General features: G+C 49.8%; 49 protein-coding genes and 1 pseudogene (1 of these 50 running past the window's edge). 25 read left to right on the plus strand and 25 right to left on the minus strand.

The window, feature by feature from the left end; all coding sequences use genetic code 11:
• The 4 genes and pseudogenes from A8707_RS28145 to A8707_RS13535 all read right to left on the minus strand — a co-directional run.
• A pseudogene (locus A8707_RS28145) lies at positions 1-161 on the minus strand (ISKra4 family transposase); the annotation flags it as partial.
• Between the two features lie 150 nt (positions 162-311).
• Complete coding sequence (locus A8707_RS13525; RefSeq protein WP_156518565.1) at positions 312-1163, minus strand: hypothetical protein; 852 nt, start codon at positions 1161-1163, stop codon at positions 312-314.
• Positions 1164-1574: 411 nt separating this feature from the next.
• On the minus strand, positions 1575-2219 hold the full coding sequence (hisB, locus tag A8707_RS13530) for an imidazoleglycerol-phosphate dehydratase HisB (protein ID WP_331711717.1): 645 nt from the start codon (positions 2217-2219) through the stop codon (positions 1575-1577).
• A gap of 87 nt (positions 2220-2306) precedes the next feature.
• Positions 2307-3173: a lysophospholipid acyltransferase family protein gene (locus tag A8707_RS13535; protein WP_231948062.1), complete on the minus strand. Its 867-nt coding sequence runs from the start codon at positions 3171-3173 to the stop codon at positions 2307-2309.
• Between the two features lie 903 nt (positions 3174-4076).
• On the opposite strand from A8707_RS13535, the gene A8707_RS13540 reads away from it, so the two are divergent.
• Positions 4077-6971, plus strand: a complete 2895-nt coding sequence (locus A8707_RS13540; RefSeq protein WP_068817780.1) for a GAF domain-containing sensor histidine kinase — start codon at positions 4077-4079, stop codon at positions 6969-6971.
• A gap of 98 nt (positions 6972-7069) precedes the next feature.
• On the opposite strand, the gene A8707_RS13545 is transcribed toward A8707_RS13540, so the two are convergent.
• Positions 7070-7291: a DUF4327 family protein gene (locus A8707_RS13545; RefSeq protein ID WP_068817781.1), complete on the minus strand. Its 222-nt coding sequence runs from the start codon at positions 7289-7291 to the stop codon at positions 7070-7072.
• A gap of 201 nt (positions 7292-7492) precedes the next feature.
• Positions 7493-8530, minus strand: a complete 1038-nt coding sequence (pdxA, locus tag A8707_RS13550; RefSeq protein WP_068817782.1) for a 4-hydroxythreonine-4-phosphate dehydrogenase PdxA — start codon at positions 8528-8530, stop codon at positions 7493-7495.
• 275 nt (positions 8531-8805) lie between these two features.
• Between pdxA and petM the strand changes: the two genes are divergently transcribed.
• A complete protein-coding gene (petM, locus tag A8707_RS13555) occupies positions 8806-8910 on the plus strand; it encodes a cytochrome b6-f complex subunit PetM (RefSeq protein ID WP_068817783.1) in 105 nt (34 codons plus the stop codon).
• A 59-nt stretch (positions 8911-8969) separates the two neighbouring features.
• On the opposite strand, the gene A8707_RS13560 is transcribed toward petM, so the two are convergent.
• A complete protein-coding gene (locus tag A8707_RS13560; protein ID WP_068817784.1) occupies positions 8970-9389 on the minus strand; it encodes an ArsR/SmtB family transcription factor in 420 nt (139 codons plus the stop codon).
• A 262-nt stretch (positions 9390-9651) separates the two neighbouring features.
• On the opposite strand from A8707_RS13560, the gene A8707_RS13565 reads away from it, so the two are divergent.
• The 11 genes from A8707_RS13565 (at position 9652) to cpdA (ending at position 23422) form a co-directional block, all read left to right on the plus strand.
• Positions 9652-10644: an SDR family oxidoreductase gene (locus A8707_RS13565; protein ID WP_068817785.1), complete on the plus strand. Its 993-nt coding sequence runs from the start codon at positions 9652-9654 to the stop codon at positions 10642-10644.
• Positions 10645-10736: 92 nt separating this feature from the next.
• Positions 10737-11639 carry an NAD(+) kinase gene (locus A8707_RS13570; RefSeq protein WP_068817786.1) on the plus strand — a complete coding sequence of 301 codons (903 nt, stop codon included), beginning with the start codon at positions 10737-10739 and terminating at the stop codon, positions 11637-11639.
• A gap of 65 nt (positions 11640-11704) precedes the next feature.
• Positions 11705-12400 carry a response regulator transcription factor NblR gene (gene nblR, locus A8707_RS13575; RefSeq protein ID WP_068817787.1) on the plus strand — a complete coding sequence of 232 codons (696 nt, stop codon included), beginning with the start codon at positions 11705-11707 and terminating at the stop codon, positions 12398-12400.
• 13 nt (positions 12401-12413) lie between these two features.
• Positions 12414-12971, plus strand: a complete 558-nt coding sequence (locus A8707_RS13580; protein ID WP_231948063.1) for a DUF192 domain-containing protein — start codon at positions 12414-12416, stop codon at positions 12969-12971.
• A 226-nt stretch (positions 12972-13197) separates the two neighbouring features.
• The gene (locus A8707_RS13585) at positions 13198-14364 is read left to right on the plus strand and encodes a glycosyltransferase (protein WP_068817788.1); all 1167 of its coding nucleotides are present in this window, start codon (positions 13198-13200) and stop codon (positions 14362-14364) included.
• A 146-nt stretch (positions 14365-14510) separates the two neighbouring features.
• Complete coding sequence (locus tag A8707_RS13590; protein ID WP_068817789.1) at positions 14511-15638, plus strand: glycosyltransferase; 1128 nt, start codon at positions 14511-14513, stop codon at positions 15636-15638.
• Positions 15638-16738 (plus strand): glycosyltransferase family 4 protein, encoded by a 1101-nt coding sequence (locus A8707_RS13595; protein ID WP_068817790.1) that lies wholly within the window; start codon positions 15638-15640, stop codon positions 16736-16738. The genes A8707_RS13590 and A8707_RS13595 overlap by 1 nt, the downstream gene beginning before the upstream one ends.
• Before the next feature lie 13 nt (positions 16739-16751).
• The gene (locus A8707_RS13600; protein ID WP_068817791.1) at positions 16752-18191 is read left to right on the plus strand and encodes an SLBB domain-containing protein; all 1440 of its coding nucleotides are present in this window, start codon (positions 16752-16754) and stop codon (positions 18189-18191) included.
• A 327-nt stretch (positions 18192-18518) separates the two neighbouring features.
• On the plus strand, positions 18519-19475 hold the full coding sequence (locus A8707_RS13605; RefSeq protein WP_068817792.1) for a pentapeptide repeat-containing protein: 957 nt from the start codon (positions 18519-18521) through the stop codon (positions 19473-19475).
• A gap of 454 nt (positions 19476-19929) precedes the next feature.
• Positions 19930-22485 (plus strand): leucine--tRNA ligase, encoded by a 2556-nt coding sequence (gene leuS, locus A8707_RS13610; RefSeq protein ID WP_068817793.1) that lies wholly within the window; start codon positions 19930-19932, stop codon positions 22483-22485.
• Between the two features lie 136 nt (positions 22486-22621).
• Complete coding sequence (gene cpdA, locus A8707_RS13615) at positions 22622-23422, plus strand: 3',5'-cyclic-AMP phosphodiesterase (RefSeq protein WP_068817794.1); 801 nt, start codon at positions 22622-22624, stop codon at positions 23420-23422.
• On the opposite strand, the gene A8707_RS13620 is transcribed toward cpdA, so the two are convergent.
• Together A8707_RS13620 and A8707_RS13625 are read right to left on the minus strand one after the other, a co-directional pair.
• Positions 23419-23631, minus strand: coding sequence for a (2Fe-2S) ferredoxin domain-containing protein (locus A8707_RS13620; protein WP_269452726.1), 213 nt, complete (start codon positions 23629-23631; stop codon positions 23419-23421). The genes cpdA and A8707_RS13620 overlap by 4 nt on opposite strands.
• A gap of 58 nt (positions 23632-23689) precedes the next feature.
• Entirely contained in the window at positions 23690-24793 is a 1104-nt protein-coding gene (locus tag A8707_RS13625; RefSeq protein ID WP_068817796.1) for a CobW family GTP-binding protein, read from the minus strand.
• Between the two features lie 149 nt (positions 24794-24942).
• On the opposite strand from A8707_RS13625, the gene cysS reads away from it, so the two are divergent.
• The 3 genes from cysS (at position 24943) to A8707_RS13640 (ending at position 29257) form a co-directional block, all read left to right on the plus strand.
• Entirely contained in the window at positions 24943-26385 is a 1443-nt protein-coding gene (cysS, locus tag A8707_RS13630; RefSeq protein WP_068817797.1) for a cysteine--tRNA ligase, read from the plus strand.
• Between the two features lie 92 nt (positions 26386-26477).
• The gene (locus tag A8707_RS13635) at positions 26478-27917 is read left to right on the plus strand and encodes a TldD/PmbA family protein (protein WP_068817798.1); all 1440 of its coding nucleotides are present in this window, start codon (positions 26478-26480) and stop codon (positions 27915-27917) included.
• A complete protein-coding gene (locus tag A8707_RS13640) occupies positions 27914-29257 on the plus strand; it encodes a TldD/PmbA family protein (protein WP_068817799.1) in 1344 nt (447 codons plus the stop codon). Before A8707_RS13635 ends, A8707_RS13640 begins: the two co-directional genes overlap by 4 nt.
• A gap of 18 nt (positions 29258-29275) precedes the next feature.
• On the opposite strand, the gene dapF is transcribed toward A8707_RS13640, so the two are convergent.
• On the minus strand, positions 29276-30118 hold the full coding sequence (gene dapF / locus A8707_RS13645) for a diaminopimelate epimerase (protein ID WP_068817800.1): 843 nt from the start codon (positions 30116-30118) through the stop codon (positions 29276-29278).
• Between the two features lie 104 nt (positions 30119-30222).
• Here dapF and A8707_RS13650 point away from each other — a divergent pair, with 104 nt between their 5' ends.
• A complete protein-coding gene (locus A8707_RS13650) occupies positions 30223-30438 on the plus strand; it encodes an Hfq-related RNA-binding protein (protein WP_068817801.1) in 216 nt (71 codons plus the stop codon).
• Here A8707_RS13650 and A8707_RS13655 read toward each other — a convergent pair.
• Positions 30435-32756: a cation:proton antiporter gene (locus A8707_RS13655; protein ID WP_068817802.1), complete on the minus strand. Its 2322-nt coding sequence runs from the start codon at positions 32754-32756 to the stop codon at positions 30435-30437. The two genes, A8707_RS13650 and A8707_RS13655, sit on opposite strands and share 4 nt — an antisense overlap.
• 246 nt (positions 32757-33002) lie before the next feature.
• On the opposite strand from A8707_RS13655, the gene A8707_RS13660 reads away from it, so the two are divergent.
• Positions 33003-33554, plus strand: a complete 552-nt coding sequence (locus A8707_RS13660; RefSeq protein ID WP_331711718.1) for a late competence development ComFB family protein — start codon at positions 33003-33005, stop codon at positions 33552-33554.
• A 197-nt stretch (positions 33555-33751) separates the two neighbouring features.
• Here A8707_RS13660 and A8707_RS13665 read toward each other — a convergent pair whose 3' ends face one another.
• Positions 33752-34339, minus strand: a complete 588-nt coding sequence (locus tag A8707_RS13665) for a L,D-transpeptidase (protein WP_068817804.1) — start codon at positions 34337-34339, stop codon at positions 33752-33754.
• 97 nt (positions 34340-34436) lie between these two features.
• On the opposite strand from A8707_RS13665, the gene A8707_RS28150 reads away from it, so the two are divergent.
• The 4 genes from A8707_RS28150 (at position 34437) to A8707_RS13675 (ending at position 36458) form a co-directional block, all read left to right on the plus strand.
• Positions 34437-34574: a hypothetical protein gene (locus A8707_RS28150; RefSeq protein ID WP_156518568.1), complete on the plus strand. Its 138-nt coding sequence runs from the start codon at positions 34437-34439 to the stop codon at positions 34572-34574.
• Positions 34575-34729: 155 nt separating this feature from the next.
• Complete coding sequence (locus A8707_RS28155; RefSeq protein ID WP_156518569.1) at positions 34730-34891, plus strand: hypothetical protein; 162 nt, start codon at positions 34730-34732, stop codon at positions 34889-34891.
• Between the two features lie 177 nt (positions 34892-35068).
• Positions 35069-35728: a sigma-70 family RNA polymerase sigma factor gene (locus A8707_RS13670; protein WP_068817805.1), complete on the plus strand. Its 660-nt coding sequence runs from the start codon at positions 35069-35071 to the stop codon at positions 35726-35728.
• A 163-nt stretch (positions 35729-35891) separates the two neighbouring features.
• Entirely contained in the window at positions 35892-36458 is a 567-nt protein-coding gene (locus A8707_RS13675; protein WP_082906355.1) for an anti-sigma factor family protein, read from the plus strand.
• A gap of 24 nt (positions 36459-36482) precedes the next feature.
• On the opposite strand, the gene A8707_RS13680 is transcribed toward A8707_RS13675, so the two are convergent.
• From A8707_RS13680 to rpsT, 10 genes are all read right to left on the minus strand, one after another.
• Positions 36483-36977: a gamma-glutamylcyclotransferase family protein gene (locus A8707_RS13680; RefSeq protein WP_156518570.1), complete on the minus strand. Its 495-nt coding sequence runs from the start codon at positions 36975-36977 to the stop codon at positions 36483-36485.
• Positions 36978-37079: 102 nt separating this feature from the next.
• Positions 37080-37964, minus strand: a complete 885-nt coding sequence (locus tag A8707_RS13685; protein WP_082906356.1) for a glycine betaine ABC transporter substrate-binding protein — start codon at positions 37962-37964, stop codon at positions 37080-37082.
• Positions 37961-38587, minus strand: coding sequence for an ABC transporter permease (locus A8707_RS13690; RefSeq protein WP_068817807.1), 627 nt, complete (start codon positions 38585-38587; stop codon positions 37961-37963). The genes A8707_RS13685 and A8707_RS13690 overlap by 4 nt, the downstream gene beginning before the upstream one ends.
• Positions 38575-39330: an ABC transporter ATP-binding protein gene (locus A8707_RS13695; RefSeq protein WP_068817808.1), complete on the minus strand. Its 756-nt coding sequence runs from the start codon at positions 39328-39330 to the stop codon at positions 38575-38577. The genes A8707_RS13690 and A8707_RS13695 overlap by 13 nt, the downstream gene beginning before the upstream one ends.
• Positions 39331-39442: 112 nt before the next feature.
• On the minus strand, positions 39443-41179 hold the full coding sequence (locus A8707_RS13700) for an alpha/beta hydrolase (protein ID WP_068817809.1): 1737 nt from the start codon (positions 41177-41179) through the stop codon (positions 39443-39445).
• A 207-nt stretch (positions 41180-41386) separates the two neighbouring features.
• The gene (locus A8707_RS13705; RefSeq protein WP_068817836.1) at positions 41387-45436 is read right to left on the minus strand and encodes a DNA-directed RNA polymerase subunit beta'; all 4050 of its coding nucleotides are present in this window, start codon (positions 45434-45436) and stop codon (positions 41387-41389) included.
• Between the two features lie 119 nt (positions 45437-45555).
• Positions 45556-47430: a DNA-directed RNA polymerase subunit gamma gene (locus A8707_RS13710; protein WP_068817810.1), complete on the minus strand. Its 1875-nt coding sequence runs from the start codon at positions 47428-47430 to the stop codon at positions 45556-45558.
• A gap of 99 nt (positions 47431-47529) precedes the next feature.
• On the minus strand, positions 47530-50850 hold the full coding sequence (gene rpoB / locus A8707_RS13715; RefSeq protein WP_068817811.1) for a DNA-directed RNA polymerase subunit beta: 3321 nt from the start codon (positions 50848-50850) through the stop codon (positions 47530-47532).
• A gap of 312 nt (positions 50851-51162) precedes the next feature.
• Complete coding sequence (locus A8707_RS13720) at positions 51163-51996, minus strand: TatD family hydrolase (protein WP_068817812.1); 834 nt, start codon at positions 51994-51996, stop codon at positions 51163-51165.
• A gap of 2 nt (positions 51997-51998) precedes the next feature.
• Entirely contained in the window at positions 51999-52295 is a 297-nt protein-coding gene (gene rpsT, locus A8707_RS13725; protein ID WP_068817813.1) for a 30S ribosomal protein S20, read from the minus strand.
• 214 nt (positions 52296-52509) lie between these two features.
• On the opposite strand from rpsT, the gene hisD reads away from it, so the two are divergent.
• Positions 52510-53823 carry a histidinol dehydrogenase gene (hisD, locus tag A8707_RS13730; protein WP_068817814.1) on the plus strand — a complete coding sequence of 438 codons (1314 nt, stop codon included), beginning with the start codon at positions 52510-52512 and terminating at the stop codon, positions 53821-53823.
• A 26-nt stretch (positions 53824-53849) separates the two neighbouring features.
• The gene (locus A8707_RS13735; RefSeq protein WP_068817815.1) at positions 53850-54710 is read left to right on the plus strand and encodes a shikimate dehydrogenase; all 861 of its coding nucleotides are present in this window, start codon (positions 53850-53852) and stop codon (positions 54708-54710) included.
• Positions 54711-54788: 78 nt separating this feature from the next.
• Here A8707_RS13735 and hemB read toward each other — a convergent pair whose 3' ends face one another.
• The 3 genes from hemB to rplU all read right to left on the minus strand — a co-directional run bounded on the left by hemB (position 54789) and on the right by rplU (position 56644).
• Entirely contained in the window at positions 54789-55778 is a 990-nt protein-coding gene (hemB, locus tag A8707_RS13740) for a porphobilinogen synthase (RefSeq protein WP_068817816.1), read from the minus strand.
• A gap of 179 nt (positions 55779-55957) precedes the next feature.
• The gene (rpmA, locus tag A8707_RS13745; protein ID WP_068817817.1) at positions 55958-56245 is read right to left on the minus strand and encodes a 50S ribosomal protein L27; all 288 of its coding nucleotides are present in this window, start codon (positions 56243-56245) and stop codon (positions 55958-55960) included.
• 42 nt (positions 56246-56287) lie between these two features.
• Positions 56288-56644, minus strand: coding sequence for a 50S ribosomal protein L21 (rplU, locus tag A8707_RS13750; protein ID WP_068817818.1), 357 nt, complete (start codon positions 56642-56644; stop codon positions 56288-56290).
• A 202-nt stretch (positions 56645-56846) separates the two neighbouring features.
• On the opposite strand from rplU, the gene A8707_RS13755 reads away from it, so the two are divergent.
• A protein-coding gene (locus tag A8707_RS13755) for a PRC-barrel domain-containing protein (RefSeq protein ID WP_068817819.1) crosses the window boundary here: on the plus strand, positions 56847-57671 show its 5' portion. It continues 156 nt past the right edge of the window; 825 of the gene's 981 nt are visible here — the first part of the coding sequence; it begins with the start codon at positions 56847-56849; the stop codon falls past the right edge of the window.

The raw sequence follows: 57671 nt of genomic DNA on the forward strand, positions 1-57671 counted from the left end.
TCTAGCCGTTCCAGAAACGTCGCCTTGCCATATTCGGGGGTGGCTCCCATATAAATGGTGTGTTGTCGGTCTCCAAACGCGTCATACAGACTGATGGTGCCGACCATGGCTTCTCTCCATCCGGTGTCGCACAACAGCATACAGGTGCCTCCCTTCTTGACTCAGCAATTGAGCGCTCATACTCACCACCTCTTGGTTGCCTCACTCAGTGATATCATGCTTGACCTACTAAATCAAGTAGAGGTCGCACCCGTCAATGAACAGTAGGGGTAAGTGTCCCATAGCGTGGGAATCGATCACAGCCGATCGAGCTAACCCAGTTGGCGACAGGTGCCGCGTCCCCATTGACCATCGATGCTAAACGACATTTCACTAAAGGGTTTTTGGTAGCGAGGTGCAAACCCGACGACGACCACATCTGCGTCTTTTGCTGCCCCTCGATAAATCGTTTGCCCCTGCTCATTCTTGCCGCTAAACGCAACACTGCCTTTAGACATGAGACGATCGGTTCCATTCTGCCGCAGCTCAAAGGTGGTGAAGCCGCTCTCTTGGGTGTAGATAACGGTGAAATACATATTTCGGTTGTTGATGCCACCTGCGCAGGTCAGCCGAAAATCTGTACTCGAATCTCCTTTAGGTGGGCGAGGAGCGACTCCAGGATTGGCGGTAATGATCGTTCCGATCGCGGGTTCTTGAAAGACTGACTGTCCGTTTTGCAGCACGGTTAGCCTGCCGCCTGACTGCGTGTTAATCACATAAGTCGTGTTGCCATTGATAGCTCGATAGCCGCGCTTGGTTAGAGAAGCCGTCACCTGCACGTTGGTGTTGGGCTTGCCTTTTTCCTGCCCCGTATAGAAGATGCGTCCCTGAGCGCCTTTTTGACAGACATTCACGAAGTAGCTTGCCGTCTCAAATGCGACCAGGCGACGATTTTCTTGGCTGATCGTGGCACATGCGTCTAACCTCTCTCCGGTCGGGGTAGGCGAAATGGCAACCGTAGGTTGAATAGGCTTTTGGGAAGGGGTGACGATCGGAGACTTTTGCACCGTTGGCGAGGCAGAATTAAACGTGCCAGGAAACACGATAGGGGTTTGATAGCGTCCGCTACACGCTTGTAGAAGTAGGGTTATCGAGAGAATCGTCCTAGAGAGCAAGATACGCATAAGATTTCTTGGCAGATCAACCGTTCTGTATGCAAGAGCCTGAAGCCCTTTGTTAGACATCTTGTAGAAATGGTAACTCTGTTAAGCAGTCGTACAGAAATAAGCGAGCTACTAGGTTCAATCTATGTCCCAAATGTCAAATTACGCAGACAGTCGAACATAATGAGGGGCAGTGGTGCTCAAATCGTGGCAAGCTTGCAGTTCCTCCCACCTTGATTCATCATCGGCATCACAGCGAGACGATCGTCAGATCGATCTAACCTGACGCGAGCAACCGCAGTTGACTCAGGCTATCAAAGACTCGAAACTCGCCTTGAGCACCAAAAAATAAAAGGGCGATCGCTGAATCAAACTGCTGGGTTTGGGTAAACAGATGTCGCTCAAAATCGCCGAAGAACTGCGGATGTAGGTTTACAGCACACCCTTAGAACTGGGGATTGTGTGGGCACGACGCGGATCGACTTCGGCTGCCATGCGGAGCGATCGCGCAAATGCCTTAAACGTCGCTTCGATGATGTGATGTGAGTTAATGCCGTCTAACTGACGAATGTGCAGCGTCATCTGAGAATGATTGACGATCGCCACAAAAAACTCTCTCACCAACTGCGTGTCATACGTCCCGACTCGCTGCGTCGGAATCTCTAACCCATAGCTCAAATGGGGACGACCCGAAAAATCAAGAGTGACCTGCACGAGGGCTTCATCCAACGGGGCGACAAAATGACCAAAGCGCACGATGCCTTTGCGATCGCCGAGTGCCTTCGCGAATGCCATGCCTAACGTGATGCCGACATCCTCGTTGGTGTGATGGTCATCGATTTCAATATCACCCGTCGCCTGCACCTCTAAATCGATCAAACCATGCGATGAGATTTGATGCAGCATATGATCGAGAAACGGAATCCCAGTTTTAGCGACGCAATAACCCGTCCCGTCTAAGTTAAGGCTGACTTGCACATCGGTTTCGCCTGTTTTGCGAGTCACCGAAGCGGTGCGATTGACAAGATAAGGGCTGGTCGCAACTTGAAGACGATCGCTGGTCTGCATAGGAGTCATTGAGTCAAAAGAGATTCTTCTATTATCTGTGCAATCGCCGCGGTAAGAGCGAGTCGCCTAAAAGAAAGCGCGCAATGGTTGCGGGAGTTAACTTTCTTCTGCAATCCCATATTCGTTTAAAGCTTGAAGCGCTTTCTGTAAATCACCAGTCAACTGTCGGGCAGCAAGCTTAGAAGACCCCGAACTGTAATCAGCAACGTTAAGCGGAGCGCCAATGCAAATCTTAACGGCTGACCGCCAGGGCACTGAAGGGCAACTATAGGAAATACTAATGGGCACAATCTGAACTCCTAGATTTGCCTGACTTGCTTCTGATTGCAGCGCGAGACGGGCAAGACCGGGCTGTAGCCGATTGAGTTGGCACGATCGATTTACCTGCAAATCTCCCCCTTCAGGAAAGATCACCAACACCTCTCGGTTTTGCAGCAGCTCAACGCTGTGGCGCAGACTCGCGATCGCGGGATGTTGGGTGTCGATCGAAAACCCTCCTAACCGTCTGATAAACCAACCCTGAAGTCCCGTCATTTCGTCTGCGCTGACCATGAATCGCAGTATCCGTCCTGTGATATCTTGACCTGCGATATAGGGAATCATGAAGGCATCCCACCGCGATCGATGAGTCGGGGCTAAAATCACGGGACCTGCTGTGGGTAGGTGCTCTCGACCCAATACCTCAATGCCTCGAAAATAGAATGGGAGCAAGCCATAGCGCCCGATCGGGTAGACCAGAGACGCTAGCCAGGGAGAGAGACGAGAATTCACAGAATCGGTCTTTGCGCTCATTGTAGAAGCTGAAGCATCTCGATCTAGACTCCTATTTTGCTTGATCATCGGACGATATTCATCAGCCTGATGAGGGTCTGGTTGCGACACAAGGTCAGCAACCTCTGGATGGGCGACAGGACTGTCACAATCAGAAGAATTTGTCGGAGTCATGGAATTGATCGAAATCATAGTCGCAATAGGAAACAAAATAGAGGCTTCGTAAAGCGGGTGAATGCGTCCTTCAGTTTTCAACGTAATGGGTTTTGTAAGTCTTGGGCTTTCTCAAAGGACACTTCTGCGGGTGTCTGTTCTATATTTTGACGATCGTTTCTCATTCCTCATGATCTGCGATCGATAGTATGTTATCAAAAGTGAACCACGCTCTGAGATTTTTTCTCACCCGTTCATAATTCCGGTCGTCTGTCGCGGCTTCCATGCCTCAAGATGCCTAAATCTATCAAATTCTCTGCCTCTTTTTGTAAATCTACGTTTACGATAGATTGCGATCGTGAACGCGAAAATACCGCTTTTCTAGAATACGCTTAGCATATAAGCAGTTGCGACCCCTGTTCGTCTGAGCCGTTAAACCGTCAGAAGTTAAAGCAAGCGAGTGTGTTCTGACCTGATAACCCTAGCGATAGTTTAACGCTTGGTTCTTCTGGTGCTCCGCGTTCTACTTTTGATTCATCCAATGTGTTTGTTAACCGATTACAGGTGCGTTACCCTTACGATAAATTTCCTAAAGATTTGATGTTTCAAAAAACCTCGAATCTTGATTCATTTCAGGGGCGGTTTGTGTTGCATTATCCGTTTATGGGCAGATGAAAGGTTTGGCAAGAGACCGCTATCAGCGATCGCTGCGTTAGTGAGCGGACAACATGCCCAAACTCTCGTACGGCTGACAGGTTGGAAAATTCAAAACCTTCGTGAAAAGACTCCCCAGATTCAAGGTCAAACGCTTTGGGCGTTCTACCCATTCTGAAATGGTCTCAACTAAGGTTTTAATAGAGCAGCATCGGCATTTTGTTATTATGCTGTGAGAGATTGGGCACTCTGAATTCAGTGTTCTTGATATTTTCTTAGAACAAATTTATGCAGCACCCGCAAGATGGACAGGCAATTCTGACTCAGGAAGTCCTTTTGCATCGCATCACGACTCGAATTCGGCAATCGCTTGAGTTACAAGAGATTTTAAGCACAACCGTGGCAGAAGTCCGATCGTATTTAGGCGCCCATCGCGTCAAGATTTACCAGTTCAGCCCCGACGCTCATGGAATCGTCATTGCAGAATCTATCCAAGACGATCGCCTCCCATCTTTGCTGGGGTTAAACTTTCCCGCTGATGATATTCCCCCTTCTGCACGAGAGTTGTATGTACGGGCACGACAGCGATCGGTGGTTGATCTTACCTCGCACGAGATTGGCATCAGCTCGCTCAACTGCCCAGAAACTGGGAATCTGCTCGAATCGCAAGATATTCGCTATCGTCCCGTTGATCCGTGCCATGTCGAATATCTGACGGCAATGGGCGTAAAGTCTTCAGTCGTAGTGCCGATCGTGCCAGAGATCCGCGAAACGGGCAGACATCAGCCCCCGTCTCTCGGCTCGTCGGCTCAGTTGTGGGGTTTGTTGGTGTCTCATCACGCCGATCCTCGCGTCGTCACCGAAGAAGAACTGCAATTCATTCAGGCAGTGGTCGATCAGGTGTCAGTGGCGATCGCCCAATCGATCCTTCTTAAGCAGGTGCGTGAACAGGCGCAGCAACAGGCGCTTATTAACCAAGTCACTGCCCTACTTTACACCAGTCCTACGGTTCAACTGCAAGCCGCGCTAGAAGAAGCGGTGTCTGCGTTTCAGGGTGCGAGCGGTCGGCTCTATTTGCTGCCTGACAGCGATCAGATTAGCGAACTCTACACCTGTGGAGAGCAACCGAGACACCTGGAAGGGAATCGTGCGATCGAAGAAAACCGCCTCTGGCATCAGTATTTGTTCTCAGTGATCAATCACCAACCTGACGGCACCAAACCTTGGTCAGTTGAATGGATGCGATCGATCTACAATCTGAAAGAACCGCCGCAGGACTTCTCCTCAGACTTTAATGGGTGGGTCATTAATGACCTTTATAAAGAACCTCTGCTGCGGACACTTGCCCCTTATTTTCAAAACACTCAAATTCGCGGCTTGATGATTATCCCGCTTCGCTATGGGGCAGAGGTGCTGGGCTGTTTGACCCTTTGCCGCAACGAAGTCAATACCGAAATTCTTTGGGCAGGCAGTCACGACCCCGATACCCGCCAACTGATGGCGCGTCAGTCATTTGAGACCTGGCAACAGCTTAAAACGGGGCAAGCTCAACCCTGGACAGAGGGCGAAACAAAGTTAGCACAAGCGCTGGGGGAGCGATTCTCGAATGCAGTCAAGCAATATCGGCTAAATCAACAAGTGCAAGCGCTCAATAGCAATTTAGAGCAGCAGGTGCAAACCCGCACTCAAGAACTCCAGCAGTCAAACACGAAACTGCACAAATCAACCGCAGAGTTACAACAGGCATTCGATCGACAGCAGACCCTATCAAAAATCATCACTAGGATTCGAGAATCACTGGAACTGGATATGATTTTTAGAGCCATCGCAACCGAAGTTCGGCAGGTGCTTGATGCCGATCGAGTGGTCGTTTATCGCTTCTATTCGGAAACCGACTGTCAAGGAGGAGAAACCGTTGCCGAAGATGTGCTGCCTGAGTTCTCAACCACTCTGAATGTCGAAATTGCCGATCGCTGCAATTCAGAAGGGTTCCTTCGCAACTATCGCCAGGGGATGATTCATGTGGTTCCTGATGTCTATAAATCTGGATGCGATGAGTGTTATCTTCAAATGCTGGAGCAGTTTCAGGTCAAAGCCAATCTTGTTTTGCCCTTATTTAGGCAAGACCATCTCTGGGGCTTGTTGTGCATTCACCAATGTCGAGAAAGCCGACACTGGCAACCCTCTGAAATAGAATTCATCGTTCAAATTAGCCAACAGTTAGGCATTGCATTGCAACATGCGACGTTGCTCAACCAATATCGGGATCAAGCCCAAAATTTGTCAACCGCCCTCGACTATCTCAAGCACACTCAAAGCCTTCTCATTCAGAGCGAAAAGATGTCTAGCTTAGGACAGCTTGTGGCAGGCATTGCTCACGAGATTAATAATCCTGTGAATTTCATCTACGGCAATCTGACCTACATGGGTGAATACCTGAATAATGTATTGGAGTTGTTGTACCTCTATCAAGAAGACTATCCTGAGCCGCCCGAAGCGATTCGTCAACAAGCTGAAGCGACTGATTTAGACTTTGTAGTGAAGGATTTGCCGAGGCTATTTTCCTCCTTAAAGGTTGGTGCTGAGCGGATTCGCGAGATTGTCCTTTCGTTGCGAAATTTTTCTCGATTAGATCAGGCAGAAGTTAAGTTTGTCAACATCCATGAAGGAATTGACAGCACTTTGATGATCTTGCAGCACCGCACAAAAGCGAGTTCAGGACGTGGCGAAATTGAGATTTTGAAACACTATGGTGAGTTGCCGTTGGTCGAGTGCTTTGCAGGTCAACTAAACCAGGTGTTGATGAATCTCATCGCTAACGCGATCGACACTATTCAAGACCAGCACGATCGTCAAATTGCATCGGGCTTAGCACCCACTCCCGGAGTGATTACGCTTGCAACTCAACAGACTAACGATGATTGGATACAAATCTCCGTCAAAGACACGGGGTGCGGCATCTTAGATGACGTGAAGCCAAAAATCTTTGATCCATTCTTCACCACAAAACCCATCGGAAGCGGTACAGGTTTGGGGTTGTCAATTAGCTACCAAATTATTGAAAAACACAGTGGCAAACTGTGGTGTCAATCTCAACTAGAGGAGGGTTCAGAGTTTGTAATTGAGATCCCGATTAAGCAAGTGATGCCAGATCAGACACTGAGCAAACCATCAACCGTTTGACCGCGACCCAATGTTCACGATCGTGCGAACCCGTAAAGACGTTTCGGTGAAACGTCTTTACGGCACCGGGTAGACCTGTCATCTAAACCTCACGGCGTTTAGTCATTGTCCCAAGTTTCGTGGCTCATCAGATCGCCGATGCGATCGCGCAGCAAAAAGTCGGCTTTTTCTAATTCACACTCCATACAAACCCATTCACGGGAGGGAATGTGCTTGCAGAGGCTGTAGATTGGCTGCTGACGGTTGACCACTCCTTTGTCTACGAGTTGGCGAACCTCGTCTTGAATCATGGTTAGAGAGTATTGAGCTAGCTGAACCATTATCTCTCCGGTAAATAATGAAGTGAACAGTGTCAAAACTTAAGCGCTGGTAAAAACTGTTTTCCCTATGTCTGCTACAACCGCGCTTTGTAGTGTCTTATACGGAAGAGCCTCTATTTTCAGGGCAAACACTCTTTGATTATATTAAGAAGTGTCACGGATGTCATCAAAGTCTGACTTTATAGGGCAAGTCGCAGACTTCTACAATTTAAACAACCGTCTTCGCGTTGCTAAGTCGATCGCGAGTTGAATAGCTGCCTTAAAACTGGTCGCGTCCGCCATTCCCTTTCCAGCGATGTCAAACGCTGTGCCGTGATCAGGAGATGTGCGAACAAACGGAAGCCCGATCGAGGTGTTGACCGCCCGATCAAATGCCATCAGTTTAACAGGAATTAGTCCTTGATCGTGGTAAAGCGCTAAATAACCATCGTGAGCGACCATAGGCGAATTTGCCCCATACCAAGCCTGTCCCGGCTTTACCCAGAGCGTGTCGGGTGGAATCAGTCCGTCGAGTTGAGCTTGAGGAAACCGATCGCGCATCTGCTCTAACCAGTCAAACAGCCAATCGTGTTCTTCGCGTCCGAGTTGCCCTTGTTCGCCACTGTGAGGATTTAAACCTGCGATCGCGATTTGGGGCTGTTCGATCCCAAATTCTTGCTGCAACGTCTCAATCAGGAGTTCGAGCTTGAGCGTCATTAACTCTGGAGTCAGCGCATCCGCCACGTCTCGCAAAGGAATGTGCGTCGTTGCCAACAGAGTTCGCAATATCCAACCCGTGTAGGGCGATCGTGCCACAAACAACATCCCAAATCGCTTGACCCCAGCTCTGTCTGCCAATAGCTCAGTTTGTCCTGGATAGGAATGTCCGGCTGCTTTCCAGGCAGATTTAGCGATCGGAGCCGTTACAATTGCCTCAAATTTTCCAGCCAGCGTGTGAGCGATCGCGGCTTCTAAATACCGAAAACTTGCCTCTCCACTGGCGGCGTTGCCGACTCCTAAACAAATCTGCTGCTCCAAATCTGAATCTAGCTGGATGTCTAGAACATTGAGTTGACTCGGATTTACCAAATCGCAGATTGGAGACAGGCGACGATAAATCTGCTGAAGCTGAGACTGACTGCCGACGATCGTCACGTCTGCGCCTTCAGTCACCGTCGTATCAGACAACGCCTTCAAAATCACTTCTGCCCCAATTCCCGCCGGGTCTCCTATTGGGATCACCAAACGAACACGATTCATAGACTAGACCTCCCGCACGAATACTCTGCTCTCACCCTAGCCTTCTCCTCAAGGAGAGCGAACAAGAGGTTCCAGCTCTCTTCTCCCTGGGGATGAGGGCTGTCCAGATTCACGCAGGAGGTCTAGTCAAAAAGCTTTTTGCAAAAAACCCGCTACTGAATTGGTTTACAATGCTCTGTGCAGGTTCACACAGACTCACTCAGTGAATGCGCCTGTTTACAACACTGGGGTCAGACCGATCGACCCACAAAATTCATGTTAGGAGGATTCGATCAATGTCTGGAGAGATGTTCAACGCTGCTATTCTAGCGTTTACCCTGATTCCGGTAGGGTTAGCCTTGGGGTTCTTGCTGCTTAAAATTCAGGGCGGCGAAGAGTAAAAAATAACGACGTGAGGAAAAGGGGAAAGTTGAGAAATTCTGCTTTGACCCTTTATCCTTCAGTCTTCTGACTCGTCTAGATGGTCGGCAACTTCTCGATAAAGATTGAACACATGGTTGTCTTTGAGCGAATAGAAAACGTTGCGTCCCTGTTTACGGTAGCCAACTAGACGCATGGCTCTCAGCGATCGCAACTGATGAGATACGGCTGACTCGCTCATTTTGACGACCGCAGCGAGGTCACATACACAGAGTTCTTGAGATGCCAACGCCGAGAGAATCCTCAGCCGATTAGCATCTCCTAACAGCGCAAAAAACTCCGCCATTCGTTGCGATTTTTCAACGCTGATCAGATTCTGATGAAGCTGACGCACCTGACTCAGATCAACAGGATGCTGAACGGTGCAGTTTAACTCATCTGGAGTCTGAAGCCGATCGCCCTCAAGGGCGGCTGTGGAGACAGAATTTGGTTGACTCATAAAAGTTTGTAACGCTAGATTCAATCAGTCAGCACAAAGACTGCTTTCAGGGTAGCTTATATAGATCCCAAAGCATCACATATTCTGGAGATTAGTGGGTACTTCAACCCAGTTTCTTTAAGGAGAGTATCATCCCCCACTTTCAATCGGTTACGATTGTAACGGCTCTTCTGAAAATCTCATCTGATTGGGGAAGTTTCTCCGTTTGGTCAAATCTTCTGATAGAATCTGACAAAAAGTTAACAATTCGTCACGAATTCTCATGAGCTTATTAATTGTGGGTGCCACTGGCACTTTAGGAAGACAGGTGACTCGTCGCGCCTTAGATGAAGGGTACGAGGTGCGATGTTTGGTTCGGAGTCTCAAAAAAGCTGCCTTTTTGAAGGAGTGGGGCGCAGAGTTAGTAACGGGCGATATCTGTAAGCCTGAAACCCTTCCTTTTGTGCTAGAAGGGGTGACGGCGATTATCGATGCGGCAACCGCCCGCGCCACCGATTCTCTGAGCATTCGACAAGTAGACTGGGACGGGAAAAATAATCTTATTCAGGCGGCAAAAACGGCTGGGGTCGATCGCTATATTTTCTTCTCTATTTTGGATGCTGAAAAGTTTCCCAAAGTCCCGCTGATGGAGATTAAAGCCTGTACTGAGAAACTCTTAGCCGAGTCGGGGCTAAACTACACGATTCTGCGTCCGTGTGGATTTTTGCAAGGCTTGATTGGTCAATATGCGATTCCGATTTTAGAGTCGCAGGCGGTTTGGGTGATGGGCGAAACGTCTGCGATCGCCTATATGGATACGCAAGATATTGCAAAGTTTGCCGTGCAGGCGCTCAAAGTGCCTGACACTGAGAAGCAGTCGTTTCCAGTCGTTGGGTCGAGAGCCTGGGGTGCTTATGAAATCATTCGCTTGTGTGAGCGGCTATCGGGTAAGCAATCTAGAGTGTCTCGCATTCCGCTCGGGCTATTGCGCGCCTTTGCTAGTGTTACCCGCTTCTTTCAGTGGACTTGGAACATCGCCGATCGCTTAACTTTCACCGAAGTGGTGGCTACAGGCAAGCCTCTAGACGCTCCGATGGAGGATGTCTATAAAACGTTTGGGCTAGACCCAAAAGATATGACGACTCTAGAAGTTTATATGCAAGACTACTTCGGTCGAATTCTGAAGAAACTAAAAGAAGTCGAGGTCGCGCAAGCTCAAATCAAGAAGAAGAAAAAGCCGACTGCCAAAGATGGCAAAATCTACCCCCGGTTTTGAGGCGTTGAGATGAGGTTTGGAAGCAATCCAAATCTCATTGAATGCTATATTTCCAACTATTCGGTTCCCTGCTGTGATACGGACTCTTGCGCGTGCCTAAAGCTGGCATCATTTATAACGACGACAAACCGATCGCGTGTCAAACGGCTGAGGAGCTAAAAGACACTCTGATTTCGCGTGGCTGGGAGGTAGCTCTTGCGACAGGAGCCGGAGGAATTTTGGGCTACTCCCGTCCGGGAAGCCCCGTTTGTCATACGCCCATCGATCGCTTGTCTCCACCAGGGTTTGATGAAGCGATGAGCTTTGCTGTAGTTTTGGGAGGCGATGGCACTGTTTTATCTGCATTTCGGCAGGTGGCTCCCTGCAACGTGCCGCTTTTGGCAGTCAACACGGGGCACATGGGTTTTCTCACCGAGACCTTATTAGAGCAGTTGCCGTCGGCGATCGACGCTGTTTTAGCAGGGCATTATAAAGTCGAAGAGCGCACCATGCTTCAGGTGCAGGTCTTTCGAGAAGAGACCGTTTTGTGGGAAGCGCTCTGTCTAAACGAGATGGTGCTGCATCGAGAACCGCTTACCAGCATGTGCCACTTTGAAGTTGAGATTGGCAAACACACGCGTGTAGACATTGCAGCAGACGGCATTATTTTATCTACCCCAACTGGCTCGACCGCCTATTCGCTCTCGGCTGGAGGACCGGTGATCACGCCCGGAGTTCCGGTGATGATTTTGGTGCCGATTTGTCCTCACTCTCTCGCATCTCGGGCGCTGGTATTTGCCAACAGTGAGCCTGTGACGATTTTTCCGGCGAATCCAAACCGTTTGGTGATGACCGCCGACGGCAATGCAGGCTGCTATGTGTCTCAAGATGATTGTGTGCGCGTGCAGCGATCGCCCTATCTAGCTCGTTTTGTGCGCCTCCGTCCCCCAGAGTTTTTTCACCTACTGCGCGAAAAGCTGGGATGGGGCTTGCCTCACGTTGCAAAACCGACTTAAGCCACCAACTATCGCCAGACGTGCTACAACAGTGCTGAGGTCAAAATCCTTCATTCCCAGGTTTTATGAGTATTGCGACCTTTGATCACAGCCCTTGCGTTCTGATTGTCGAAACCGACGAAACCCTTGCTCACAGCGTGAGTTTAGACCTGCAAGAGTCTGGATATGACACGATCGTGGCTCACGATGCAGTGAGTGGCTTACGTCAAGCAGCCGAGCGACACCCGGCTTTAATTGTGGTCGATCGCATGATGCCTGGAGAATCAGGGCTGTCATTCTGCAACCATTTGCGCGGAGCGGGGATGCGAACGCCTGTTTTGCTGTTGATGGCACGAGATGCAGTGGACGATCGGGTTGCTTGCTTAGAAGCGGGAGCCGATGACTATTTTCTCAAGCCCTATCGCAGCGACGACTTTCTAAAGCTAGTCAAGCTCTATCTCAAAGTTGACGCTCCGAGCGCAGAGCAGTTGAGATTTGGAGATTTAGTGTTAGATCTTTCGACCCGCCAAGCGCTGCGAAATGGACGGGCGATCGATCTGACGATGAAAGAATTCGAGTTGCTCAAATGCTTAATGGAGCATCCGCGTGAGGTGCTAACTCGTGAGCAAATTTTAGAGAACGTTTGGGGCTATGATTTTATTGGCGAATCCAATGTGATTGAAGTCTACATTCGCTATTTGCGTTTGAAGATTGAAGATGAGGGCGAGAAGCGATTGATTCAGACGGTGCGGGGTGTCGGGTATGTGATGCGTGAAGCGTAAAGGATCGACCAGAGTGTTAGATAGCCTCGCTAAATCTTTTTCAAGTCGTCGCGGTCGATGGATGGGTCTAGGACTAGGGCTTTTGCTGATGGGCTGTTCTCCTTCACCTAGCTCTCAGGCTGCGTCTCAGTCGTTGCCCACGATTCAAGCCAGCACCGATTTGGGACAGAGTTTGCCAATCACGGCTCAAGCCACGATCTCAGGGCGGATCATTCAGTTAGAGGTCGCCAAAACTCCGCAAGAGCAGGAAGTTGGCTTGATGGGTCGCACGAGTTTAGGTGACGATCGGGGGATGCTGTTTGTCTTTAGCCCCGCGAGACCGACCCAGTTTTGGATGAAAAACACGCTGATCAGCCTGGATATGGTTTTTCTCAACAAGGGAGTTGTTAAGTCGATCGCTGTGAATGTGCCGCCCTGCACGGCTGATCCCTGTCCGACCTATGGTTCGACTCGCGATACGATCGACCAGGTAATTGAGCTACGCGGCGGTCGGTCAGCAGATTTAGGCTTAAAGGTGGGCGATCGAGTTTCCGTTCAGTTTCTCAAGCCAAACAGAGCGACGCAGAATTGATCGCTGAAGGTGTGTTTTCTTTTGCCCTCGGCTACGTCGAGTCAATATTGATATTTATCAGTGGTGTGTCTTTGGGTAGATTCGCTATTTTTTAAGCTTCCATACGGGCTAGTGACGTTGCAGCAATTCGACCAAATTGATGATTGGCTAGAATCTGCCAAAGGTTAGACCCTATTAGCGCTGCATTCAGAGTTTAATCAGACGGAGGTTTTGTTGAGTTGCGATCGTGAACATTTTATTCCTCGATCAGAGTGGCAAACTGGGAGGAGCAGAGCTAGCGTTACTCGACGTTGTAAAAGACTATCCAAACGCTTTACTCGGTCTCTTTGAAGAGGGTCGATTTAGAGAATTAGCAGAACAAAATCACGTTTCTGTTAAAGTCTTGAGTCATCAAGCGATCGCGGTTCGCAAAGAAAGTGGTTGGCTCGCGGGGTTAAGCAGTTTGGGGCAACTGATTCCATTAGTTGCAAAGGTGACTCGCCTCAGCCATGACTATGACTTAATCTATGCCAACACTCCAAAGGCTTTAGTAGTGGGGGCGATAGCAAGTTTAATGAGTCGTCGCCCTCTCGTCTTTCACCTTCACGACATTCTTTCTCTTGACCACTTTAGCTCCGCCAATCGTCGGCTGCTTGTGGGGCTATCTAATCAGTTTGCGTCGTTGGTGATTGCGGTCTCTCAAGCCAGCCTAAAGTCATTTATCGAGGCGGGAGGTCGTGCTGAACTTGGAGCGATGGTCTACGGTGGCTTTCAGCCTGAAGACTATTGCGACGATCGCTCCAGTCAAACCTTTCAAACCAAGGCGCACCAGCTCCGGGCTAGTTTAGGACTTCAAAATCGCTTCATAATTGGGCACTTCAGTCGCCTCTCTCCCTGGAAAGGTCAGCACATTCTCATTGATGCGCTGGCTCAATGTTTGCCTGACACGATCGCCGTTTTTGTCGGGGATGCCTTGTTTGGTGAACAGGCTTACGAGCAAGAACTGCACGCGCAGGTCGATCGCTTGGGCTTGAACGATCGGGTTCACTTTTTGGGGTTTCGATCGGACGTGGTGCCGTTGATGACGATGTGTGATGTGATTGCTCACACGTCTACTGCCGCCGAGCCATTTGGACGAGTGATTGTCGAAGCGATGCTGTGTGAGAAGCCAGTCATTGCGGCTCAAGAAGGGGGGGCTCTAGAGATTGTTGAATCGGGTGTGAGTGGCTGGTTGGTGCCTCCGGGCGACGCTGATCAACTGGCAAAGACGATTCATCACTGTCGAGATCACTGGGAGGAAGCGCTGGCGATCGCGAAACGGGGACAAGAGCAAGCAAAGCGGCGGTTTGATCTCACAGCGACTCGGCAACAGATTCATCAACTCTTAGAACAAGTGATTAGAGCGCGATCCTAGCAACTAAATCGACCGAGCAAACCGAAGCCATAGCCTAATAGATAGGTGCCGCGATCGCAGAAACTCTAATAGCACTCTCACTTCAGAGGGAGGTAAATTCCTCTATCTCAGGCGATTCTCATTAGATTGGCGTAACTCATCGGTATATGATCCCGAACAACACTTCTGTAAGCATATTTTTGCCCGCTTTGGCTGGAGGCGGTGCTGAAAGAGCCATGTTACATCTAGCACAAGGATTTGCCGATCGGGGTCTCAAAACAGACTTGGTGCTCGCAGAAGCCGAAGGAGACTATCTCAATCAGGTTCCAGCAAATATCAGAATTGTAGATTTGCAGTCTAAATTTCCGGTAGTGTTGTCAAAAACAATGGCATTGCAGCGCCATTTGCAGCGAGAACAACCCACTGTTTTATTTTCAGCGTTAGACATCGCTGGCTCTTCTTTGTGGGCAAAGTGGAGTGCACGAGTGCCTACGCGGGTCGTGATGTGCATCCAAACTTATTTATCTGGACAGTTTCAGGAGCATCAACCCAACACAATGGGAAAACTCCGACCCAAGTTAGTCAAGTGGCTTTATCCCAAATCAGATGAACTGGTGGCTGCGTCACGGGGCACTGCTGAAGATTTGGCATCTATCACATCCCTTCCCTTAGAGCGGATTCGGGTGATTTATAATCCGGTGGTTACGCCTGAAGTTTTAGCAAAAAGCCGAGAGCCGATCGAGCATCCCTGGTTTTTGACAGGAGAACCTCCGGTAGTTTTAGGGGTGGGGCGGTTAGTGGGTCAAAAAGATTTTTTCACGCTGATCAAAGCGTTTGCACAGGTGCGGCAACAGCGTCCGGCTCGATTGATGATTTTAGGCGAAGGTGAGCAACGGTCTCAGTTAGAGACGCTGATTCGTGAACTGAACTTAGACGCGGATGTATCACTGCCAGGGTTTGTAGAAAACCCCTACGCGTATATGGCGAACGCCTCGGTGTTTGCGCTTTCGTCTAAGTTTGAGGGATTTGGCAACGTGGTGGCTGAAGCGATGGCAACCGGAACCCCGATCGTCTCGACTGATTGCCCTAGCGGACCTGCAGAAATTCTCGACAACGGCGCTTATGGCAAATTAGTTCCGATCGCTGACCCCTCTGCTCTCGCGAACGCCATTCTAGAAACGCTCAACAATTCCGTTAGTCAGGATGTTTTGAGGCGGCGATCGTTAGAATTTTCGACCGATCGAGTCGTCGATCAGTATATGGACGTTTTAGAGAGAATGACCCAACTCAACTAATGCGAATCCTTCACGTTCTCAACCACATTCAAAAGATTGGCAATGGCATCGTCAATGTGGCGATCGATTTAGCGTGTCTACAGGCTCAAGCGGGTCACGATGTCGCGGTCGCGTCGGGCGGCGGCGAATTTGAGGCGTTGCTGGCTGACTATGATGTCAGGCATTTTGAATTTGATCAGAGCCGTAAACCGATCGCTTTGATCAAAGCCATTGGACGATTTCAGGCGATCGTCCAGTCTTTTCAGCCGGACATCGTGCATACTCACATGATGACCGGGGTGGTTTTGGCAAAACTTCTCAAAGGCAACGCTGACTATACGATCGTGTCTACCGTTCACAATGAGTTTCAGCGCAGCGCAATCTTGATGGGAGTCGCCGATCGGGTCATTGCTATCAGCCAAGCTGTCGCGGTGTCAATGCAGCAGCGAGGAGTTCCGTCTGACAAACTGCGAGTCGTTTCTAATGGCACGTTAGGCAGTCCTCGCAGTCGCCCTTTGGCAGAGGTTGAGCCGCTCCCGCTCCATCGTCCAGCGATCACCACTGTTGCCGGAATGTTTCACCGCAAGGGCATTATGACGCTGATCGATGCGTTCACCGAGTTGTCTAACCATCTGACTCCGCCTGTTCACCTTTATTTAGTAGGCGATGGCGACGATCGAGCAGAATTTGAGCGATATGCCCAAAAAAGTCCGGTGAGCGATCGCATTCATTTTGAAGGCTTTCAGCCAGAGCCGCAGCGCTACTTGTTGGCGACAGATATCTTTGTGCTAGCATCCGAGCGAGAACCATTTGGGCTGGTGCTATCAGAAGCGCGAGAAGCCGGATGCGCGATCGTTGCCACCCAGGTAGACGGCATTCCTGAAGTGTTGGAGAACGGAAAAGTCGGGCTTTTAGTGCCACCCAAAGACGCGGCTGCTTTGGCAAACGCCTTGACGCAATTGCTGTCTGACCCAGCGCAACTGCAAATCTGGAAAGAACGGGCAACTGACAATTTAGGGTGGTTAGCCGTGAAGCGAGTGCATCAGGAAACTGTCGAAGTTTATCACGATGCAACTCAGGCGAATTTGCGAGGCGAATCGCTGACAGTGCCCGAACGGTAGGAGGATTTCAAGAATGAATCGTCAACTTTCTAAACCCATGAATCGGTGGACTCGATCGAGCTTCTTAATCGCATTGTCTAGCGTGATGGCATTTCCAGCGATCGCTCAGACTCTGCGAGCGAATCCTGCGGTTTTGCGTCCTGCTGCAAGTCCCATATCGGTAGACCAAGGCTATCTGCTGGGAGCGGGCGATAAAATCAAGCTCGATATTTTTAGCGTGCCAGAATATAGCGGCGATTATCAGGTGCTTGCCGACGGGACGCTCAATTTGCCGCTTGCAGGCAGCGTCACCGTGCAGGATCTGAGCCTGAAAGATGCATCGGCAGCAATTTCTAGAAAGTTGAGCGAATGGTTGACGCGCCCGATCGTCACCGTCAGCCTACTCGCCTCTCGCCCGATTAATGTCGCCGTGTCAGGTGAAGTGACGCGTCCCGGCTCCTACACAACCACGCTGACTGAGGGAGGCATTCCCACGTTGACCAAAATGCTGCAATTCGCAGGGGGCATCAGCCAATCAGCCGATTTGCAGCGAGTGCAGGTCGTGCGTCGATCGGGCAGAGGCGGCACCCAAACGCGCACCGTCGATTTACGGCAACTGCTTCGCACCGGAGATATCAGTCAAGATCTCCCCTTGCGCGACGGAGATAGCATTGTTGTCCCCGCAGCCACCGCTGTGAATGTGGATGATGCAAACCTGATTGCCTCGTCGAGCCTTGCAGTTAGCACCGATCAGCCCTTGAGAATTATTGTGGCAGGTGAGGTCAATCGTCCCGGACCTCACAGCATTCAAAGTGAAGCGGTTCCTCAAGCCCAAATCGGCGGCACGGCTCCAACCGTGGGGAACAAAGTGCAGGTGCCCACAGTGACACGAGCATTGCAGATCGCGGGAGGAATCACCCAATCTGCTAACATTCGAGACATTGAAGTGCGACGAAGAACCAACGCTGGGTCAGAGCAGGTGTTAAAAGTCAACTTGTTTGAACTGCTTCAGGCGGGTGATTCGCGTCAAGATGTGCCGTTGCAGGAGGGCGATCGCGTCATCGTTCCAACCGCCACCACGCTTTCTCCAGCCGATGCTGCCATTCTTGCTCGCGCCAGTTTCTCACCCGACTCGATCGCGGTGAATGTTGTCGGAGAAGTCGCCAAACCCGGACTCGTGCAGCTTCCGCCGAACACAACGCTCAATCAGGCACTATTAGCGGCAGGCGGGTTTAATGCTCGTGCGAAAAAGCGGGAGGTGAGCTTCCTGCGTCTCAACCCTAATGGGACGGTCGATCGTCGCGATATCGCGATTAACTTTAATCAAGGCATCAACGAGCAGAGCAATCCGCCGCTGCGAAACAACGATACGATCGTCGTGGGCAAGTCAGGGCTTGCGGGCATTGGAGATACATTAGGAACCATCTTCGCGCCTCTATCAGGCTTCTTAGGAATCTTCAACATTTTCCGTTAGTCACTGGCTCAAATCTTGGATGCATTTAGCGCAGATCTCTTGCTGAATCGGTGATAAGGGGGATGTCTGCGCTACGATCTTTCTAGACACTGAGCCGATCGTTGAGCGCCCAAACCCTAACATTGATAAACAAAACTTATATCAACCATTTGTCTATTCTGTTAAATCAGTCTTTACGTCCTGACCCTTTTACCCAGTTCCGACTACACTCTGTAAAATTGAGGAAACCTCTACTTCACTAGGGAGAGTGGGTACAGTGTGCGGTTTCGCGAGAAACCTGCTTCGCAAACGCATCTTTATAGATGACTAGCCATCATGGTGAAGTAGATGAGTGAGTTAGACCGTTGCTATGGAATTTTGGGACTCGAACCCGATGCCTCGCTAGAAGACATCAACCAGGCATATAAAGATCTGGTGTTTGTCTGGCATCCCGATCGTGTGCCCAAAGACAATCCTCGTTTGCTGCAGAAAGCAGAAGACAAGATTAAAGAAATCAATCACGCACGAGACACTTTGCGGACGCATGGGCGCGATCAGAAAGCTCCAAAAGCCCAGCCCGCACAGCCTCAAAAGCAAGCCTCGACCTATTATCAGTCTTACTATTACCGTCCGCCTCAGCCCAGTTCACAGACTCATCAGAGTGCAAATCATTCTCAAACCAACGGGCATTCCCAAAAAGATCGTGCTCAAACTGGGCATCAGACAACTAATAGTGGGCAGAACCACGCGCAGTCAAAAGACCAAAACTACTATACGCAGTCTCACTATCGGGCAGAATATCACCGATCGCCTGACGCTCCGACGCAACAAGCACACACCCAAAATCATCGCCCTCAGCCGACTCCGCCTGCGAGTTCTTATCCTCACTCGGCTTATTCTCCGCCGCATCAGCGCGCTCATACGCCGCCTAGACCGCAGACTCCCGATTTAAGCGGAGCCGATTTGAGTGGTCAAAACCTCCAAGAGAAAGATCTATCGGGTCGCAATCTCAGCCACGCAAATTTGAGTAATGCCAATCTGAGCGATACGTTTTTGCACAGGATTAACTTAGACGGGGCAAATTTGCACAAAGCAAACCTGTTTAGAGCCAACCTGCTTCAGGCGAGTTTGAACAAGGCAGATCTGCGGGAAGCAAATCTGATTGGTGCAGATCTAAGTGGTGCAGATCTACGCGGAGCAGATTTGCGTGGGGCGAAGATTGGGTTTGACGATCGCATCATGGTCAAACTCACAGGGGCACTGCTAACCGGAGCCATCATGCCTAATGGTCGAGTCCACGAGTAATTTGGATCGTTCTAGACAGACATTACTGCTGAATCTTCACCATCATTTTCTGGCAAACACAAGCAAATGCGGCGTTGCTGAATGCAGATATGAGATGCCCTCCTCATGAAGTGGGGCAAGCCCTCGCCAACCCTTCTCCCCAGGGGAGAAGGGAGCCAGAAATCTTGTTCCCTCTCCTTTTGGGAGAGGGCTAGGGTGAGGGTAAAATCTGTGCTTCATAGCTCAATTCAGCAACGCCGCAAATGCTGCTCTAACTGCCTATCATTGAAGAAAATGCGCGACTTCGAGAAGAGTCACTTCGGCAAAGAGCAGAAGAGGAACACCGAACACGACGGAAGATCGAGGATGAAGATAATCGCCGTTCCGAATAAGGCAAATCTCTCCTGTGTTGGATAGAAAGTGTCACAATAGGCAAGTTAATTGAACTGTTAAAGCTTAGTCAGGAGTTCCGATCGTGGAGTCTCGTTATACCCCCGCCGATATTGAACCCAAGTGGCAGCAAGTGTGGATGCAGCAAGGACTGAACCAGACTTCAGAAGATAGCAGCAAAGAGAAGTTTTACGCGCTGTCGATGTTTCCCTATCCGTCTGGCGACCTTCATATGGGGCATGTTCGGAACTATACGATCGTGGATGTGATTGCCCGACTCAAACGGATGCAGGGCTATCGCGTGTTGAATCCGATGGGTTGGGATGCGTTTGGGTTGCCTGCCGAGAATGCGGCGATCGAGCGAAATATTCATCCGGCAAAATGGACTCAACAAAACATTTCTCAGATGCGAGATCAGTTCAATCAATTGGGAATTTCCTTTGATTGGGAGCGAGAAATTGCAACGTGTTCGCCCGATTATTATCGCTGGACGCAGTGGATTTTTCTGGAATTCTTCAAAGCAGGATTGGCGTATCAGAAAGATGCCACGGTGAATTGGGACCCGATCGACCAAACCGTTTTAGCCAACGAGCAAGTCGATGCTGATGGAAAATCTTGGCGATCGGGGGCGATCGTTGAACGCAAACAACTGCGTCAGTGGTTCTTGAAAATCACCGATTATGCCGAACAGTTATTAACCGATCTCGACCAATTGACGGGATGGCCCGAACGAGTCAAGCTGATGCAGGCTAACTGGATTGGAAAATCAGTTGGGGCTTATTTAGAGTTTCCGATCGTCGGCATGGCTGAAAACGTTGCCGTGTTTACGACCCGTCCCGATACGGTTTATGGGGTGACGTATGTGGTATTGGCTCCCGACCATCCACTCACGCAACGGGTAACAACGCCCGATCGTCAAGCAGCCGTTGACGCATTTGCTCAAGAAGTCTCGACCCAAACCGAGCTAGAACGAACGGCGGAAGACAAGCCCAAACGAGGCATTCCTACAGGCGGAACGGCGATCAATCCGTTTACGGGCGAAGAGATTCCGATTTGGATTGCCAACTATGTGCTGGTTGAGTATGGAACAGGCGCGGTGATGGGCGTTCCGGCTCATGACGTGCGAGATTTTGTGTTTGCCCAGCAGAATGAGTTAGCGATCGTCCCCGTGATCATTCCTGAAGACGGCGATGCGGCGGCTCCTTTGACGGCTGCTTACACCGAGTCAGGGGTGCTGGTCAACTCGGCTGAATTTGATGGAATGCCGTCTCCTGCTGCAAAACAGGCAGTGATTCAAAAAGCTGAAAAAGCAGGCTGGGGCAACGCTCGGATTCAATATCGCCTGCGGGATTGGCTGATTTCGCGACAGCGCTATTGGGGGGCACCGATTCCGATCGTGCATTGCCCCAACTGTGGTGCGGTTGCGGTGCCGGATGCTGAGTTGCCCGTCAAGTTGCCCGAAGATGTTGAGTTTTCGGGTCGAGGTGCGTCACCGTTGGCGAAGTTAGACGCTTGGGTAAATGTGCTGTGTCCGACCTGCGGAACCCCAGCAAAACGAGAAACCGACACGATGGATACCTTTATGGATTCGTCGTGGTACTTCTTGCGCTACCCCGATGCTAAAAATGATCACGCAGCATTCGATCGCACGAAGATCAATGATTGGATGCCCGTCGATCAATACGTTGGTGGAATTGAACACGCGATCTTGCATTTACTGTATTCGCGGTTTTTTACAAAAGTGTTGCGTGATCGCAATTTACTGAATGTCAGTGAACCTTTCCAACGGTTGTTAACTCAGGGCATGGTGCAGGGCAAAACCTATAAAAATTCGCGCACCGGAAAGTATGTGATTGCGACCCAAATTAAGGATCTGACGACTCCGATCGATCCAGAAACGGGCGACCAACTAGAAGTCGTCTACGAGAAAATGTCGAAATCTAAATACAACGGCGTGGCTCCGGGAGACGTGATCAAAAAATATGGGGCTGACACCGCTCGAATGTTCATTTTGTTTAAAGCGCCGCCCGAAAAAGATCTGGAGTGGGAAGACGCAGACGTTGAAGGACAGTTTAGATTCTTAAATCGAGTCTGGCGTTTGGTCACCGAATTTGCTCCAGGATCAGGAGCGAGAAGCCAGGGTTCATTGAGTAAGCCTGAGAAAGAACTGCGGCGATCGATTCACATTGCAATTAAAGAAGTCACCGAAGATTTACAGGGTGATTATCAGTTCAACACCGCCGTTTCAGAAATGATGAAGCTGAGTAACGCACTGAGCGATGCAACGCTAAAAGATTCTCCGGTGTATGCCGAAGGAATCGAGACGCTGCTGCGGCTGCTGGCTCCGTTTGCACCTCACATTGCTGAAGAGTTGTGGCATCAGTTAGGGCACACCGATTCGATTCATACGCAGCCGTTTCCGATTCTCGACTCGTCGGCTTTGGTGGCAGATGAGATGACGATCGTGATTCAAGTCATGGGCAAAACGAGAGGGACGATTCAAGTTCCGGCTCAGGCAGATAAAGACGCGATCGAGCAAGCAGCCCGCAATTCAGACGCGGCTCGTCGGCACATTGACGGCAAAGCGATTAAAAAGGTGATCGTCGTGCCTGGAAAACTGGTGAACTTCGTCGTCGGTTAGCCCACGTTCAAAAGTGATTTAAATCACGAAAATAGTCGAGACGGATCGCACAGTTTGAATCGTTCCGGTAGTACCCTTTAGGGTGAGAGATTGATTACCTGCTCTCTTACCCTATTGATGACGCTCGGCAGCAGCTATGATTCAAGTCTCCCCGTTACTCGTTGCTCAGGTTACTGATATTCATCTGTTTGCCGATTCCTACCAAGAATTGTTGGGGATGCCAACAACAGATTCTTTTCAGGCGTTGCTTGAGCAATTGGCTCGACTCTCTCCTCAACCTGATCTGGTGCTGTTGACTGGGGATCTGTCTCAAGACGGCACCCCAAAATCCTATCGTCGTTTGCAAGAGATGCTTGCTCCACTAGGCATTCCAGTTTGTTGGCTACCGGGCAATCACGATGCTAACCGAGACGAGATGGAGCGATCGCTGACTCACCCACTTTTCTCTTCAGATCAATCCTTTCAGTCGGGAGGGTGGCGATTTGTGTTGCTTGATTCTCAAGAATCGGGCTGTGTGCATGGATCGCTTTCGGCAAGCAGTTTGACTGAATTAGATCGAGAACTCACTCAATATTCACAGCAGCCGACGATCGTTGCGCTACATCATCCTCCCTTTCAGATGCACTCCGATTGGCTAGATACGAGCATTTTGCAAAACCCTGAAGAATTATTTGCGGTGCTCGATCGTCATGCTCAAATCAAGCTGGTTTTGTTTGGTCACGTTCATCAAGAGGTGGAGCGCCAAAGACGCGACGTGACTTATTTAGGAACGCCTTCAACGTGCATTCAGTTTGAGCCGAGAAGCTGCACGTTCTCGATCGACTCCCAAAAGCCTGGGTTCCGGCTCCTCAATCTCTATCCCAACGGCGTTTGGACTACTCAAGTCAAACGAATCTCTTATTCTCATCAGCTTGATTTGGCGGCGGCTGGCTATTAGTGAAATCGAGGATGCAACAGAGCTTTCACGGGTTCACCTTGTTTGAGGTGTTGCTCGACAATCGCCTCGACATTTTCAGGTTTGACTCGACAATACCAAATCTCATCGGGCAAAACTCGCACGGTTGCCCCCATATTGCACTGTCCTTGACATTCACTGCCCACGATCGTCACGCTAGGAAGTGGATGCGCCAAAAATTGAGCCAGCACCTCGGCTGACCCACGTGCGAGGCAGCTTTGATACTGGCAAACTAAAACCTCTGTGGGGCTATTTTCCAAATCCTTTGCCGCGACTGACCGAAGGGACGGTGAGACAGTTTTCGACCTGCGATCGCAGCGCATCGTGATCTAAACCCTGCCCAATTAGAACCAGTTGATTTTTGGGCGTGCCCACCCACTGATCGTCATCGAGTGAGAACCGTTTGCCACTGAGATGAAAAATATGCCGCTTCGGGCTTTCATCAAACCAGAGAATGCCTTTGGCACGAAACACATTCGTCGGTATCTGGTTGTCTAAAAAGTGTTGAAACTTACGAATGTTAAACGGACGATCGCTCTCAAACGAGACGGATGTAAAGCCATCATTCTCTAAGTGATTGGAGTGATGATGGTGTTCATGATCGTGATCGCATTTGCCGTGATCGTGATCGCAAGCCGCATGGTCTTCGTGAGCGTCATGGTCATGATGATCAGGTTCCTTCGCCTCTTCGGCAAAGTATTTGTCAGACTCAAACAATCCCACGCTGAGAAGGGCTGCAAGCGGTGCCTGACCTTTCACGGTTCGCAAAATTCGTGCCCCTTCTTTGATGTCTCGAATCCGCACTTCGAGCGCATCAAGATTCGCTTCATCGACCAAATCGGCTTTATTGAGGAGAATAATATCTCCGTAGGCAATTTGACTATAAGCCGCTTCGCTGTTAAACAAATCGAGACTGAAGTTTTCAGAATCCACGACGGTAATGATCGAGTCGAGTCGAGTCATGTCGCGCAGTTCTGTGCCCAAAAACGTCATCGCAACGGGCAGCGGATCGGCGAGTCCAGTCGTTTCGACGACGAGATAATCGATCGAGTCTTTCCGCTCTAACACTTTATAAACGGCTTCTACCAAGTCATTATTGATGGTGCAGCAAATACAGCCGTTGCTGAGTTCGACCATGTTATCGTCGTCAGTTTTGATAATGAGTTCGTTATCGATGCCAATTTCGCCAAACTCATTCACCAACACGGCAGTCTTCACCCCCTGCTGATTGGTCAAAATGTGGTTTAAGAGCGTGGTTTTGCCGCTGCCCAAAAAGCCTGTAATGATGGTAACGGGAAGCCCATGTTTAGGGACATCCATTGCTGGTGCGGAAGAGGTGGCTGCTGTTTGCATAACGCGTTTGCTAGAAACATCAAAATATGGTGACCGTCAGGAGTCAGATGATTTCTGATCAAATTCCCGATCGCCCTTTCCAATTATCGCTGATCTACGATTGTATGATGAGCACTCAGAGATAATCGACTGTTTCATCCCTAATTCCCATGCCCTTAACGCTTTATAACACCCTGACTCGCCGCAAAGAAGTCTTTGACCCGATCGAAGCCAATCACGTCAAGATGTATTACTGCGGGGTGACGGTCTATGACTATTGCCATTTGGGGCACGCCAGAGCTTGCATTGTGTGGGATACGGTGCGTCGCTATCTCAAGTGGCGCGGCTATGAGGTGCGCTATGTGCAAAACTTTACCGACATTGATGACAAGATTCTCAATCGGGCGCGACAAGAAGGCAAATCAATGGAAGCTGTGGCTGAGTTTTATATTCAGGCATATTTTGAGGATATGGCGCGGCTCAACGTCACGGAAGCAGATGAATATCCACGGGCGACTCACACGATCGACGGCATCAAACGCCTCGTTCACGAATTAGAGCAGAAGGGAAACGCCTACCCCAGTGCAGGAGATGTCTATTACTCAGTTCGCAGTTTTCCCGATTATGGCAAGTTGTCTGGACAAAAGCTAGACGAGATGCAGACGGGCGCAAGTGGACGGGTTGAAACCTTCGATCAAGAGAATTTGCCGCAAAAACGAGATCCGGCTGATTTTGCACTTTGGAAGTCAGCCAAACCTGGAGAACCCGCGTGGGAATCACCTTGGGGGGCAGGTCGTCCCGGTTGGCATATTGAATGCTCGGCAATGGTGCGCGATCGTTTGGGTGACACGATCGACATTCACGCTGGAGGCAACGATTTAATATTTCCTCACCATGAAAACGAGATTGCTCAATCAGAAGCCGTGACGGGCAAACCGCTTTCTCGCTATTGGATGCACAACGGTATGGTCAACGTAGGCGGCGAGAAGATGTCAAAATCTCTCGGCAACTTCACCACGATTCGCGATTTGCTGGACGATCGAGGTATTGATCCGATGGTGATTCGGCTATTGGTGCTCGGAGCCAGCTATCGTAAACCGATCGACTTCACCGATGAAAGTCTTGCATCGGCTCAAAACGGCTGGAACACCCTCAAAGAAGGGCTGCTCTTTGGGTATGAGCATGGGGATGCCGATCTATCCGAATCCATTAACCCATCGGTCTCGGATGCGTTTCAAACCGCAATGGATGACGACTTCAACACATCTGGCGGATTGGCAGTCTTATTTGAAATTGCTAAAGAACTGCGACGAGAAGGAAATCTCCTCGTTCATCAGGGTAAAACCGATGCCCCGCCAGACACTTTAAATCAGCAGTGGCGAACCCTAGTGACTTTGGCAAATATTCTTGGTTTAGAAGCCACACCAGAAGCGGAGACGACCTCAACAGATGGATTAACAGACGCTCAAATCGAAGCCAAAATTCAGCAAAGACGAGACGAGAAGACCGTCAAGAACTTTGCGGAAGCCGATCGGATTCGCAACGAGCTTCAAGATCAAGGAATCATGTTGATTGACAAACCGGGGGGTGAAACCCTTTGGCATCGCAGTTAGACTAGAAAATACCTAAATCGTTCCTCGTTCCTCTCTTTGGTGAACCCTATTCATAGAGAGAAACCTACTCACGAGTTGGTTAGACTGTAATAATGATTGATGAATTATCAAAACTGCTCTCATCCCTCACAGTCTCAGCAGACTGGGTTGGGCTAAGAGCCACTCAGGAAGCCTCTACCCATCGCACCGTTCGGGATGGCATTCCCGAATATAACAGCACTAGCACGACTCAGGGCATCATGGTCGAAGTGTTGGTGAATGGTCAAATCGGTTATGCCGCAACCAATTCGCTGACATTAGAGAGCGTCCAAGCCGCAGCACTGACGGCGCAACGCCACGCGATCGTTGCCAGCAAATGGGCAATTTATCCGACTGCGATCGCGGCTCGTCCCAAAGTTGTTGAAGACTATACCTCACCGATTCTCAAACCATTTGATGCGCTGACTCCGGGCGAGATTAGCGAGATTCTGATCAAGATTTGTCACACTTTAAAAGTGTCTGATCAAATCGTTCAAACCAGTGCCACGGCGATCACAACCGAAACTGAAACCTGGTTTGTCAGCAGCAATGGCTCTGAGGCACATCAAAAGTTTTGGATGATTAGCACCGATTATTCTGCCACGGCTCAAGAGGGCGCGATCGTGCAACGGCGATCGAACAATGGCGGAGTCGCACACTGCTATCAAGGCGGCATGGAGTATCTTGTCACGCCTGATTTATGGGAGCGAGTCCAGCAAATTGGAACTCAAGCGATCGAGCTACTTACCGCTGAGGAATGCCCCACAGAAACCACGACACTCATGTTAGCCCCAGATCAGATGCTGCTACAAATTCACGAAAGTGTGGGGCATCCGTTAGAACTCGATCGGATTTTGGGCGATGAGCGAAACTATGCGGGCGGCAGTTTTGTCAAGCTAGAAGACTTTGGCAAGCGCGTTTATGGGTCGCCCTTGATGAATATCACCTTCGACCCGACAGTATCGGGAGAGTTTGCCAGCTATCGCTTTGACGACACAGGCACTCCAGCTACTCGTGAATATCTGATCAAAGAAGGCACTTTAATGCGCGGGTTAGGCAGTCTCGAAAGTCAAGCCAGAGCTGGAGTTCCGGGAGTTGCCAGTACCAGGGCATCGTCGTGGAACCGTCCACCGATCGACCGCATGGGCAACCTCAATCTCGAACCCGGAAACGGCAACTTTCAGGAGACGATCGCCAGCATCGATCGCGGCGTTTTTATGGAAGCCAATCGATCGTGGTCGATCGACGATCAGCGACACAAATTTCAGTTCAGTTGTGAATATGGCAAATTGATTGAAAACGGCAAACTCACCAAAACGGTGCGAAATCCCAACTATCGCGGCATCACGCCTACGTTTTGGGGCAGTTTGGTTAACGTTGGCGATCGCTCCACCTGGCAAATGTATGGCACTCCATTTTGCGGCAAAGGAGAACCCAATCAGGCAATTCGAGTTGGGCATGGATCGCCGATCGCCGTATTCGCCAATGTCGAAGTCTTTGGAGGCGGATCATGAGCCAAACCGTAAGTTTCTTAGAAAGCAGCTTTGATCAATTGGTTGCAGCGATCGGGAATTCTCTCAAACCTGACGAGCACTTTACGCTGAGTCTCACCAGTGAGCAGAGCCAGTTTACGCGATTTAATCACGCCAAAGTGCGCCAAACCGGATCGGTAAACGATGGCACGTTGGCTCTAACCCTGATGCGAGATCAGCGCAGTAGCTATCACGAGTTTCCCTTCACGGGAGATGTGGAGGTCGATCGATCGCGAGCTAAAACCGCTCTAGAGGCACTGCGGAAAGAAGTCTCTCAGATTCCAATCAATCCCTATTTGGTGTTTCCGTCTGGCACTGCGACGAGTCGAGAAATTTATACTGGAGAACTTCTGACGATCGAAGAAGTCGTACCGACGCTGTTGCCTGTTGTCGCTGATCTAGATTTTACAGGCATTTATGCAGCGGGTTTGATGATTCGCGCCTATGCCGATTCAGTCGGGCAAAAGCACTGGTTCGCTACCGATTCATTTTCACTCGACTACTCGCTGTTTACGCCTGACGGGCAAGCGGTTAAAGGAACCTTTGCGGGCGATCTCTGGAATCAGGCTGCCTACGCCGCCAAAATTCAGGAGTCGAGAACGCAGATCAGTCTCCTCAGCCAAACTCCCAAATCGATCGATCGCGGACACTATCGCACTTATTTGGCACCCGCCGCGATCGCAGAAATGATCGAGATATTATCTTGGGGCGGGGTCAGCGAGGCATCTTATCAGCAGGGCGGCAGTTGTTTTGCAGCTCTACGCCGGGGGGAAAAGAAACTCTCGCCCAAGTTCACACTGAGAGAGAATTTCCGGCATGGGTTGGTGCCTCGATTTAACGAATTAGGCGAAGTTGCGCCGCTAGAGTTGCCGATTATTGAGACTGGCGAGATGGTCAATATGCTCATCTCGTCTAAAACGGCAAAGGAATACAAATTAGCTGCCAACGGTGCAGATCAACAAGAAGGGCTACGATCGCCCGAAATTGCTCCCGGTGACTTGCCCAGCGATCAGATTCTGGCGGCGTTAGGAACCGGGCTATATCTCTCAAATCTGCACTATTTGAACTGGAGCGATCGCCCCACTGGACGTATTACGGGCATGACTCGCTATGCGTGTTTTTGGGTTGAAAATGGCGAAATCGTGGCTCCGATCGAGAACCTGCGATTTGATGACAGCCTCTACCAGTTTTGGGGCGAGAACCTCGTAGCGCTGACCAACGTTCAGGAGTTTATTCCTGATGTGGGCACTTACGAACATCGCAATCTGGGCGGAACTTGGGTTCCTGGCATGATCGTGAATGACTTCACTTATACGCTGTAGTTCTTTCACGCCGCGAGTTTAGAACGTGCCTGAAAAAACTCTCGTCGCCGGACCTGTCATATAAATCCGATTGTCGATCGTCCACTCGATTTCTAGACAGCCGCCCGGTAGCTCGATCGTGGCGCGGCGATCGCATCTCCCTGTCAGCACACCCGCGACGAGCGAGGCACACGCCCCCGTCCCACACGCCAAGGTGATGCCAGCCCCGCGTTCCCACACGCGCATTTTGAGATAGTCCGATCGCACCACTTGAATAAACTCGGTGTTAATGCGCTGCGGGAAGACAGCATGATGCTCAAACTGAGGACCAATTTGCTCTAAAGGAATCGCTGCCACATCGTCTACAAAGGTGATGCAGTGAGGATTTCCCATACTCACACACGTCACCTGCCAGGTTCGATCAACAACTTCTAAAGGCTGGTCAATCACCCGTTGATCCCCTGCCGCTAACGTGGTCAGAATCTCTGCGGCTAACAGGTGAGGCATTCCCATATCGACCGTAACTTGACCATTTGCTTCGAGCTTTGGAGTCATTACTCCTGCCAGAGTGTGAATGAGATATTTCTGCTTGGCGACTCCTGTATCAGCGGTTTCGAGATCGGCTAAAAATCGACCTAGGCAGCGAATTCCGTTGCCACACATCTCTGGCTCTGACCCATCTGAGTTAAAAATCCGCATCGTGTAATCGGTGCCATCACGTCCCGGTAGAGCGAAAATCACACCATCTGCGCCAATGCCAAAATGACGATCGCACAGCTCGATCGCCTGATCAGGAGTCAAACAAGGCTCCGACGACGCACGATTATCGACCAAAATAAAGTCATTGCCTAACCCGTGATATTTGACAAATTCGACGCTCATAGATTGGTTAGTGTGTAAAGTTGCAATTGAGGAACAATAAAGTAAGAGATCAGCAGAATAATCCGCTCACCGCTAACCCGATCATTTTAAGCAAGGAACCCAGCATGGCTATCGAACTTGATACAGGACTGCCGAGTATCCGTCAAATTCAAACGATTATTCGCGAAGAGACCGAAATTGAGATGAAACTGGTTACAGGCGACTTGCTGACCGGAAAAATGCGCTGGCAAGATCAACATTGTATCTGCGTGTTGGATCAGTATGACCAACCCGCGATCGTCTGGCGGCAAGCGATCGTCTACGTCAAACCAAAAGCTTAACGGTCTCCCGGCTCCTCTAACGCACTGCTTCCATTCAGTGACGGCATCGAAATCGGCAGGACGGAAAGGTCAAGTTTGGGAGAAATCGAGGTAGTTGCCTGATTGAGCGAGTGAAAACTGCCGCACAGCAGCAAGCGATCGCCTGCCTGCACATCCATATCATCGTCAGGAAACCGCAAAAATTTGTTCTCTCGTCGAATCGCCTGAATCTGGATGCCATACTGCCGTCGCCAATCAATCTCAGACAGAGTTTTGCGGACGATCGTGCTATCTTCAACGACCTGTATCCACTGGCACGACGAATTGGGCGCAGGCACCGCCGCTTCTCCTTTGGCTAACTCATAAAACGCGGCTAACTCATTCGACTCGCCCACAATTAACAAGCGATCGCCCTGTTCTAAGGTGGTCATCGCGTCAGGATAGTCTAACTCAGCCCCACCCGCTCGACGAATTGCCATCAACGTCACGCCCGTCAACTGGCGAATATCCGCTTCTTCTAACGTCATTCCGGTCAGCGGCGACTCTTCAGGAAGCGGATACCACTTGCTGTTCATCTCCTCGGCGGCGGCTTTCAGTTCACGAGAAATCTCAGACGAAGGGCGCTCTGGACGCAATTCTGAGTAGTGAGAGTTGCGAATCTGCTGAACTTCTCGCTGAATCGCAGGCAGCGACAGCCCAACCCCATTTAATAAGTGGGCTGACAGTTCTAAACTGGCTTCAAATTCGGGCTGAACGACTTCTCGTGCGCCCAACTGATAAAGCAGCTCAATGTCTTTACCCTGGTTAGCGCGAACGACGATATCGAGATCGGGGGCAACTTCTAGGGCGCGTTTGAGGCAGAGACGTGTGCTCATCGGGTCAGGAAGCGCGATCGCCATTCCCTTTGCATGAGCCACACCTGCCTTTTCTAGAACGTGTAGACTTGCCGCGTTTCCATAAATATAAGGAAGTCCCGCGTCTCTAGCCTGCTGAATCCGACTTTCTGATTGGTCGATCACCACGACTGGATAGCCACGATCCTGCAACAATCGCACAATGTTTCGTCCAATCTGCCCATAGCCACACACGACAACATGATTAGTCGGTAGATCATCCGAGATTGCTAGCGGCACGTCACTTTCTTCTAAATACTTTTTGAGAAGTGGCAGAGATTCTGCCCACGTAAACAGCTTGGGCACTAATCGCAGCACAAAAGGCGTTAATACCAACGTTACAGCCGTCGTCCCTAAAATCAGCAGATAGACGCGACGCGACACCAGCCCCAGGGATTGCCCCTCACTGGCAAGCACAAAGGAAAACTCTCCGATCTGGGCAAGTCCTAACCCAGCAATCAGCGCGGTTTTAAGCGGATAGCGAAACAGTCGAACCAGCGGCGTGATGATCAGAAACTTGCCGACAAATACGATCGCGACTAAGCCCAAAATCAACTCTAGATTGTTCCAAAGAAAGAACGGATCAATGAGCATTCCGATCGACGCAAAAAACAGCGCCGCGAAAATATCTCGAAGCGGCTCTACATAAGTCAGCGTCTGATCGGCATATTCTACTTCTGAGATCATCAGCCCAGCGACGAAGGCACCCATCTCGATCGAGAGTCCTAAATGCTCGGTCAGCAGAGCAATTCCCAAACAGATCGCTACTACTCCCAGCAAAAACAATTCGCGGCTCTCAGTTTTTGCCAACAGTCGCAGTAGAGGGGGAATCACCCAGATTCCAGCCGCGACGGCTCCGAGGGCAAAAAGTCCCGTTTGCAGCAGTGCCCAGCCGACTGCTAGCCCAATCTCTTCGACAGGTTTATCGAGTGCCGGAAGCACCGCTAGCATCAGACCGAGCGCCAAATCTTGCACGACTAGAATGCCCAGCATCACCTGTCCATGCGGCGTGCCCGTCTCGTTGCGCTCCATCAAGCACTTCAGCACAACCGCTGTCGATGACAGAGACAGAATCGCCCCTAAAAAAACGCCCTGCGCTGGAGATGTGACCCAGCCTAGCCCCAAAGATGCCAGAGTCGTCACCGAAATCGTCAGCGCGATCTGTAACCCGCCGCCGCCTAAACTGATGGCTTTAACTTTCTTTAGCTCAGAAAAAGAAAACTCAACGCCCAGTGCAAATAACAGAAAGGCGACTCCAAACTGAGCCAGTGTTTCTACCTGCACGATTTCTTTAATCAACCCCAGCCCTGTCGGACCGACCACCACGCCTGCGATCAAATATCCTAGCAAGACAGGTTGTTTGAGCAGTGCAGCGAATAATCCTCCTGCGGCAGCGGCAGCCAAAACCGAGACGAGATCGACGATTAACCGAAAGTCTTCTTGCACGGGTCCCCTAAATATTAGAAGAAATATTACAGTTCATAAACTTTAGAATACTAAGTTTTCAGGGAATTTGCTGAGGGAATTCTAAATGAGAGCCGTTAACGTTCAGGACGATCGCGCAATCCTAACTGCAAAAACCGCATAACTTTTTGTGATCCTGCGTAATCGAAGTGTTGATCGACACAAAATCTAGGGCAAAATGAGCGGGGTTATCTATTCAAACTGCTGCTTGGAGTTTACAAAAGCGCTATGAGTATGAGTATCGAAAAGATTGTTGTACAAGCTTTACAAGACGGCTATTTGACACCAGCAATGGAAGCTGAAGTGGGGCGCATTTGCGACACTGCCGCAGAACTGTCGATCGAAGAATATATGGCTTTAGATCGGCTGATGGGGGCATTGCTAACTGGCGATGTGGTGGCAGTTCCCCGAAAGCAGTTTATCAATGTGATGGAAGAATTAGTGTTGACAGAAGCGATCGCACGAGTAGCGGAAATCGAAGCGACGAGCGATCGCACCTTAGATCTCGGCGATATCGCAGCCTATGCGCTTAACCGCTTGCTGCCTCTCTACGCCACGACCGAGGAAGGTGCATCTTACCAACGGCTGCGAGCTAAAGAAGAACTGCAAGGACTCATTGCTCAACAGGTGGGCGAAGCGATCGCTCGCAGCCTCGATCGTCCTGAGTTCTTTCCTGAACGGCAAGCCCTCGGCAAAAGCTCGAAGGACGAAATCTTGTCTCAAGTCAGCACGTTGCTTCAGGTGTATGCGCCAAGCTTTGAGTCAGAGCCAAGCCGATAAGTCAAAGATTCAGGTCAAACATTTCGTGAACAAGGGGCTTAAGCCCCTTGTTTTTTGTTTCCGACACTCTCCAAAAGACTCGTATAAAACCCCTACTGCCGCTGTCCGTGGGTTTCGGGTGCGCTCACCCTACCGATCGGAGGTTGAGGGCTAAACAAAGCCGAAGGTCGGCTCGTTATCAATTAAACTGAAATTCTTTAAGGTCTCACCGTGACCACTGTTCCTGCCGATGTTTGCTGATAAAGCTTACCGATGTCTGAGTTTCTCATTCTCAAGCAACCATGAGAAACGGGCTGTCCTACCAGCGTTTCGTCATTGGTTCCGTGAAAGCCAATCAGCAGGTCTCCGACTGACCCAAATCCAATCCACCACTTTCCGAGCGGATTTTTTTTACCAGGCAGCACTTTCTCTCCAGTAATCGGGTGTTGCCAAACAGGATTCTGATACTTCTGAGACACTTTGAAGGTTCCGATCGGAGTCTCCCAGCCAGGTTGCCCAACCGCTACTGGATAACTGATTTTTACGAGCGTGTTCTCATAAACATAGACGCGACGATCGCTGAGATCGACTACGAGCTTCAACGATTTGGCAGTTGCCACTTTTGAAGATAGTTTCGTTAAAGTTGGCTCTGGTTTAACCCAGCTAGAAGTCTGGATTTTAGACAGAACCGCACCCGGAAGCGCTGTCATTTGCCGCCATTGAGACGCGATTAATAGAATGCCAGTTCCCATACACAACAGCATCAAATTGCGCGAGACAGCACTATCCTGAGTTTTTTCTGCCATTCTACTGAGTCTAGGCACGGCTCTGCTCAAATTTATAGGTTTTTAATCTGATTCTGTGAAACTACGGTCGTCATAAGTTGAGTCACGATCGTACTGTATGACTATCTTTCCGGAAGCGATCGCGATAGACGGGAAGGTCAAGGTGACAGCTTCATCGGTCAAAGTAGAACGAGCAAAGATCTCAGAACCTCATAAAACCTTCTTCAAAAAAGGCAAAAACTTCAACACTCCTTGATGTTTAGTCTGGCTCCTTTTCAGAATATAGGGCACTTTATAGGTGCAGGGACGTTCTTAAGGTTGAAAGCGGCGATCGAGACCGATTCAAAGCGATTTCTTGAATTTATAATCTCATCTGCTTAGCGGTGTGTGGGTCTTGGAGGAAAAACAACGATGGCTGAGAAATTACTGCTTGCAATCACAATTACATTCTCGCTCAACTGTCTTTTAGGATTCTCGGCAACCTCAGCGACAGAGATAGCAGAGACACAGCCGTTTCAGGCAATTCAACATCAGGTGACGGTGTTAGCGAGTTCGGCACTGCACAATAAATAGCTTGAAGAACCTACCGTTAGGCAGATTTTGGCTGAAAGCGGTAACAGATGTTTTACGTCTCCTGCAGGATATGCTGGTGAGACGACCAAAAAGATTGGGAGATAAGCAGGGAACTTCTGAAACAGAATTTGTGTCATGGGAGAAAGAATGTAGGAATGTTTAGAGCGAATTCCGCCCATGAGTCAATCCCTTCCTGTATCCTGGTCTTCGGTTGAGGCAACCGCTTCTCAAACGCCAGTGCAAGCAGAAAAACTCTCTAACTACGACTTAGTTTTGCAGTGTCAGACCGAGCACCGCCCAGAGAAATCGGCGTTTGCCGAACTCATGCGGCGATATCAGTCTCACGTTGACAAAGTTCTCTATCACTTGGCTCCTGATTGGCAAGACCGCGCTGACCTCGCTCAAGAAGTGTGGATTCGTGTCTACCGCAACGTCAAACGACTCAATGACCCAATTAAGTTTCGTGGTTGGCTGAGTCGAATCGCCACCAATTTGTTTTATGACGAGTTGCGAAAGCGAAAGCGCAATTCCAGTCCGCTTTCTTTAGATGCGCCTCTGACGTTAGCTGATGGTGAGCTAGACTGGGAAATTGCATCGGCAACTCCCGGTCCTGAAGAAGATTTGACGACTCGCGAGTTTTATGATCAGCTTAATGAAGCGATCGCTGACCTACCTGAAGTGTTTCGCACCACGATCGTGCTCCGTGAAATCGAGGGCATGGCATATGAGGAAATTGCTGAACTGACGGGCGTTTCGCTCGGAACAGTCAAATCTCGAATTGCAAGAGCGAGACATCGGTTGCAGACTCAGCTACAGCGATATTTAGACGGAGGCTAACGTTATGATCAGTCTCCGTATCGTTACGAGTCATTTCTGCTAAGATTTCTCTCGGTTGCAGCAATGATTACAACTTGCGTCGACTGAATTTCTCAGATTGACTTCGTTACACTAGCTCTCATAAATGACTGGGTATTCTCATCCTAAGAGAAGTGATTTCACGATGAACCCCAACTTAGATCCGCTTAATAATTTCATGCAACCATCTCCGATCGATCCGGCTTCTCCTGACCCTAAAGGTTCGTTTGAGTCAACTAATTCGCAGCGCGATCGCTTCGAGTTACTGAGTGCCTATTTAGATGGCGAAGTCACTGCCACCGAGCGCAAACAGGTCGAGGAGTGGCTCGTCAATGATGCCACGGTGCAAAAACTCCACGCCCGTTTGTTGATGTTGCGTCAAGGGTTCCGTTCTTTGCCTGCGCCGCAATCGAGTCAGCCTGTTGAACAGACGGTTGAAAAAGTCTTTGCCAAAATTGAGCGTAGACCTAAGCTCTCTCTGGTCTGGGGTGGAACTGCGATCGCGGCTCTATTGGTAGGAGCGGTCACGATGTTTTCCCCGATCGGCAGACCTCCAGTTTCTCAGGTGGCGTTCAAGCCTTCGCAGCCTGCGGTCACTACTCCGCAATCTAGTGCTGACGGTGATGGATTATTAGTGGCACTCGATCAGCCAGTGTTAGCGATTCCTAACGAGGCGATCAACTCTAAAACCCCAGCGGCAATTAAGCGATAACAACTCTGCCCATTAAAATTTGACCTATCTTTGCTGATAGTCCGCAGTTAGTAGGTCTGGCTGCGGATTATTTCTTGCATCCCATTTGCCACTTGTAACGGGAATTCCTTCGAGACGCTGGATCTGTTGGAGTGTCATCAGATAAACCCAAGCTAACCCAAATGAGTCTTGAGTCAAACTAAAAACCTCAATTTGCTGACGTTGATAGTCATTTTCACCGAGTTTTTGGGATGGAAAAAAGCGGTTTAGCATTTCCGGCTCGTGCTTCTCATAATCATCTAGCACGTCTAGAATTTTGGGATCTGTGAATGAGAGCAAGGAGCCATAAATCTGATTGGCTCCGATCGTCATAGCAGGGTAGCCGAGAGGCAGATGGTAGAAACATCCAACGGCGATCGCGTGATGCGCTCTGATCATTTTCCCTGCACAAAATCGCTGTTCAGGAGTTGCGCCCGGTTTGAGAATTTCTTCGGGCTGAAGGGTGCCGTAGGTGAAAATTTGAATCAGAGGTTGACTCATCTGAAGTTTCTCGACGCGCAAATCTAACTATTTTTAGCTTAGAACACGTCCGGTTAAAAGTAGGGTGCGTTACTGGAAGCGTAACGGCTTACAAGAACGACGCTATTTCGACTGCAAAAATTCTCGAACCACCTGCTTCACATCTTCTTTCTTGCCGTCAACTCTGTAGTTTAGTTCCTGCATCTTTTTCTCAGAGATTGTGTTGCCCAACTGATCCAGCACTTGCTTTAGTTCGGGGTGTTTGCGAAGCGTGTCTTGACGCACGATCGGAGCCGCTTCGTAAGGAGGAAAATATTGGCGATCGTCTTTCAGCACCACCAGATCTAAAGTCGGAATTAAGCCATCGGTCGTGTTGCCTGCCACCAAATCTACCTGCTTGTCAGTCAGTGCCCGATAGAGCAATCCTAGATCCATCACTTTAGGAGCGTCTGCAAATTTGAGATTATAAGTCTTAGATAATCCTGGAAAGCCATCTTCACGATTTAGAAACTCAAATCCAAATCCGGCGCGCCATTGAGGAGTATATTTTGCCGCCTGTGAAAGGGTTTGCACGTTATATTTTCGGGCATCGTCACCGCGAATCACCATTGCAAACGAGTTGTTAAATCCGAAAGGTGCCGTCCATTCTAGTTTGAAGCGCCGGGGATATTCTTGCTTCAGTTGCTCAGTCACTTTTTTAGCATCTCCGATCGCCGGAAACTTCAAAATCGTCGTATAAGCGGTGCCTGTATATTCTGGATAAATATCGAGATCTCCAGAAAGCATTCCTTGTTGGCAGATAATCGTCCCGCCTAAGTTGAAGCGGCGATCGACCTTCAAACTCGTTTTATTTTCAATTTGCTGCGCGAGAATTTCTCCTAAAATCACTTGCTCGGTGAAGTTTTTAGTGCCAATGACGATGCGATCTCCACCCGAATTGCAGGCAGAAACCCCAGCAATCATTGCAACGGTTAGCAGAAAGAAGACAAAAAATCGTTTCAGGTTCATTTCTTTACGGTAAGGCGACGCTCAATCCAACCCAGGAAAAAATCTGCGGTTAGAGCCATTATTGCAGCCGGAATCGCACCCGCCAAAATTAACTGACTATCGACCACCGCAACTCCCCGAAAAATGAATTCTCCTAAACCCCCTGCCCCGATCGCGGCTGCAATGGTCGCTAATCCCACTCCGATCACCGTCGCTAATCGGACTCCTCCCAAAATCACCCCCAACGCAAGTGGAATCTCGACCTGAACTAAAAGCTGTCGATCGGTCATGCCCATTCCCTTTCCTGCCTCTCTGACAGCCGGATCGACTCCCATAATTCCGATATAGGTATTGCGGATAATCGGCAAAAGCGAGTAGAGAATTAGCGCCACGATCGCCGTTCTTGCCCCAATGCCTCCAATTAGCGGCACCGGAATCAGAAACCCAAAAATCGCCAAACTTGGCATCGTTTGCACCGCATTGGCAAAGCCGAGCACGGGTCTACTCAACTTGGGTTTGCGCGTGATCAAAATTCCGAGGGGAATGCCGATCAGAATGGCGATCGAGATTGCCGTCACGACTAGAAATAAATGCTGTCCACTGCGCTGTAAGATCTCTTCGCCATAGCGATTTAAGAATTCCATTCTCCTCTTGCCCTCAAAAATGCTTGCGCTTCTGGATGCGTCGATCGCTTAAATTCCTCTGGGGTTGCCAGCACCACTAACTCTCCGGCTTGCATTAAGCCAATTCGAGAGCCGAGGGTGAAGGCTTCCTGAATATCGTGAGTCACGAACACGATCGTTTTGCCAAGACGCTGCTGCAACTGCCGAAATTCTTGCTGAAGCTCGACGCGAGTGATCGGATCAAGTGCCCCAAACGGCTCATCCATCAATAAAATTGGCGGATCGGCAGCTAACGCTCTCGCCACTCCGACTCGTTGCCGTTGCCCTCCAGAAAGTTGGTGAGGATATCGGTCAGCAAAGCGATCGGGTTCTAATCCCACGAGTTCTAATAGCTCAACGACGCGCTTTTGAATGCGCGACGGCTCCCAGTTTTGTAGCGACGGCACGACTCCAATATTTCGCTCGATGGTGAAGTGAGGAAACAGCCCGACTTCCTGAATCACATAGCCAATTTGCCGCCGCAGTTGAATCGGATTCCACTCGCGAGTCGAGACCCCTTCGACTTGTACATCTCCGATCGTCGGAGTCAGCAGGCGATTGATCAGCCGGAGCGTCGTCGTTTTACCGCAGCCACTCCGACCTAGCAAGACCAGGGTTTCTCCTGCCTCGATTTTAAAGTTGAGGTTAAGCACGAGTGGACGCTGACCCAACTGATACGTGACGTTGTGAAACTCGACTGCGATCGCCTTTGATGTGCTCTGCATTCTCAAACCGCCTCAATGGAGCAAATTCTGATTGACACATCAAAAACCATTTTCGAGTGGTTCTGAAGAGAGATTCTCCGAATGCTTCACCCCTACGATCTTTGAGTTGATGTTAGTAACCGTTGCGATCGTAGTCTCCTCCCATCACATCAACGTGATAGCGTTCGGGTGCTAACAACACCTGCATTCCTCTGCCTCCACATAGGCGTGAAAAAATTTGCAGTGAAGCCAGCCTTTCTTGCTGAAGGGTTGTCAAATTTGGATGCAAGGCTGTGATTTCAATGAGCGATAGCTCAAATAAAGGATCTGCTTTTAAGGTTGCTAGAAAGCCATCAAATCCAAGGCAGCTTAATCCATAAATCAGTCGTTTGCTAAGTTCTGGCTGGGGACGATTTTTAGAACCAAAAATGTAACCGCCGTGGGTGTCAATCTTGCCTGTAAAAAAGTCCAAACTTAGGGAAACGTAATCGCGAAAACTTAGAAATGGTTTATTTAAAGCTTGACTGACAATCCCAATATTTTTCTCTTGACCTGTTTTAGGATCACGATATTTCTCCTGATAGTTTGTGCAGTCAAAATAGGTAAAAAGTTCAGCGATCGATTTCTGATTTTCCTCCAGCCCGATTTGCAGTTGTCGCTCTGACAAAGGCTTTTGTTCACGAATAAACAAGTAGTCTAGAAAGCCTAATCCAACAGCATCAATTAGCTGACCGTCTTCAGATTGATTCACGATACCAAGCTGGTTTGCTTGCCGCGTTTTTTTGCTTCCTCCTAATAAGTTTCTGACCATCACATTACCCAATCGATAGCCACCATCGCGAGTTTTTGCGGGAAAGCTAAAGTAGTTTGCCGACGTAGAAGCTAACTTAAGTGCCATGTCTCCTTCATTGCAAAATAAGTAGGCTTCTTGAAAGCGACGCAGCGACGATCGTAAAGTGTTTGCTCGACCTGACACGATCGCTTCTGCTGGGATATCGGGCGCGACTAAAACAAGTTTTCCTAAACTAAACACATTACCAATGTCAGAAGAAGGGCGTTTGTTTCGATTATTCACATCCAAACTGCCGATCGAGGCGGGATCAAATACATCAGACAAGATTCGGACAGCATTCGTAACTACAAATGCGCCCATACTATGACCAATGAAAGAGAGCCGAATTCGTCGTTGATTCCAAGGCAACAGCGCTTGATCTAACTGTCGAATAAACTCGACCAAATCAGCTACGCCATAGTTAGAAGCTCGAAAGGTGTCTCGAAAATAGTTAGTCAGTCTGAGGGCGACGATCGTTAAAATCGGCGAGACAGCCACTAATGAAAGAATTAAAAGAATCACAGACGCTAGGAGAACTTCTAAACCAGAAGTCCGAGATAACGCTACGAAAATGCCAGCGATCGTTCCAATTAAACCAACTGCAATCCCAACAATTCCCAACTTTGAAATCAGGCTCATTGACCTAGGTAATGCCTGTTCAGTAAATTTAATTTTGTCTTTAAAACTTCCAGATTCATCTTCAGAAATTTTCTCTGAAGACCATCGATAGCCAATGACTAACAGCCCTTTGGGAGCTTGCTGATAATGTTGAGAAATGTATTCACAGGTTGTTTGATACCACCATTCTGCACCAGATTGTCCTGTGTTGTATCCATGAATCATCACTAAAATTTCTGCATCTTCCTGATGGTCTTTGAGATGTTGAGTGATGTCTTGAATAAATGTTTCTGGGTCAGTTTGATCTTTAACTTGTGATTGATCCTCAATATTAATGGGAGCCGTACTAATGACCAAATAACCTGGAACTTGGCAATTCTCTAGCTTTAACTTTTGAATCGTGAGTAAATGATTGCTCATACATCTAACCTCCGATGATAGATAGTTTGGAGATGCAACTGCGATCGCATCATGATAGCGTGTCCTGCCACACTCATGAATCGAGTTGCCATCGCGTTTGGGTGAACTACACAAAAAATCCCCCCCACTTCGTAATAATGGAGAGGAAATTAAAATTGATTTGTAGAGACAATTCGACGAAATATCTCTATAAATGATGGACATTAGTTAGAGTTCGTCATCCACCTCAATGTCGTCATCGTCATCTACGTCATCTGCGTCATCGACTCCATCATCAATCAGATCGTCATCCTCCAAAATAGGAGAGAAGACATCGGATTCTACGGCATCAGGAGCATCAGGAGCATCAGGAGCATCAGGAGCATCAGGAACTACGCCGCCAAAGCTCTCAAAACTGAAACTTGGACGCTCATCAAAGCTATCCAAACCATAGCTGCGGGCAGTGCGATCGTCAAGCACAACCTCGTTGAGATCGGCATCGTCATCAAACACCGGAGAGCCATCATACGCGATGTCCATGTCAGGCGTTCCCGTCTCCTCATAGGCATTGAAGCCCGTCCCCGCAGGAATCAAACGACCGATAATCACGTTCTCTTTGAGACCGCGTAACCAGTCAGACTTGCCCTCGATCGCTGCCTCAGTCAAGACACGAGTCGTCTCTTGGAAACTCGCCGCCGAGATGAAACTGTCGGTGTTGAGCGACGCTTTAGTGATACCCAACAGCACCGGAGTGTATTCCGCCGGGGCACCTCCCGTAATCGACATTGCCTCATTGACTTGATCGATTTGATAGAGTTCGACCAATTCACCGGGCAGCATCGTCGTGTCTCCGCCATCATCGACGCGACCTTTAGAGGTCATCTGTCTCACCACGACTTCGATATGTTTGTCAGAAATATCAACGCCTTGAGACTGATAAACTGACTGAACCTCGTTCACCAAGAAGGTTTGCACCTCTCGCAAACTAAGCATCGAAGCATCGTGAATTCCGAGGGTTTCTTTGTTTGCCCGGAACAACACCTCAAGCAGTTCATGAGGGTTGGCGGGTCCATCGGTCAGCCGTTCTCCAGATAGCACATCTTGACCATCCGAGATGATTAGGTTTTGACCTGGACCGATCGGATATTCGGTAATCAGTCCTTCTTTATCCACGACCTTAACTTCTACTGAGTCATCTTCGCCGTAGACCACTTGAGCGCTGCCCGATCGTTCAGCCAAGATGCAAGATTCTTTGGGTTTCCGGGCTTCTAGAAGTTCCTCAATTCTCGGCAAACCTTGAATGATGTCTCCGGTCTTAGTCCGCTCAAAAATCAGCAGTACTAAGTTATCGCCCCGTTGCACCAAGTCACCGTCATCAACGTGAAGCACGGCGCCTGGAGACACTCGATAAGGGCGCGCAATTCGCATCGTCACCTGAGCATCGCCAACCTCAAGCACCTGCCCCGAATCTTCTAACTTGATGCCCGATGCCAGATCAGAACCTGCCACCATCAAGTCACCAGAATTAACAGCAGGCTTCTTGTTTTTTGTCTCAATGACAACTTTGTCTGCGTCTCGGACAATCAGAATCCGACGAATCGACTCAGATCCGCCGCGAATTCCCTGAATCTCACCCGCTTCTTTACACTGAATCTCAGTTCGAGCAACGACCGCGCCAGGAGTAATTTGGTCGCCGTCTTTCACTAAAACGTGGGTGTGGGTGCTGCCTTGAGTCGTATCCGCCGAAATATCGCGACGAATCACCAAGGATTCTAGAATCACCAGTTGCAGGCGCATCACTTCAGGATCGGTTTCATCGGGAATTAACTCAATGTCAGCGGCTAACTGAGCATCTTTGTCGATTTCCAGAAGTAGCTGAGTCCGCAGGAGGTCTACCCCTTCGACAGATCGCACCCGCTCACCATCCTTGTAAGGCAAACGCTGAATGGCTCGTAGGCGAATTGCACGCCCAGAATCTTCGCTCACTGACTCCTGGCTAGGAACAGACGGCTCATTGGGAACCTTAAATTCTGTCACCGGACGCAGCAAAATCGCTGGACCTTCGGGCGTTTCGATATACTCCGCATAGCGCAGTTCATCCACGGTCAATCCAGGCATCACCTGCTGACCAGGATTGACCAACGCCGCTTCCTTCGTCACAACCGTATCGAGGTTGTCGATCATGTGGAGATCACCGGGTTTCACCACAATCTCTCGCAGAATGTCGTTCTTTTGAGTCACCTCAATCACGCCATTGCTTTGACAGAAAATGTCTTTGACCACTTCGGTGCCAGCCTCGACATATTGACCGTCTTCCACAAGCAACAGAGAAATATCTTTGTTGACTTCATGGGCTTCTTCGGCAATCCACAAAAGGGTGCCGCCCTGAATGACTTCATAGCCCTGCTTAGCTTTGCCGCGTTTAGCGATTTCGACTCCCGAATATTTGATGATGCCACCCGTTTGAGTGCGGTAGCGATCGTCAACCAATTCAGCAACGGTTTGACCGTTTGTGACCTGAGTGCCAGGAGTCGCCTTCAGCAAGAAGGTCTGATTGCTGTTGGTCTCCAGCATATACTGGTCGCCGCCGCGCCCTTGGTGAGTTTCGACTCGGACACGAGCTTGATCAAGCATCACCGAAGCGGTAATAATCTCGATCTCACGTCCGCCTTTACCTTCAGCTTGATCTGGTAAACGAACCACCCCACCGTTTTCAGTAACGAGCTTCGTTTCCGCTATCACACCGTTGGCTTGAATCTGGTCGCCGTTTTTGACGACAGGCTCAGCACCCGGCGGTAGGTTGTAAACTTCACCAGAGAGAATCCAGATTAAGCCGCCTCTTTGAGCAATTCGAGTCGTGTTGCCCTGACGGTCTTTCTTCTCTTCAGGCACCAGGTCTTCAAACTTGACTTCACCTGCTAAGTCAGAAGCTACGTCTTTGGCGGCTTTCTCAGTGGTTTTGCGCCCTCGACCAGTCAGGGGAACTTCTGCCATGATCTGCCCAGCTTTCACCTGCTGTTTATCGCGGACTAATAGAGTCGATCCCTGCAAGACCGAGAAGGGTTGCTTCCGCCCATCTTTGTTTTCTAAGAGAACATTGGTGTCAGCTCCGGTAGATTCAACGATCAGAGCGTCTTCCCCGTGGCGAGTTCGCAAGGGGCGAGTCCGCATGAGCTTGGGCAGACGAATCGTGCCGTCAAAGTTGGCTTTTTCTTGACGCGCCATCTCACCCGTAAACACGCCACCCGTGTGGAAAGTTCGCATCGTCAGTTGAGTGCCGGGTTCTCCGATCGACTGTGCTGCGATAATGCCGACTGCTTCCCCGATGTCTACCAGGTGCGCGTGTGCCAAACTCCAGCCATAGCACTGCTGACAGACCGATCGTGCCGCCTCACAGGTGAGGGGCGATCGAGCGATCACTTGTTCAACCTTTGCTCTGCCAATTCGTCGAGTATCTTCGTTATTGATTGCCTGATTGCGTTGAATCAGCACTTCACCCGTTTCAGGATCAACCACATCGGCGGCAGCAACTCGACCCAAAAGACGGTCTTTGAGGGGGATGAGGACGCGATCGCCGTCCATCATTGGCAAGACCACGATGCCTTTCTCAGTTCCGCAATCGAGTTCTCGAACGATTACGTCTTGCGACACGTCCACTAAACGACGAGTGAGATAGCCAGAGTCAGCCGTTCGGAGGGCGGTATCCACAAGTCCTTTCCGGGCACCGTAAGACGAGATGATATACTCGGTGACGGTCAGCCCTTCTCGGAAGTTGGTTTTGATCGGCAAGTCAATGATTTCCCCTTGCGGGTTCGCCATTAGACCGCGCATTCCGACCAACTGACGCACCTGGGAGATATTTCCTCTTGCTCCAGAGAACGCCATCATATAGACAGAGTTGAGCGGGTCGTTGGCGCGGAAGTGCTTCACCACCTCGTCTTTGAGTTCTTCACTGGTTCCGTTCCAGGTGTCAATCACCTTTTGGAATCGCTCAACCTCGGTGATTTCTCCACGAGTGTAGCGCTCTTCAGTGTCTCGAATGGTTTCTTCCGCCGCTTCTAACAACTGACGCTTGATTGGTGGAATCTGCAAATCGTCCACGCTGATGGATACGCCAGCTTTCGTGGCATAGCGGAAACCCAGATCCTTGATCATGTCCGCGACTTGAGCCGTGCGGGCAGTGCCGTAGTTTGTAAATGCCCAAGCGATCAGGTTGGTCAACTGCTTTTTGTTGACCACCTGATTGCGAAAAAGTTGCTTTTCTAAATTCTGTGCCATCGTGTGCCCCACCTGTGCTGATGTTGAATTTTGGAGCTGGAGTTTGGATCTGACGAGCAATCCAAACTCCAAAGTCTCACATGCTCTAGCCTGCAATCTTGCGTTTCGAAGAATGAATCCTAAATCGCCAACGCTTCCTGAATGGTTTTGTTGTAGATAATCCGACCCGGAGTTGTCTTGATGTATTGGGAGATGAGAGCGCCATCTTGGTCTTCTCGCGTCCGCCGATAGTTGTAGGTCTTAGTCACGATGCCGTCAGGCGATCGATTCTCGTCAACTAACTCTTCTTCTACATCTGGCATATCTACATCACCGTCAAAGCGCACCCACACATAAGCATGTAGATCCACTTGCTTCTGTTCATAGGCGTTGATCGCATCCTCCAGATTGGCATAGTAGCCACCTGCCCCTTCTTGAGCCGCCGGATTGTCTGCCGTCAGGTAATAGCAGCCCAACACCATATCTTGACTCGGCGTAATGATCGGGCGACCCGTAGCCGGAGACAAAATGTTATTCGATGCCAGCATCAGCAGCCGCGCTTCTGCTTGAGCTTCTAGGGATAGAGGGACGTGAACCGCCATTTGGTCGCCGTCAAAGTCAGCGTTAAACGCAGGACAGACTAGAGGGTGAAGTTGAATAGCGCGACCTTCTACAAGAATCGGCTCAAACGCTTGAATGCCCAAACGGTGAAGCGTCGGTGCCCGGTTCAGGAAAACGGGGTGTCCTTCGATTACCTCTTCCAGCACTTCCCAAACGGTGGGGTCGTTGCGTTGAATCAGCTTCTTCGCCGCTTTGATGTTGTTGACCAATCCTTGACGAATCAGGCGGTGAATCACAAAAGGCTGAAATAGCTCGATCGCCATTTCTCTCGGCAGTCCACACTGGTGAATCTTGAGATCGGGACCGACAACAATCACAGAACGACCGGAGTAGTCCACCCGCTTACCCAAAAGGTTTTGACGGAAGCGACCCTGTTTCCCTTCGATGATGTCAGACAGAGACTTGAGGGGACGGTTATTGGCACCCACTACCGTTCGACCTCGACGACCGTTGTCGATGAGGGCATCGACCGCTTCTTGAAGCATCCGCTTCTCGTTGCGAACGATAATTTCAGGAGCGAGAATTTCTTGAAGTCGAGCGAGACGGTTGTTGCGGTTAATAACTCGACGATAAAGATCGTTTAAGTCAGAAGTCGCAAAGCGTCCACCGTCTAGCTGCACCATCGGGCGCAAGTCGGGAGGAATGACTGGGATCACGTCCAGCACCATCCAGTCAGGACTGGAACCCGTCGCGATAAAGTTGTCCATTACCCGCAGGCGCTTGATCAACTTGGCTCGCTTTTGACCTTTAGAAGTCGCGATATCTTCCCGCAGTTGCTCGGCTTCAGTGTCGAGTTGAATATCTTGCAAGAGACGTTGGAGTGCTTCTGCACCAATACCAACTTCAATCCCTGACAGCTTCGAGTCTTCGCTGTAGAGTTCGTCTTCAATCTCAATCCACTGATCTTCAGTCAGCAGTTGCTTATAAGTCAAATTCTCTGCATTGCCCGCGTTGAGAACGACGTAGGCGTTAAAGTAGACAATTTGCTCCACATCTCGTAGAGGCATGTCTAGCAAAATTGCCATGTAACTCGGAATCCCTTTAAGATACCAAACGTGGGCGACCGGAGCCGCTAGCTTGATATAGCCCATACGGTGACGACGCACGCGAGATTCCGTTACTTCTACGCCACAGCGCTCACAGACAATTCCACGGTGACGCACCCGCTTGTATTTGCCGCAGTGGCATTCCCAATCTTTCGCAGGTCCAAAAATTCGTTCGCAGAACAAGCCGTCCATTTCAGGCTTGAGCGTACGGTAGTTGATGGTTTCCGGCTTAGTGACTTCACCCACAACCTGTCCGTTGGGTAAGGTCCGTTCTCCCCACTGACGAATACGATCCGGAGATGCCAGACCGATTTTAACGTAGTCAAATCGCTGTTCTAGCTTTGGCATCGCTTAGTTAGTTCCTTATATTCTGTTGGCGCTTGAATGGTGAGAGAAGAACGTTGAGGCTTGAGCTATGAAGATTGAACTCAAACCTCAACCATTCCTTTAGTCTTCGTCGTCCATCGCTTCTCTAGAGATGGATTCGTAAGTCGGTCTAGATGGAGCACGGCGACTGTTCACGTCTGCCATCAAATCAACTTCCATATCCTTGCTGCTTCCGTCTTCCTTGGTTTCGACCTTGTGGACTGCAACATCAAGGCAAAGTGACTGAAGCTCACGCATCAACACCTTGAAAGACTCTGGTGTGCCAGGACGAGGGATGGCTTTGCCCTTGACGATCGCGTTCAAGGCTTCGTTTCGTCCCTGCATATCGTCTGACTTGACGGTCAGCAATTCTTGCAGAGTATACGCTGCACCAAACGCCTCCAGTGCCCACACCTCCATCTCTCCAAATCGCTGACCACCCTGTTGGGCTTTTCCACCCAGAGGCTGCTGTGTGACGAGAGAGTAAGGTCCAGTAGACCGAGCGTGAATCTTATCGTCAACTAAGTGAACCAGCTTCAGCATATAGGCTTTGCCAACTGTAACGGGACGATCGAAGGGTTCGCCTGTCCGCCCGTCATAAACCTGAATTTTTCCAGGGTTGTCAGGGTTAAACAGCCAATAGCCATCTTGTCCACCCGTCGCTTTAATCCGCTTGTCCTGAGCTTCACTAATTTTTGCGTGAACGGTTTCTCTAGACTTTTCTTCCCCGTGCATTTCATCAAATGGCACGACTTTGAAGCGAACGTTCAGATTCTCAGCCGCCCAAGCCAGCAGACACTCATAGACTTGACCCACGTTCATCCGACTCGGCACCCCTAGCGGATTCAGCACGATGTCAACGGGTTTTCCGTCAGGTAGGTAAGGCATGTCTTCGATCGGCAAAATCCGAGAAACAATCCCTTTATTGCCGTGGCGACCTGCCATCTTGTCCCCGACCTGAATTTTGCGCTTTTGAGCCACATAAACGCGGACAACCATGTTAGCGCCCGGAGGTAGCTCGTCGCCTTGTTCACGGGTAAAGACTCGCACATCGACAATCCGACCTTTCTCCCCGTTGGGCACTCGCAAAGAGTTATCCCGTACGTCTCTCGCTTTCTCACCAAAGATGGCACGAAGAAGCTTTTCTTCAGGGGGCTGATCGGATTCCCCTTTCGGAGTCACTTTGCCGACCAGGATGTCACCCGACTCAACCCAAGCTCCGATGCGAATGATGCCTGTTTCGTCTAGCTGACGTAGGGCATCTTCACCGACGTTGGGAATTTCACGAGTGATTTCTTCTGGACCGAGCTTGGTCTGACGTGCCTCAATCTCAAATTTTTCGACGTGGATTGAGGTGTAAACATCTTCCTGAACTAGACGTTCGCTGATCAGAATCGCGTCCTCGTAGTTGTATCCTTCCCAAGGCATGTAAGCTACGAGAATGTTTTGACCGAGGGCGAGTTCACCTTTCTCAGTTGCCGAGCCATCCGCCAGAATTTGACCTGCAATTACCTTGTCGCCTACAAAGACGATCGGGCGTTGGTTTAAACAGGTGTCCTGGTTCGATCGCTGATATTTCTGCAACGCGTAGGTGATGTCTTTACCGCTCTGAGGATCACGCACTCGGATGCGATCTGCATCCACAAATGTGACCTCCCCATCAGTGCGACTGACAACCACCATCCCAGAGTCACGGGCTGCTTGCCCTTCTAAGCCCGTTCCAACCAGGGGACGCTCAGGACGCAACAGAGGCACCGCTTGCCGCTGCATGTTTGAACCCATCAACGCCCGGTTCGCGTCGTCATGCTCTAGAAAAGGAATCAGTGAGGTCGCCACTGAGATGATCTGCACGGGAGAAATCGCGACATAATCCACCTCTTGAGGAGTGGCAGTGGTGAAGTCTTGCCGATAACGGACAGCAACCTCTTCACTAATGATGTAGCCATTCTCATCCATCGTGATGTCACCTGCCGCAACCCGCAGATCGTCTTCCTCATCGGCGGTCATATAGACAGGAGCGTTCTCCTTGACGACACGACCGTTTTCGACCGGATAGTAGGGAGTCTCGATAAATCCATAAGCATTTACGCGAGCGTGAGTCGCCAATGAACCGATCAAACCTGCATTCGGACCTTCAGGAGTCTCAATCGGGCAGATTCGCCCATAGTGAGACGGGTGAATATCTCGAACCGCAAAGCCTGCTCGTTCTCGCGTCAAGCCACCTGGACCGAGAGCACTGATTCGACGTTTGTGAGTCAACTCCGCCAGAGGGTTAGTCTGATCCATAAACTGCGATAGCTGAGAGGAGCCAAAGAATTCCTTAATCGCAGCAACCAAAGGTTTCGGGTTAACTAAAGAAGCCGGAGTCAGAGAGTCAGCATCCGAAACAGTCATCCGCTCTCGAATGATTCGCTCTAGGCGGTTTAGACCGACGCGCACCTGGTTTTGTAGAAGTTCACCCACCGATCGCACACGACGGTTACCCAAGTGGTCAATATCGTCGATGCTGCCAGTGTCAAACTCTAGGTTAATCAGGTAGTCGATCGCAGACAAGATATCCTGCGGAGTCAGCACCCGCACCCCTTCAGGCACTGTGAGACGGAGCTTTTTGTTTAGCTTATAGCGACCCACCTTGCCCAAGTCGTAGCGTTTGGGATCAAAGAACCGGGATTCTAAAAGCTGGGCACCACCAGAGACGGTCGGAGGCTCACCTGGACGCAGCTTACGGTAAAGCTCCATCAGCGCTTCCTCTTCGCTAAACTGACCTTCTTTCTCGATCGTTTTCTGGAAGTATTCAGGGTGACGTAGAGCATCAAAAATTTCGCCATCGCTCAGCCCCAGCGCTTTTAACAGCACTTGAGCCGAAAGCTTGCGGGTCTTGTCGATGCGAACCCAAACCAGATCATTCTTATCTGTCTCAAACTTGAGCCACGCACCCCGGTTAGGAATCAAACTTGCGTTATAGGTACGTCGTCCGTTTTTGTCTGTTTCTGACTTGTAGTAAACGCCAGGACTGCGAACGATCTGGTTCACGATCACGCGCTCGGCACCGTTAATAATGAAGGTGCCCCGATCAGTCATCAAAGGCAAGTCGCCAATGAAGACTTCTTGCTCTTTAATCTCACCCGTCTCTTTATTAATCAGACGAGTTGGAACGTACATTTGTACGGCATAGGTGCTATCGCGACGTTTTGCCTCATCAACATCGTATTTGGGGCGCTTTAGCTTGAAGTCTTTTCCTAAAAAGTGAAGTTCAAGCTTGCCTGTATAGTCAGTAATCGGCGAAAAGCTGTCGAGTTCTTCGATCAAGCCTTCTTCGAGAAACCAGCGAAAGCTAGCCCTCTGAATCTCGACCAAATCTGGCAAAACAAAGGCGGGAGTGGTGTAGGTCTGCTCAGTCATGCGTCTCCTCAGAAGGGTCACGCCCAGCGCGAACCCCAAATTTTATACTATTTGCACAAATAGGTCAATGCAAAAAAGTTTGGAACCCGACAGGGAATCCAAAAAAGTTAGATATTTAGTTGTAGGCTGTTGGTCGTTCGTTTCGTTTCCAATTCTTCCAACAATCGATGGGTGATCTAGTTGAGCATCCGACAAATTCAAGCCTTACTGAGGAATAAAACCCGGTAGAAGCTCTCGTTCACAAGCCAGGATCTGTACTCTCTACTATTATGGCGTAGCAAATCGGTTTTGTGGGTTGACGAATCAACAAATTTATGAGATCGAAGCCTCTGGTTGGATCGATAGAGAAAGATGCGGCTGAAGAATCGTCAAACCAAAGAGTTGACAAGCGTTTTGAGTCGTTTGTGCAGCTACCTGCTCAACGGGAGTGTCTCTTAAACGAGCCACCTGTTGAACCACATACTGCACATAAGACGGCTCATTGCGCTTTTCACCTCGCTTGGGAACGGGAGATAGAAACGGGCAGTCGGTTTCAATAAGGAGACGATCGCTGGGCACCATTTTGGCAGATTCTTGAATCTGAAGCGCCTTTTTAAACGTCACCGTACCACTGAAGCTGATGTAAAACCCCAAATCTAAAAACCACTGCGTTTCTTCAGGAGTGCCGCCCCAGCAGTGCATCACGCCTCGCACAGAACCGTGCTGCTGCCAGAATCGACGTAGCAGCTCAGCCATCGTCTCTGCTGCATCTCTACAGTGAATAATCACGGGTAGACTGAGGCTTTGAGCGATCGCGAGTTGCGCCTCAAACGCTTCGATCTGCTGCTCCCGATTCTCCGCTTTGAAGAAATCTAACCCCATCTCCCCGATCGCCACGACACGCCGATCTGACTTTGCTAAATCAAGAATTTGCTGAGAAGAGTTCACCGTCCACTTTTCTTCAACGTCTAGGGGATGTAACCCTACAGCAAAGGAAAGCTCGGGAAATCGGTCAGCGAGTGCTTGAATTTCAGCAAACTCGGCTGGCTCGACGCATGAATGAACCAGATGAACCAGTCCAGCTTCTCGCCATCGAGCCGCGATCGCATCCAAGTCTGGCTTAAATGCGTCGAAGTTGATGTGAACGTGGGTGTCGATTAGTTGCATTCTTAGGAAGCGGAAACCGTTTGGCGCTTGACTTCTCTAGAGAGGCGAGACTTTTTACGGGCACCCGTGTTGGCGTGTAGGACTCCACGTTTTACCGCTTTGTCAATCTTACTAAACGCAGAAGACATCGTGGTTTTCACAGTTTCCAGCGCTTCTGGAGAGGGTTGAGCCGCGTAAGTATCAGCGGCTGCCATACACTTTTTCATCAGCGTTCGGACGGCTGACTTGTATGCTTTGTTACGGAGACGGTTCCGTTCTGCAATTTCGACGCGTTTAATCGCGGACTTAATATTAGCCACAGTAAATCCCGGAAGAACTTCAACTACTATTGAACACAAGAATCGCTAGACAAATTACTATAGCATTAACATCCGAACGATCGCAGACACCCCTTAAAATCCAGGTTAAGCTAGAGTAACGATTATTGGGTTTGTCTAGCATTAGCAAGGTCGCTAGAACTTTTCAAGCCCTTTTTCTAGACGGGTTATCTCAAGTCTGACACTCCTACACTCCATGCTGCGAATCATTACTCAGTGGACTGAGGCTAAAACTGAACTGCGACGAATTTGCGATCGCACTCACGACGACCAAGTTGTTCATAAAGAAGCGACGGTTCGGGAGGTACTGCAAGCGGTTAAGCGGCAGGGAGATCGAGCGGTGCTAGATTATACCCTGGAGTTTGATCACCAAAAAATCAAGCCAGAGGAGCTGCGGGTCAGCGGCTCTGAGCTAGATGCTGCTTATCAGCAAGTCTCTAAAGAGCTTCTCACAGCCATTCAGCAAGCTCGCCAGCAGATTGAGTCGTTTCATCGCCAGCGCGTGCCCAAAAGCTGGGTGCATTTTGGAGAAGACGAAATTGTGTTGGGCAAACGCTACACGCCTGTCGATCGCGCAGGTTTATATGTCCCTGGTGGTTTAGCGTGTTATCCCAGCACGGTGTTGATGAATGCGGTGCCCGCGAAAGTCGCGCAAGTGCCTCGCATTGTCATGGTGACTCCTCCTGGAAAAGACAAAGCAATCAATGCGGCGGTTTTGGTGGCAGCTCAGGAAGCGGGAGTCCACGAGATCTACCGAGTTGGTGGAGCACAAGCGATCGCCGCTCTAGCTTATGGAACGGAAACCATTCCTAAAGTAGATGTGATCACAGGTCCAGGCAATATTTATGTGACGCTGGCGAAAAAGCTGGTCTATGGGACAGTCGGAATCGACTCCTTGGCGGGTCCTTCTGAGGTCTTGATCATTGCGGACGAAACGGCAAATCCAGTTTACCTTGCAGCAGATTTGCTGGCTCAGGCAGAACATGATTCGATGGCAGCGGCTATTCTGCTGACTACAGATGCTACTTTGGCGCGGAAAGTGGTGGATGAAGTTGAGCGACAACTAATGGATCACTCTCGCAGAGTCTTGACTGAGAAAGCGATCGCCCATTATGGTCTAGTAGCGATCGTAGATTCTCTAGAAGCTGCCGCCGAACTTTCAAACGACTTTGCCCCCGAACACTTAGAACTTGAAGTGGATGATCCGTGGGCGTTGCTGCAAAACATCCGTCACGCTGGAGCGATTTTCTTAGGAAGCTCGACTCCTGAAGCTGTCGGCGACTATTTGGCAGGACCAAACCACACGCTGCCTACTTCTGGATCGGCTCGATACGCGTCACCTCTAGGAGTTGAGACATTCCTGAAGCACTCTAGCTTGGTGCAATATTCGCCGATCGCGCTGCAAAAAGCGGCAAATGCGATCGATATTTTGGCGAAGGCGGAAGGGTTGCCTTCTCACGCTAACTCCGTTCTGTTTCGAGTGCGTGATAACTTGAATCCAGAAACGTAGACGATGGGGAGCTAGCGAGAGAAACGATGAGATTAATCACGGGAAAGGCTAAACTGCTCGGCGTGATTGGGTATCCGATCGAGCATTCTCTCTCGCCGATCATGCACAACGCGGCTCTTGCTGAAATGGGCGCAGATTTGGTCTATCTGCCTTTTGAGATCGCGCCCGAAAATTTAGAGCAGGCGATTCAGGGATTTGCAGCGATCGGGATTCAAGGCTTTAGCGTCACGATTCCTCACAAGCAGACGATCATGCCGCTATTGAGTGAGATCTCTGATGTGGCTGAAGCGATCGGGGCGGTCAATACTATTTGGCGAACTGAAAAAGGCTGGAGCGGCACCAACACCGACGCAGAAGGATTTTTAGCCCCCTTGAGATCGAGGCAAAAAGATTGGAGCCAGTCTGTTGCCGTCATTTTAGGAAATGGTGGAGCCGCGAGAGCTGTTGTTGCTGGATGTGTGGAACTAGGCTGTGCTGAAATTCATATCGTCGGGCGAGATGCTCAAAAATTAGACGCGTTTTCGCAAAGTTGGAACGGTTTGCTGAGACTGAAAGTCCGCTCTTGGGAGACGTTGCCTGAGTTATTGCCTCGTGCGGACTTGTTGGTGAATGCGACTCCGATCGGCATGTCTCCTCACGTTGACAAATCTCCGCTCACGTTAAAAGAAGCCGACCAATTAAAGGCTGAAGTCGTTGCTTATGACTTGATTTATACGCCCAATCCGACGATGTTTTTGCAGCAGGTTCGCGATCGAGGAGGGGTGACGATCGATGGTTTAGAAATGCTGATTCAACAAGGAGCCGCCGCCCTTCAAATCTGGACTCAGCAATCTGTCCCCGTTGATACGATGCGCCAATCTCTACGCGAGTATTTGGGACTGAACTAGAAAGCTGGGTTTGAACCGACATGGAATCTGAACCTTCAACAAACTTTTTTGCTAGAGGTTTAGATTCCGCAAATTCAGCTAAGACTGGGCAGCTAACCAACGAGCCGCATCTTTGGCATGGTAAGTGAGAATCAGATCGGCACCCGCCCGTTTAAAGCTGGTGAGCGTCTCCATCACGACGCGCTCCTCATCGATCCAGCCATTGAGGGCTGCTGCTTTCACCATCGCGTATTCGCCCGACACGTTGTAGGCAGCGACAGGCAAATTGGTCGCTTCCTTGACGCGATAAATCACATCCATGTAAGACAGGGCAGGCTTGACCATCAGCATATCTGCCCCTTCTGCGATGTCGAGTTCGATTTCCTTGATCGCCTCACGAGCGTTGCCAGGGTCCATTTGATAGGTGCGCCGATCGCCAAACTGAGGAGCCGATTCTGCCGCATCTCGAAAGGGTCCGTAGTAGGCAGACGCATATTTTGCTGCATAAGACATGATCGGCGTGTCGTGAAACCCTGCTTCATCTAAACCTTGTCGAACGGCTTGGACAAAGCCATCCATCATGCCCGAAGGGGCAATAATATCGGCTCCTGCTTTTGCTTGAGAAACCGCCGTTTTTTTGAGCAATTCTAGCGTCGGATCGTTGAGAACTCGTCCCGACAAATCGCCGACTTCGAGATAGCCACAGTGACCGTGAGGCGTGTATTCACAGAGGCAAGTATCCGCAATCACAATCAGATCGGGAACCGCTTCCTTAACCGCCGTTGCCGCTTTTTGAATCATGCCGCAATCGTGCCATGCACCCGTCGCATCGGTGTCTTTATCGGCGGGAATGCCAAACAAAATAATCGACGGAATGCCTAAGTCGTAGACTTCTTTGGCTTCTTCGACAATTTTGTCGATCGACAACTGAAACACCCCCGGCATTGAGCGAACTTCTTTGGCGATCTCGTTACCTGGAACCGCAAACAACGGATAGATCAAATCACTGGTGGTCAACACAGTCTCACAAACCATCCGACGCAGTTGAGGGTGGGCGCGCAGACGGCGAGGGCGGTGAGTTGGAAACATAGGGCTGATATAGCTGGCTAACGTTGGCGATATTAAAAGTCTAAAACTTTCAGGTGTGCCATCGCTCAAGAAGTTGATACGAACTGTAAAGGGTGATGGGAGACGCGATCGAGAATTCGTCATTCTCGAAACAAAAAAGCTGCCCATCTGAGCAGCCCATCAATCAACTAAGAAGTCAGTTAAACCGTCTGAGCCGCCTCAACGACAGCTTCGACTTTTGCATAAACACTGACTTTCTTTCTGCCTCTAGCCATCGGTTCAAAGGTGACGACACCGGGGATGAGCGCAAACAACGTATCATCGCTGCCGCGACCGACATTGTTACCGGGGTGAATTTTGGTACCGCGTTGACGTACCAAGATATTGCCTGCGAGAACGACTTGCCCGCCGTAGCGCTTAACCCCTAGACGCTGAGCGTTAGAGTCGCGACCGTTGCGAGTGCTGCCTGTACCTTTCTTGTGAGCCATAATTTCCTCAACAGTTTTTGTAGGTCTAAGTTAGAAACCGTTCTAGCCTGTGGGCTGCTCTCTAGAATCAACCACTTCGCCATTGAGGCTGATGGAGTCAATCATAATGCGCGTCAGCTCTTGACGGTGCCCTTGCTTTTTGCGGGTCTTCTTCTTGGGCTGCATCTTGTAGACGATGATCTTGCGACCCCGGAGATGTCTCAGCACCGTTGCCTGAACCGTCGCACCTGCCACCAGAGGTTGACCAACGCTGATGTCTCCTTCATTTTTGACAAACAGAACTTTGTCGATCGTGAATTGAGCATCGACTTCATCTACGAGACGATTGATGTCATAGAACCGACCTGGCTCTACCCGCATCTGGGTTCCACCCGCTTCGATAATTGCGTATGCAGTCATGAAATTGTCCTTAAAAAGTTGCCGTACAGGTAGCGGAAAGCCGCTTTATGAATGTCCGACCTGGTCCGAGCAGGGATTAGACAGCCAGTTAACCAGTATGCCAAACAAGAAGAAGTGATGTCAACTACTCTGAAAGTCAGGTCTTGATCAAATGAGTGACGAGATACACTAGAGATTAAGACTTTACGGTGTCTGAGTTTCTATGACGCAGCAACCAGAGGTTGTTAAACAGAGTGAATTGCTAAATCAGTTTGTCCTCGATCGCTCCACAATGGCGGAGTTAGGACAGGTCGAAGTGCTGTGGATGTATCCCAAAGTGCATCGAGTGCTGGGGTTTATCTGCAAGTCGGGCTGGCTGGGACAGAAAAAAACGGCGTTTAACTTGGATCAGTTGGATACGATCGGCAACAATGGCATTCTTGTTAACTCTAGACCTGTTGATACAGATGTTGAAAAAGTCCGGCAACTCGAAACTTTGGTGAATTGGGAAGTTTGGACAGATGCGGGTAACAAAGCGGGAAAAATTATCGATTATCTGTTCAATTTGAGAACAGGTGTAATTGAGCATTATTTGTTTACAGCTAGCGATTGGAGTGGAATCACTGGAAGCGCTTATTTATTGCCATCTAACTATGTTTTGAAGATTGGAAATAGACGAGTGTTAGTGTCTGAAGAAGCGATACGATCGTTCACTCTTTATCGAGAAGGTATTCAAGAAAAGCTCACAAAAATGACAGGCTTTCTTCAAGACGAAAAAAGTCAGGTGACTCAAGAGTTGCGATCGCTGTTTAATCAAGCCAAAACTGCGACTGGGACAGCTAGAGAACGCGCGCAAGTTCTAGCAGAACAGGCAAGAGAAAAAGCACAAATTTTGGCGGAACGCGTTAAAGAAAAAACCTACGATGTAGTTGAGCAATGGGATGGATTGGAAGTGACGATCGTGCCTTCTGATATCTTTGAACCTGATCCTTTAGAAGATTGGGATGACGAAGATTTTATTCAGCCAACGGTGAACGTCCAGGCTCAA

Source organism: Phormidesmis priestleyi BC1401 (genome assembly GCF_001650195.1).
GTDB lineage: Bacteria > Cyanobacteriota > Cyanobacteriia > Leptolyngbyales > Leptolyngbyaceae > Phormidesmis_A > Phormidesmis_A priestleyi_B.

Bases quoted from the DNA above. Each gene is read 5' to 3' on its own strand.
- A8707_RS13670 (WP_068817805.1), top strand. From the start codon at position 35,069: ATGAGTCAATCCCTTCCTGTATCCTGGTCTTCGGTTGAGGCAACCGCT.
- A8707_RS13665 (WP_068817804.1), bottom strand. From the start codon at position 34,339: ATGGCAGAAAAAACTCAGGATAGTGCTGTCTCGCGCAATTTGATGCTG.
- A8707_RS13690 (WP_068817807.1), bottom strand. From the start codon at position 38,587: ATGGAATTCTTAAATCGCTATGGCGAAGAGATCTTACAGCGCAGTGGA.
- dapF (WP_068817800.1), bottom strand. From the start codon at position 30,118: ATGAGCGTCGAATTTGTCAAATATCACGGGTTAGGCAATGACTTTATT.
- hemB (WP_068817816.1), bottom strand. From the start codon at position 55,778: ATGTTTCCAACTCACCGCCCTCGCCGTCTGCGCGCCCACCCTCAACTG.
- A8707_RS13640 (WP_068817799.1), top strand. From the start codon at position 27,914: ATGAGCCAAACCGTAAGTTTCTTAGAAAGCAGCTTTGATCAATTGGTT.
- A8707_RS13625 (WP_068817796.1), bottom strand. From the start codon at position 24,793: ATGCAAACAGCAGCCACCTCTTCCGCACCAGCAATGGATGTCCCTAAA.
- A8707_RS28150 (WP_156518568.1), top strand. From the start codon at position 34,437: ATGACTATCTTTCCGGAAGCGATCGCGATAGACGGGAAGGTCAAGGTG.
- A8707_RS13590 (WP_068817789.1), top strand. From the start codon at position 14,511: ATGATCCCGAACAACACTTCTGTAAGCATATTTTTGCCCGCTTTGGCT.
- rplU (WP_068817818.1), bottom strand. From the start codon at position 56,644: ATGACTGCATACGCAATTATCGAAGCGGGTGGAACCCAGATGCGGGTA.
- A8707_RS28155 (WP_156518569.1), top strand. From the start codon at position 34,730: ATGGCTGAGAAATTACTGCTTGCAATCACAATTACATTCTCGCTCAAC.
- petM (WP_068817783.1), top strand. From the start codon at position 8,806: ATGTCTGGAGAGATGTTCAACGCTGCTATTCTAGCGTTTACCCTGATT.
- cysS (WP_068817797.1), top strand. From the start codon at position 24,943: ATGCCCTTAACGCTTTATAACACCCTGACTCGCCGCAAAGAAGTCTTT.
- A8707_RS13735 (WP_068817815.1), top strand. From the start codon at position 53,850: ATGAGATTAATCACGGGAAAGGCTAAACTGCTCGGCGTGATTGGGTAT.
- A8707_RS13675 (WP_082906355.1), top strand. From the start codon at position 35,892: ATGAACCCCAACTTAGATCCGCTTAATAATTTCATGCAACCATCTCCG.
- A8707_RS13685 (WP_082906356.1), bottom strand. From the start codon at position 37,964: ATGAACCTGAAACGATTTTTTGTCTTCTTTCTGCTAACCGTTGCAATG.
- cpdA (WP_068817794.1), top strand. From the start codon at position 22,622: ATGATTCAAGTCTCCCCGTTACTCGTTGCTCAGGTTACTGATATTCAT.
- hisD (WP_068817814.1), top strand. From the start codon at position 52,510: ATGCTGCGAATCATTACTCAGTGGACTGAGGCTAAAACTGAACTGCGA.
- A8707_RS13540 (WP_068817780.1), top strand. From the start codon at position 4,077: ATGCAGCACCCGCAAGATGGACAGGCAATTCTGACTCAGGAAGTCCTT.
- A8707_RS13545 (WP_068817781.1), bottom strand. From the start codon at position 7,291: ATGGTTCAGCTAGCTCAATACTCTCTAACCATGATTCAAGACGAGGTT.
- A8707_RS13710 (WP_068817810.1), bottom strand. From the start codon at position 47,430: ATGCCAAAGCTAGAACAGCGATTTGACTACGTTAAAATCGGTCTGGCA.
- A8707_RS13660 (WP_331711718.1), top strand. From the start codon at position 33,003: ATGAGTATGAGTATCGAAAAGATTGTTGTACAAGCTTTACAAGACGGC.
- A8707_RS13635 (WP_068817798.1), top strand. From the start codon at position 26,478: ATGATTGATGAATTATCAAAACTGCTCTCATCCCTCACAGTCTCAGCA.
- A8707_RS13700 (WP_068817809.1), bottom strand. From the start codon at position 41,179: ATGAGCAATCATTTACTCACGATTCAAAAGTTAAAGCTAGAGAATTGC.
- A8707_RS13595 (WP_068817790.1), top strand. From the start codon at position 15,638: ATGCGAATCCTTCACGTTCTCAACCACATTCAAAAGATTGGCAATGGC.
- rpmA (WP_068817817.1), bottom strand. From the start codon at position 56,245: ATGGCTCACAAGAAAGGTACAGGCAGCACTCGCAACGGTCGCGACTCT.
- A8707_RS13720 (WP_068817812.1), bottom strand. From the start codon at position 51,996: ATGCAACTAATCGACACCCACGTTCACATCAACTTCGACGCATTTAAG.
- rpoB (WP_068817811.1), bottom strand. From the start codon at position 50,850: ATGACTGAGCAGACCTACACCACTCCCGCCTTTGTTTTGCCAGATTTG.
- A8707_RS13705 (WP_068817836.1), bottom strand. From the start codon at position 45,436: ATGGCACAGAATTTAGAAAAGCAACTTTTTCGCAATCAGGTGGTCAAC.
- A8707_RS13560 (WP_068817784.1), bottom strand. From the start codon at position 9,389: ATGAGTCAACCAAATTCTGTCTCCACAGCCGCCCTTGAGGGCGATCGG.
- A8707_RS13650 (WP_068817801.1), top strand. From the start codon at position 30,223: ATGGCTATCGAACTTGATACAGGACTGCCGAGTATCCGTCAAATTCAA.
- A8707_RS13605 (WP_068817792.1), top strand. From the start codon at position 18,519: ATGAGTGAGTTAGACCGTTGCTATGGAATTTTGGGACTCGAACCCGAT.
- A8707_RS13565 (WP_068817785.1), top strand. From the start codon at position 9,652: ATGAGCTTATTAATTGTGGGTGCCACTGGCACTTTAGGAAGACAGGTG.
- A8707_RS13695 (WP_068817808.1), bottom strand. From the start codon at position 39,330: ATGCAGAGCACATCAAAGGCGATCGCAGTCGAGTTTCACAACGTCACG.
- A8707_RS13535 (WP_231948062.1), bottom strand. From the start codon at position 3,173: ATGATTTCGATCAATTCCATGACTCCGACAAATTCTTCTGATTGTGAC.
- hisB (WP_331711717.1), bottom strand. From the start codon at position 2,219: ATGACTCCTATGCAGACCAGCGATCGTCTTCAAGTTGCGACCAGCCCT.
- A8707_RS13680 (WP_156518570.1), bottom strand. From the start codon at position 36,977: ATGAGTCAACCTCTGATTCAAATTTTCACCTACGGCACCCTTCAGCCC.
- pdxA (WP_068817782.1), bottom strand. From the start codon at position 8,530: ATGAATCGTGTTCGTTTGGTGATCCCAATAGGAGACCCGGCGGGAATT.
- nblR (WP_068817787.1), top strand. From the start codon at position 11,705: ATGAGTATTGCGACCTTTGATCACAGCCCTTGCGTTCTGATTGTCGAA.
- A8707_RS13600 (WP_068817791.1), top strand. From the start codon at position 16,752: ATGAATCGTCAACTTTCTAAACCCATGAATCGGTGGACTCGATCGAGC.
- A8707_RS13525 (WP_156518565.1), bottom strand. From the start codon at position 1,163: ATGCGTATCTTGCTCTCTAGGACGATTCTCTCGATAACCCTACTTCTA.